This is a genomic window from Marinobacter gelidimuriae, from assembly GCF_000372805.1.
Taxonomy (GTDB): Bacteria; Pseudomonadota; Gammaproteobacteria; order Pseudomonadales; family Oleiphilaceae; genus Marinobacter; species Marinobacter gelidimuriae.
Window position 1 is genome coordinate 1 of record NZ_KB889874.1, and the last position, 57,368, is coordinate 57,368.

The window sequence follows — 57,368 nt, forward strand, 5'->3', positions numbered from 1 at the left end:
CGACAAAGACGATAGCTTTGGTTTCACCGGCCCCGAAAGCGACCAGTGCGGGGCCGGGACAAAAGCCGGCCAGCCCCCATCCAACACCGAAACCAATACTGCCAATAAACAACCGCTTGTCGATTGCGGTTGTTTTTGGCAGTTTCATATCAAAACCGAGCACAGACACAGTCTGTTTTTTGGCAAAGCTGAAGGCAACCAGGCCAACCAGAATGGCGCCACCCATAACCAATGCCAGGGATGGGTCCCAGGTGCCGGCAACATCAAGAAAACCAAGTACTTTGGCTGGGTTAGCCATGCCAGACAGTAATAGTCCAGCACCAAACAACAGGCCCGATATAAGCGATACCAGCGAAAACTTCATAGTTTCAGGCTCCGATTAAATGACGAACGATGTAAACGGTAACGAAACCGGCAAACATAAAGCTGATGGTGGCGACGACAGAGCGCAGGGATAAACGCGACATGCCGCAAACGCCGTGGCCACTGGTGCAGCCTGAGCCGTAAGCCGTGCCAATACCGACAAGCAGCCCGGCAACAATAAGAACAGGGTAGCCTGCATCAATCTGAATGGCCGGAAGTGTTGCGAAGCTGGACCATATAAACGGTGTGGCGACGATGCCCAGAATGAAGGCGGCCCGCCAGAGCGTTTCCTTTTTTTGCGGGACTAAAAGGCTGGCAAGAATTCCGCTGATGCCGGCAATACGACCGTTGAATATGATCAGTATTGCGGCTGCAATGCCGATTAAAACGCCACCGGACAGAGCCGTCCAGGGCGTGAAGGAGCTCCAGGCAATGTTGATCATTCATGTCACCATTTTTTGCCGAACAAGGCATGTTGAGGCATTGTTCGGCACGTGTTGAACTTGAAGATCCGGAGTGGGTGGTTAACCCGACCGTCTAGTTACCAGTCGGTGACGGATTTCACTTCCAGAAACTCTTCCAGCCCCCACACGCCGCCTTCCCGGCTGCCGTTTCCCGACTGTTTCATGCCGCCGAACGGGAAGCCTGACGATCCGGATTTGCCGTTAATTTCGATCATGCCCGACCGCAGTTGTCGCGCCAATCGGTGGGCTTTTTCTTTATCGGAGGTCTGGATGTAGTTGGTCAGCCCGTAGTGGGTATCGTTCGCCAGCTTTACCGTTTCTTCTTCTGTTTCAAACGGTGTGATGGCAAGAACAGGGCCGAAAATTTCTTCGCTCCAGATGGTCATTTCAGGTGTAACGTCCGCGAAAACCGTTGGCCTTACAAAGTAGCCCTTGTTCAGCCCTTCTGGCCGACCTTCGCCACCGGAGACCAGCGTCGCGCCTTCTGCAATACCCTTTTTGATCAGTGCCTGAATTTTCTGGAACTGTTGTTCAGAGACCACGGGGCCGATTTGGCGGCCGTCTACGTCTGCGGGGCCAACGTCTGTTTGGCTGGCAATCAATGCTGCGGTTTCAACAGCCTGCTTGTAAAGTGACTTCTCGACAAGCATCCGTGTGGGCGCGTTGCAGGATTGGCCTGAGTTCGCGAAGCAATGGCGCACGCCACGCGTTATGGCTTTTTCATCGGCGTCTGCAAAGATGATGTTAGCGCCTTTGCCACCCAGTTCCAGGCCAACTCGCTTCACGGTGTCTGCTGCGGCAATGGTGATGGCTTTGCCGGCACGGGTTGAACCGGTAAAGCTGACCAGATCAATATCCGGGTGCTTTGAAAGTTGCGAGCCAACGCCTTCGCCATCGCCGTTGACCAGGTTGAATACGCCTGCTGGAAAGCCCGTGCTGTCGATCATTTCTGCCAGCAGCATTGCGGACAAGGGTGAAATCTCTGACGGTTTGAGAACCACTGTGCAGCCAGCCGCAATGGCAGCCGGCACTTTCAGCATGATCTGGTTCATCGGCCAGTTCCAGGGGGTTATCAGAGCGCAAACGCCCACCGGTTCGTGCATGATTCTGTTTTCTGGCGCGTGTTCACCCAGGGCGTGCTCAAAGTTGAAGGTTTTTAGAGCACGAATGGTGTTTTTCAGATGCGTAGCGCCGGCACCCACTTGGGCCGTTCTTGCCAAATTGATGGGTGCTCCCATTTCTTTACTGATGGTTTGTGCCATCTCTTCAGCACGCGCGCTGTAGGTTTCCAGCAAGCGCTCCAGCAGGTCAACACGTTGTTCTCTGGTCGACATCGACCAAGCCGGGAATGCGCTTTTTGCGGCGCTGACGGCCATATTCGTATCAGCTTCAGAACCCAGAGTAATCTTGGCAAACCCGGTTTCATCAGAGGGGTTGATAACGTCTATCGTTTGGGTGCCCTCAGGCGTTACCCATTTTCCGTTAATATAGAACTTGGTTGTCTCCATCATCGAGCCGCTTTTTTGGGGGATTTACGTCATTTTAACAGAGTCGTGAACTTTAGTTTTTATTCGTCGTTGTTGTTAGGGGAAATGTTAAAATGCGCTCAAGCATTACCGGTGTCACAATGGTCTCCAAACCACTCAACAAGGTGCCTTCACTATGACGGAACTCAAACAAGTTGCCGGCCTTTCAGCAGACCAGCTTCGCAATATTGAACGTCATCTTGATCGTCGCTATATCCAGCCTGGAAAATTACCCGGCACGCTGACACTGGTCGCCCGGCGAGGAGAAATTGCCTATGTGAAAGCCCAGGGGTTGATGGATGTGGAACGCAACAAACCTGTCTGCCGGGATACGGTTTTTCGCATTTACTCGATGACCAAGCCGATCACGTCTATCGCCATGATGCAGCTTTACGAGCAGGGGCGGTTTTTGCTGGATGACCCGGTACACAAGTACATTCCGGCGTGGAAAAACCTGCGGGTTTATAAAAGCGGTGTTTATCCCAATTTTCTGACCACGCCGGCCACCAGCACCATGACCATCCGCGACCTGTTCACCCATATGTCAGGCCTGACTTACGGGTTCATGAACCGCACCAACGTTGACGCGGCTTACCGCGAGTTAGGGCTTGATGGCAGCCGGAATCTGACGCTGGAAGCACTGGTGAACCAGCTGGGGGAGCTGCCGCTCGAGTTTTCACCGGGTACGGCCTGGAACTATTCCGTCAGCACGGATGTGCTGGGGTATTTGGTGCAGTTGCTGGCGGGTCAGCCTTTAGACGAGTATCTGCGAGACAATATCTTTGCCCCCCTGGACATGCCAGACACTGGCTTCCAGGTTCGTGACGATCAGCTTGACCGCTTCGCCGCCTGCTATCAGTACCAGTCGGGCGATCAGCTTAAGCTGCAGGACGATCCGGATACGTCACATTTCCGGCACAAAAATAAGTTTGTGTCAGGCGGCGGCGGGCTGGTGTCCACCATTGACGATTATTTCCATTTTGCCCAGGCACTTTGCCAGGGCGGAGAGTTTAGGGGGCGGCGGATTATTGGTCGAAAAACTCTGGAATTCATGCGTCGCAACCACCTGCCGGATAATCAGGATCTGCCGGGCCTCTCCGTTGGTGCGTTCAGTGAGACACCTTATGCCGGGAGTGGCTTTGGCCTGGGCTTTTCGGTTAAAACCGACGTTGCCAAATCCCAGACCAACGGATCGGTTGGCGAGTACGGTTGGGGCGGCCTGGCGAGCACCAACTTTTTTATCGATCCGGTCGAGGAGCTGGTCATGATCTTCATGACGCAACTGATTCCCTCGTCGTCTTACCCGATCCGGCAGGAGTTGCGGGCCATTGTGAATGGCGCTTTGGTGTGACCCACAGGGCGCTATAGCTGCGGGATTGAAAGATAAACCGGGACTGAAAAATAAATCTGCCCCGGTTTATAGGTCTAACAGGGGACGGATTTGAAATCCGTCCCCGCCTTTAAGCAAGCCCCAGCACTTTCTTGCGCTGCTCTGCCCAGGTATGAATCAAGTGGTCTACGGCCAGGCCAATAAAGGCAACGCATAAGCCGAGCACGATGCCTTGGCCCATGCCGTTGGCTTCAGACAAAGACTGCATGATCAGCTGACCTAAGTCGTCGGTACCGATAAAGGCGCCGATGATAATCATAAACAAAGAGAATATGACGGTTTGGTTGATGCCCAGCATGATGTGCGGGAACGCCAGGGGCAGTTCAATTTTCAGTAAACGCTGCGTGCGGTTAACCCCTGACATAGAACCGGCTTCTTGCAAGCTTTTCGGCACGTTACTCAGCCCTTCCACGGTGTAACGTGTGGCAGGGATGGTGGCGTACACGATCACCGCAATAAGCACCGATAAATCACTCACGCCAAACAACATAATGACCGGGATTAAGTAGACGAACGACGGAAATGTCTGAAACGTGTCACAGACCAGCAATATAAACTTGGTTGCCTTGGGGCTTCGCGAGCACAAAATGCCGACGCTACAGCCAATCGTTACGGAAATGATGACGGCAAAGGTGGTCATATAGGCCGTAATCAGGGCGCGGTCCCACCAGGGTGTTAGGGCAATAAAGGCAATAAAAGCCGTCGCAACAATAGCAGAGCGAAGGCCGCCAACGATGTAACCGGTACCTGCAACCAGGAACAGAGTGGCCGCGACGGGCATCGATAAATAGGCTTCTTTCATGGGCATCAAAATCGAGGTAATCATGAAGACGTTGAAGCTTTGCACGCTGTCGTAAGTGTTGGTGATGATCCAGTCTACAATGGAATCCCAGAACTTTTCGGTAGTAAGCCCTTGTGATTCATGAATAAAATAAAAGTAGTTGGCCTTGTCTGGAAAAGCCATGGATGCCACATAGGCAATAACAGAGGTGAAAGTCAGAATCCCCACGAAGGCGAGTGAATACTTGTGACGCAAATGAAACGGTACGTCAGCAAAGTAATCAACCTGCTTTTTTGCCCAGGCCAGGGATAATCTGTCCAGAACCACCGCAATCAAGACAATGGATAGTCCAAGTTCGAGGGCCTGGCCTATCCTGAGCATATTCAAAGACACAAGTAAGTCGTAGCCTAAGCCCTTTGCGCCAATAAACGATGCGATAACGGCCATGGCCAGACACTGCATGATGACCTGGTTAACACCGATTAAAATGTCATGGCGTGCGGTAGGGATGAGTACTTTAAACATAAGCTGGCGTGAGTTGCAGCCACTCATCATGCCGGCTTCCACCACTTCTGGAGAGACCTTTTTAAGGCCCAGAATGGTGAGGCGAATCATTGGGGGGGTGGCAAAAATAACCGTTGAAATAGCACCCGCATGGTCACCAATGCCGAAGAACACCACTACCGGGATCAGGTACGAGAAGTGGGGCATGGTTTGAGCCACGTTCAGCAGTGGTGCGAGGGCAGCCTCGAAGGTTTTGTTCCTGAAGGCGATGATGCCCAGGGTTAACCCCAGCAAAACCGATAAAGGTACGGCCACCAACACAAACGATAGGGTTTGCATGGCGGGTGTCCACTGACCAAACACAGCAATGTAAATGGTGCTGATGCCGGCTAAAAGTGACAGGTTGCGGCCACCAAGATATTGCCCTGTTAAAAAGGCACCCGCAGCAACAGCGGGCCACGGCAGGGCCGGGATTCGAGCCCACTCGTTTTCGCTAATAAAGTCCCAGCTGGTGAAGGCCACAACGGTTTTGACGCCCCCTAACAGGAGCTCACGAATCAGGTTGATGCTGAACAGAACCACGCCAGACAGGTCGCGAGTAAACTCTTTCATCATGGTTGACTGTTCGGTGATGTCTAACTCGGCATCGTAAGTCTCGACCACCCAAAAATCATTGATAAGGAACTTAAGGCCATCGTTAACAACGTCAGGCAGCAACCAGAATCGGGTTTCTTGCAGGCGCCACAGGTTGCCACCTGTGGCTGGATCTATGGCCATTACAAGCGCAAAGAACACCACCAATAGGGCGACAAACTGCATCCATTTATGTTCGGTAAAATATTGCATTAGGCGTTGCTCATAACTTAGTTATTAACTGGCATGCTGTTAGTTTCACCAAACAAGACGTCTATCATAATGTTGCGATTTAAAGCGCCAACAATATTGCCCTCGGCATCAATGACAGCCACTGGGTTTTGCTCGGTTAGCACGGATCCAGCTACGGTTTCGATAATGGCATTGGCAGAGACAGTGACGTCGCTCATCGTGGCGGTTGCGTCGTATTCTTCCATGATGGCTTTGCAAGAAAGTACGCGCTCACGCGGCACGCCACGGGTAAACTTGGCGACGTACTCCGTGGCTGGCTTGAGTACGATGTTGGCTGGGGTATCAATTTGTTCGATGACGCCGTCTTTCATAATGGCGATGCGGTCGGCAAGGCGTAGCGCCTCATCGAAGTCGTGGGTAACGAATAAGATGGTTTTGTGCAATACACTTTGTAAGCGCAGGAATTCGTCTTGCATTTCCCTGCGAATCAGTGGGTCCAGGGCTGAGAAGGGCTCATCGAGAAACCAGATTTCAGGTTCTACGGCCAATGAGCGGGCAATGCCGACACGCTGTTGTTGACCACCGGAGAGCTGGCGGGGAAAATCGTTTTCGCAATTTGTGAGCTCTACCAGGTTCACCATGTCCATCGCACGGGCCATGCTGTCGCGAGTGCTTATGCCTTTTGCCTGTAATGGCAAGGCAATGTTTTCTAGAACGGTTTTGTGAGGCAGAAGGGCAAAACTTTGGAATACCATGCCCATTTTATTACGGCGAATGTTGATGAGTTCTTTTGCATTCATAGCAAGCAGGTCTTCACCATCAATAAAAATATCGCCTGCAGTTGTGTCGATTAGCCGTGAAATACAGCGCAGAAGTGTGGATTTGCCAGAGCCTGACAGGCCCATGATGACGAGCATTTCACCTTTGTGCACTTCAAAAGAAGCGTTGTTAACACCAATAACACATCCTGCTTCAAGTAACGATGCTGTATCTACTTTTCCGCCTGATTGTTCCAGAATTTTTACAGCGTTAGCGCCAAAAATTTTATAGACAGACTCGCACTTGATGACCGGCTGAGCTGACGTTGACATAATCAAATTCCTGTAAAAAAAGAGGTGCTAAGAGATAGGGTTGATGGCAATAATTCAGTGAATATATCGGACTAACAAGCGCAATAGATTATTGTTGCACCGCGTCAATAGCACTGCTGTTACTGAAAAAACAGAATAAATAAATAGAGATTCTGAATACAAGAGCTAACCTGAGCGCAGCGCGCTCAGGTTAGCGTGTTTTTCTTACAACCAGGCTTTCCAGGTTGCTTCGTTATCAGCCAGCCATTTAGTAGCGGCTGCTTCGTGGGTCATACCATCGATGTCTACTAATGCTGCCATACTGCCAATATCGCTTTTGGTAAAGGATACGTTGTTAAAGATTTTATAAGCAGTTGGCCATTTTGCGGGCATTTGATAATACGCCGCCTTCTTCAACCAACCTGCTGGGGGCGAGCCACACTTGCCATCACCGCCGTCTGCTTTCTTGCAGCCATCCGTATACGCAGGGAATTTAACGAAGCTGCCGCCGTCACCGGAATCGGTGAAGTTGGGTGACCAGTTAAAGACCACCACGGCACGGTTGTCTTTAGCCGCAGACTCCAATTCAGCCCAAAGTGCACCGGATGACCCGGCAAACTTGGCTGTGAAGTCCATATCAAGTGCTTCAATGCGGTTTAGGGTTTCCTGGCCATGCCAGTCCATAGGGCCGTCAAGATAACGCCCTTTGCCACCACTGCCTGGTGTTGCAAACAGTTCGGCACAATCGTTCAGCGCTTCCCAAGAGGGTAGGCCCGGGCATAAGTCGCCTACATACGCAGGGTACCACCACTCTTCCTGAGTAACAGAGGCGTGGGTACCCACATCAATAATGCCGCCAGCGTCTAAGGCGTTGTTGAAAGACTTGCCAAAGGTAGATTGCCATACTTCGTGAGCAATAGTGACGTCACCGTTACGAACAGATTCGTAAACTGCTTGGCTATCAGCAGGTACGTAAGAAACGTTATCGCCAATGCTTTCAAAAATACCGCCAATAACGTAAGCCATAGTAATTTGGCTGGTCCAGTTATGGGTGGCAATTACAATAGGCTCTTTTGAATCTGCTTGGGCTACAGTCGCGCCAAGCACCAGTGAGCTAACTGCAGCGGCAGTAGCAAGTTTGTTCAAAAATCTCATACACATCTCCGAAAAGTATTGTTATCGGTAATTGATCGTTTCTCTCTTTGTCTCTTTCTTACTTTCTTTCTTTGATTACAGGCAAAGTCCTGTTTCGTTTTTAGCTTAAAATTATATCTGGGCAAAAAAATAGACGGCAACGACGGCGCCGCGAGCTTTTTTTAAAAGCACAACATTGGGCCGGCGCCTAAAATGGCACGTCTAAAAGTCACAATGACTTCGGTTTTTAGGTAGTGCGCGCCAGGGTCGAATGTGTCAATGCCGCAATTCTATGAAGGCTGTATCTGTCTTTGAACAGGCTGTATCTGTCGGTGAGACAGAGGGCCGAGGGCGGGCAGGCCGCCGATGAAACGCGAGATCTCGAGAATACGCCGGAAGAGAGCGCTCGAACTGGTCAAGCAGGAAAAATACTTGATAACTCGTATGCCAGGATCGGTAGGCTAACACATCTTAAGTGTCGTTGGTTTTTGTGACCCCTGGCACAGACCTGTTAATTCGAGTAAAAGCCTGTTTTTCGACTCATTCTGGTTTGTTTCTTGCGTAAAAGCGTATGCCAAGCAATGCCTTAAAGTTGCGCTAGGATGTAGGTATCCCTGACTATGGATGTTCTCCCCGAATGAGGAAGAGTTGTGAAAAAACTCATAACGATTGTTTTTGCCGTTTTTATCGGCGGTTGTTCGACGCAGAAAGAGGCCATTACTCTAGATGACCTGGGCTCTGCTGTGATTGGCGAAATGCCGGCGGGATATCCGAAAACAACGATTAAGCCTCTTCCTGATCGCCCCGGGTTTTGTATAAAAGTGACAGAAAGCTGGAAAGCGCATGATTATCAGGGGCAAACCGTTTGACGCGGTGATGGATCTGGTGGGCGGAGAGATGACCGACACGTTCATCGATACGATGATCTTCGATATGAAGGCCCGCAGCACCTACCCGCGGCTGAGCATCGCTGGTGCCAGTGGTGGCAACATCAGCGAGATTCTCTGGACCCGCATCTACCTTTATCAGGTACAAATTTTTGGGGTGTCTCACGGTACCCGTGAGGAAGCCGATCAGCTCATGGCCTGGATTCGTGACGGGCAATTGAAGCCGGTGCTTCACGGCGCGTTCAAACTGTCGGATCTGCATCATGCCGAGGTCTATTTTGAGAATCGGGGCAGCAATTACCTCGGCAAGATCGTGAATGTTCCCGACGCGCAGTGGAACGAGCATGGCAAGCCTTTCACCCTGGGGAACGTGTGATGAAATCGGAACTGACCATTCAGTTGATGGATACCCATGCCGGTGGCGATGTCAGCCGGATTGTCACCGGTGGCATTGATCCGCTGCCGGGGGACCACCGGCACCGGAACCTCGGCGCGGCTGGCATTGATGAATTACGAAGGCACCATCAAACCCGGTGACCGGCTGGAAACTGTTTCTCTGCGGACTATGCGGACGAATAGTGGGTATCTGTTTGATGCTCGTTCCCCGCCTTACCAGGCTCTGATCGATTGTTTTCTGTACTTTTTCAGGTTGCAGCTCCGTTATAGTTTCTGTAGCCTTAAAGTTAATTGAACGTTCAATTAATAAATTCAGGGCGATAAAGCAGCGAATAACCATGGCAAAAGTTGGAGTGAAAGACACCCGAAAACAGCAGCTGATCAAAGCAACGATGGAGTCGATTGCCGAACTGGGGATGCAGAATACCACCATCATCAGCATCAGCAAACGCGCGGGAATGTCCTCGGGCATCATCAGCCACTATTTCGGTGGTAAGCAGGGCCTGATTGAAGCAGCGCTTCGATATTTACTGGACCAGCTCGGAAAAGAGCTTCGTGAGCGTATGGCGAAGACCGGCGGGTCGCCAGAACAGCGCCTGAACTGCATCGTTGATTCCAACTTTTCCAATTTCCAGCGCTCGGCACTGGCGGCAAAAACCTGGCTGAGTTTCTGGGCGCGGTCCATGCATGAGCCCGGTCTGCAACGTTTGCAGCAGATCAACAATGCGCGTCTTTATAGCAACCTGCGCTATTCCTTCGCCCAGGTGATGGAGCCTACAGCAGCGACCGAGGTGGCGAGGCAAACGGCGGCGATAATAGACGGCTTCTGGCTGCGTAGTGCGTTGAGTCTGGACCCACAGGAAAGTTTCGAAGCGGGTGAGCAGCTGTGTAAGCGCTTTATACGGGACACGCTGGCCCGGCCCCAGACAACATTTAGTAGCCGCATCGTTTAAGCAGAACCACTCATTATTCACGTTAAGGTTTGACGCTTTTATGTCCCATTCAGTACCTCGTTTACAGAATTTTATTCACGGTCGCTTCTTTGCCAACAATACCGGTGAGGTGTTTCCAGTTGTCAATCCGGCCACGGGCAAAGTGATCTACGAAGTAGAAATAGCGGATGAATCTGTGCAGCAGGCCGCCATTGAGAGCGCCCGGGCTGGATTTACAGAGTGGGCTGCCATGCCTGCTGTGCAGCGCAGCCGCATTCTTCTGAAAGCCGTCGCATTACTGCGTGAACGTAACGACGAGTTGGCCGCTATTGAGGTTCTGGATACCGGCAAACCCTTGCAGGAAGCGCAAGCGGTGGACATCGCAACCGGTGCAGACTCTATTGAGTTTTTTGCTGGCCTGGCGCCGTCGATTGAGGGTAACCAGCAGGATCTTGGGGGTGACTTCTATTACACCCGCCGGGAACCGCTGGGCATATGCGCCGGTATCGGCGCCTGGAACTACCCGCTACAGATCGCCTGTTGGAAGTCTGCTCCGGCACTGGCGTGTGGCAACGCGATGATTTTCAAACCTTCTGAAGAAACCCCAATGGGCGCCACCAAACTGGCCCAGATTTATATTGAAGCAGGTGTTCCTGCCGGTGTGTTTAACGTCGTGCAGGGCGCAGCAGAGGTCGGCTCCTGGCTGACTCACCATCCCGAAATCGCCAAAGTGTCGTTTACCGGCGAAGTAGGTACCGGCAAGAAAGTCATGGCCGCTGCGGCTACTACGTTGAAAAGTGTCACCATGGAGCTGGGTGGCAAATCTCCGCTCATTATTTTTGACGATGCTGATCTGGAGAATGCCATCTCGGCCGCCATGGTGGGCAATTTTTATACCCAGGGCGAAGTCTGCACCAACGGCACCCGAGTATTCGTGCATGAGGATATCTACCCGAAATTCATGGAGCGTTTGCTGGAGCGTAGCCGCAACAACATCCTGGCGGGCGATCCGATGAGTCCACGCACCAACTTTGGTGCGCTTATTTCTGAAAAGCACCGCGAGCTGGTATTGAGCTATATCGCTAAAGGTGTGGCAGAAGGCGCAACACTCCGTCATGGGGGCCACGGGTTCGAGCCGGAAGATTCCAAGGGCGGCTACTTTGTTGAACCGACCATATTCACTGACTGCACTGACGATATGGCCATCGTGCGGGAAGAGATTTTCGGGCCGGTGATGTCGGTGCTCACGTTCGCCACCGAAAATGAAGTGATTGGTCGCGCTAATGCGACTGAAAACGGTCTGGCGGCGGGCGTGTTTACCAATGATATTCGCCGTGCCCACCGGGTTGTTCATCAGATGCAGGCAGGTATTTGCTGGATTAACAGCTACGGAGCGTCGCCGGCAGAAATGCCCGTGGGCGGCTACAAACTCTCTGGTATTGGCCGTGAAAATGGCCGCGAGACGATCTCTCACTACACCCAGCTCAAGGCTGTGTATGTGGGCATGGAGGACATCGACGCGCCATTTTGATTTCGGAGCTAAAAAGGAGAACGTGTGTGAAAGAAAACCAATACGACTACATCATTGTGGGCGCGGGCTCTGCTGGCTGTGTGCTGGCTAACCGCCTGACCGAAGATACACACCGTAAGGTTCTGCTACTGGAGACCGGTGGTAGCGACAAAAGCATCTTTATTCAGATGCCGACCGCCTTGTCCATTCCCATGAACACCAAAAAGTTTGCCTGGCAGTTTGAAACCGAACCGGAGCCTTATCTGGACAACCGTCGCATGCATTGCCCACGCGGCAAAGTGCTGGGCGGATCGTCGTCCATCAATGGCATGGTGTACGTGCGTGGCCACGCCCGCGACTTTGACGAATGGGAATCACAAGGCGCAGAAGGCTGGAATTACCAACAGGTACTGCCATATTTCAAAAAAGCGGAGACCTGGGCATTCGGCGGTGATCGCTACCGTGGCGGTGACGGTCCGTTGGGCGTAAACAACGGCAACAACATGCAAAACCCTCTGTATAAGGCCTTTATTAACGCAGGTCAGGACGCCGGTTATTTCCCTACAAAGGACTATAACGGCGCCCAGCAAGAAGGGTTTGGCAGCATGCACATGACGGTTAAAAATGGTCGTCGCTGGTCTACTGCGAATGCTTATCTGCGGCCGGCTATGGATCGCCCTAATCTGACCGTGGTTACCCATGCTCTGGTGCACAAAGTGCTTCTTGATGGCAACGCCGCTACGGGCGTGCGTTACGAAAAGAGCGGTAAGATCCGAGAGGTGAAAGCCACTGAAGAGGTGATTTTGTCGGCAGGGTCCATTGGTTCTCCGCACCTGTTGCAGCTTTCCGGCATTGGTAACCGCGAGGTTCTGGAAAAGGCCGGCATTGAGGTGAAGCACGAGCTGCCGGGAGTGGGTGAAAACCTGCAGGACCATCTGGAGTTTTATTTTCAGTTCCGTTGTGAACAGCCGGTGTCGTTGAACGGCAAGCTCGACTGGTGGAACAAACTGAAAATAGGCGTGCGCTGGATTCTGAAAAAAGATGGCCTTGGCGCCACCAACCACTTCGAATCTTGCGGTTTTATCCGCTCCAAAGCAGGCGTGGAATGGCCAGACATGCAATACCATTTTCTGCCTGCAGCAATGCGCTATGACGGCAAAGAAGCATTTGACGGCGACGGATTTCAGCTGCACGTTGGCCACAACAAACCCAAAAGCCGTGGCACCGTGCACGTAAAGTCTGTGGATCCAAAAGAGGCACCACGGATACAGTTCAATTATCTGCAACACGAAGCCGACCGGGAAGGTTTTCGGGCCTGCGTTCGCCTGACCCGGGAGATTATCAATCAGCCCGCAATGGATGAGTACCGCGGGGCGGAAATTCAGCCAGGTAACGCGGTTGACAGCGACGAGCAAATTGACGCTTTCGTTCGGCAGACGGTAGAGAGTGCTTATCATCCATCTTGCACCTGCAAGATGGGCATCGATGAGCGTGCAGTGGTAGACCCGCAAACCCGGGTTCATGGCATCAAAAATCTGCGTGTTGTGGATTCATCGATTTTCCCAACCATACCCAATGGCAACCTGAACGCGCCTGCCATCATGGTTGCTGAGCGGGCCGCCGATCTGATCCGGGGCAAGGAGCCCCTCCAATCTTTAGATGCACCTGTTGTCATGGATGAACAATGGCAGGTACGTCAGCGCCCAGGAGAGGCAAAGCGGCAACAGAGCTAGCGCTGTTTCACCCTCCCGGCACGGGGCGCAATGCTCAGTGGTATCTCAGGCTGGCAGAATCGGGCGACCGAATCGGTATAGAGGAAACAGCACAGGCCTCCCTGATCCGTTATAAACAGGCTGCTTACCCGATGCTGCTTACGATCCGAACAGGTTGTAAATAAACACAGCGCCCACAGCCACTGGCGTAATGTAACGCACGGTGATGTACCAAAGGCGGAACATAGGCTTTGACAGCGCGAGTTCCTTTTCCATCGCCTCCCGCGACATCACCCAGCCGGCAAACACGGCAACCAGAAGTCCGCCCAGTGGCAGCAGAATGTTGGCGGTGAAGAAGTCGAGAAGATCAAAGATCGTTTTGCCCTCTAACATGCCAATCCAGCCCAGTGGTGCAAAACCGGACCACAGGTTCAGGGAAAGGATCGACGCAATGCCCAGTAACCAGCACACGAAGCCTGCGGCCAGCGTGCTAGTCATCCGGTTCATGCTTTTCTGTTCTTCCAGCCATTCAACGATGGGCTCCAGCAGGGAAATACCCGACGTCCAGGCGGCGAATATCAGCAATACAAAGAACAGGGTTCCGAACAAGCTGCCCATGGGCATCTGGCCGAATGCCAGCGGCAGGGTCTGAAAGATCAGGCCCGGGCCGGCGCCAGGCTCCAGGCCGTTTGCAAACACAATCGGGAAGATGGCCAGGCCGGCAAGCAGCGCTACTCCGGTATCGATAACGCAGACGGCAATGGAGGTTTTGGCGATGGATATGCCTTTCGGCAGGTAAGAGCCATAAGCCATCATCACCGCCATGCCCAGGCTCAGAGTGAAGAACGCGTGGCCCAGCGCCACCAGAATGCCCGAGGTGGTGAGTTTGGAGAAGTCCGGCTGGAACAGGAATGTCACGGCCCGGCCGAATCCACCGGTGGTCATGGCGTAGCCGACAACCGTGAGCAGCAGCAGGAACAGGGCCGGCATCAGAATGGTGACCGCGCGCTCAAGCCCCACACGAACGCCCTTTGCGACCACAAACATAACCAGGGCCATAAACAGGGTGTGCCACATCAGCAGCGTTACCGGATCGGCCAGCAGGTCAGAGAAGATGGCGCCAATGGCATCCGCAGATTGGCCTGTGAGTTGCCCGCTGGCCGCTGTGCCCACATAGGATACCGCCCAGCCACCAATCACCGAGTAGAACGACAAAATCAGGAAACCGGCGATCACTCCGATGGCACCGACCATGCGCCAGGCCGGGTTCAGCCTGTCGCGCCCGGCGATCGCCTTCAGGCTGTTAACCGGGCTGCGGCCACCGCGGCGACCAATCAACACTTCGGCCATCATGATCGGCAGGCCGATCGCGGCGATACACAGAAGATAAACCAGTACAAAGGCGCCACCACCATTTTCACCGGTGATGTAGGGGAATTTCCAGACATTACCCAAGCCCACGGCAGAACCCGTGGCCGCAAGAATAAAAGCAAAGCGTGAGGACCATAGCCCCCGTTTGGCGTTGGAGCCTTCTATTGCTTCCGCAGTGGGCGCATGTGATTCAGACATAATTGTTTCCTGCTAGATCGTTGTTTTGTTTGAAAAAACGGGGATTTGAATGAATTACGGCCCCGTAAAGCAGATGCCACTGCGATCCGAGCGTGTAAAGATCTCGGTAAGCGTGCGGCCTATGCCTTCCACATGGGCGCGTACTTTCTCTGGGGACGCGCCGGTGCGTTCGTAGAACACGTCGATGATGCCGCCGGCGTTAATGGCGAAGTCCGGGTCACAAACGAACGACAGGTGTTCGTGGTTATCAAATTCGGGATGGCTGAATACGGTCATGGGGGATCACCTCTCTTCCTTGGCCCAAGTGGACGCTAACTCGCGGAAATAAAGAGTGATTATCTGAACAGGTAGACGCAATTGTGCACGGCACAATACGCCTTGGAGACGTGTTGACATAAGCATTTTGAAATCCTCTCCACCTGGCCGGATCTCGGCGGCAGTGGCGGTGTTGTTTTTGTCGTCCGGCTTATGGCCGGCGTTTGATTTCATGCGCCTGGATCTCCCGAAGGGGATTGCCCTTTTGGGGTCGGGTAGTCTGTAAGCTAATCTTTGAAAGCCCAGGGGTCAATCGTTAACCGGAAAATCTCCTGTAAACTCAACTTCATTGTGGAACCTCTCGCTTTACCAGCTCTATGGCTTGAAAATAGGCGCGTTCCGGATTTCAGTCACCAATCCACGTTTATAAGGCTATTTGCATGCGTTCCGCTTTCCAGGTTTATGTTGTGCCCGCAGTGTTTGTATGGCTCTGGAGCACCGGGTTTATTGGTGCCAAGTACGGCTTACCCTACGCTGAACCTTTCACGTTGTTGCTTTTCCGGATGCTGTTCACGCTGGTGCTGTTGGGTGTGCTGGCCCTGGTGCTAAAGGTTACCTGGCCGTCTTGGTGCGGGGCGGGACACACTGCGGTTACCGGTTTGCTGGTGCATGGCTGTTACCTGGGCGGTGTTTATTACGCCATTCAGGGTGGCATGCCGTCCGGGATTATTTCCCTGATTGTTGGGCTGCAGCCGCTGGTCACGGCGTTGGCGGCGGTCGTGATATTGCGTGAGTCGGTTACGCTGCGGCAGTGGGTGGGTTTGTCGCTGGGATTGCTGGGCGTAAGCCTGGTGCTGATGGAAAAGCTGGGTGGCGGGCCTGGGATAGAGGGCTTTCCCCTGTGGACCCTGGGGTGGGCGATGCTGTCATTGCTTGGTATCTCGGTAGGCACGGTTTACCAGAAGCGCCATGGCGAGAGCGTTAACCTGGTGGCGGGGACCTTTATTCAGTACAGCGCCGCCTCGGTGTTTTTCGCGATTGGTGCGTTCGCGCTTGAAACCCGCGAGGTGGTCTGGAACATCCAATTACAGTTGTCTATGGCGTGGCTGGTGTTCGGGGTATCGATCGGTGCCATTCTATTGCTCATGCTGCTGATTCGTCGGGGTGCGGCGTCGCAGGTGGCCAGTCTGTTTTATTTGGTGCCGCCGGTCACCGCGCTGCAAGCCTTTTGGTTGTTCGATGAGCGCCTGGGTGTCTTGGCCATAGCCGGTGGTGTGGTGTCTATCACCGGTGTGGCATTTGCGGTTACCGGGCGCAAGCAACCGGCACAGTGAACCTGTCATGCGCCAGCTTCTTTTAGTTGGCGGGCAAGATACACATAAACGTAATGTTTAACCTGACACGGAGCACACGGGCTTTTACAGTAGGCCGATGCTGAACGTTTCGAGGGCAATTCCAATGACATGGCGATCGCTGCTACCGCTGTTTACTATCGCGATACTGTTTGGCCTTGGCGGCTGCGCCAGCACTCAGGATCTTCGTACATCAGACAATAATCGCTGGCAGCCGTCAGAGCGGCCCGCTACCGGTAATGAAATGGCTGCAGCTCAGCAATTCTGGCAGGTGTTCGAGCGCTATGAAGGTACGCCTTACCGCTACGGAGGTACGTCTGCCAGCGGTTTTGACTGCTCCGGCTTCATCACCACTGCATACCACGAAGCCATAGGGCGCCGTTTACCCCGCACCACTCATCAGATGCTGGCCGCCGGAGAAAGGGTTCCCCTGGACAACCTGCGCACCGGCGATCTGGTGTTTTTTAATATAAAGGGAAAGGATCAGCACGCCGGCATCTACATGGGCGATGACAGTTTTATTCACGCATCGACATCGTCCGGCGTTATGCGCTCATCCCTTAATGGCTACTATTGGCGCGGCCGGATCAGTCAGGCTCGAAGGTTTTATTAGTCTTCGGTCTGGATGCCATCGGTTACCCCTTCAATAAATAACGGTGTATTAAAAGCATGAGTGAAGAACAACCGAATAGCCCATTGCACGGAGTGACGCTTGAGAAGATTGTTACCAGGCTGGAACAACATTACGGCTGGGAGGGGTTGGCTCAAAGAATCAACATAAATTGTTTTAAGAGCGATCCGTCCATCAAATCGTCGTTGAAGTTTTTACGCAGAACTCAGTGGGCCAGAGATAAGGTTGAAGACCTGTATATATCAACGTTTGAAGGAAATCATACGGGGAAGGTGTGACCACAATGGGTGCTGGCGCGCCCGAAAGGGCGGCCAGCGTTTGCGTTTAAAGCTTGGTTACAAAGGTGCGTGCCTGGTACAGGGCCAGGCCACTGAGCACAATAATAACGGCAACGGCGAGCATGTCAGCCCCCGGATAACCCCAGAAATCAGACATAGTGTCTCCTTGGTCAAAATTTTAGGTGGCACCGGCTATCAAGCCAGTGCGGTGTCGCGCATCCGTTGACGACCGAAGTCGTTGAGCCTGAATTTGAACAACACGCGACCAGCGCCAAAATAAGCTTGATGGTCGAGCTCTTCCTCAACGCTTTCGATGATGCCGCTGGAGAACAGGTCAGTCAGTGTGACACGGGTATTGCCACGCCAGTAGGCACCGCTGAGGCCGTATTCACTCATCACCGCATCGGTGATTTGCCAGTCCCATATGCCGCTATTCTGCCGGTCATGGATCAGCTGTAGAATGCGGCCTTTCATGTGCAATTTATTCATGGGTTGCTCCAATGATCATGAGTTGGCCGCACTCGCCGTAGCGGTGGACGTTTTGGTGTCGCTCGACACGGCACGGACTACCTCAAGCACTTCGTCGCTTTCCGTGAACATGACAAACCCGCCTATTACGAACAGGGCCAAGCCTGCAAGGAAGTTCCAATCCGGAAATTCGAGGGTGAACGCGGCGAGGAAGATGACGGCAAAAAGCCCGTACAACGCCGCAATCGCTTGCCCTCGCCCAACGCCTATCAGTGGGAAAGACTTGTACCAGGAAACATAGCAGAAGGCGAAGCTCACGCCCGCCAGCATCAGCCAGCCGATGACCGCCCAGTTGAACGTGGCGATGACCAGTTCCACAACCGGTTGGTCGGTAAAGAGGTAGATCGCTGGTAAAATCAGCACAACCCAATACAGGACTTCGGCCGTGAACCTGACCGTAATACCCACATCCGGATCGGCCACATCCAGCCCTCGGCCTGCGATTGCGCCCTCTACACCCCAGCCAATGGCTGCCATTGCGCCGCCCAGATAGCCAAGCCAGCCGGCGTCGCCGGTGCCTGTGATTTCAGCAATAATGCCGGGTGCATAGACTGTCACGCCACCTGCCAGAATGATAAAAATACCCACCGCTGCGCGTTTGGTGATCTTCTCCTGATACCAGAGTCTGGCCAGGGTGGCGCCGATGATGGGGTACATCAGCGCTGAAATGGCCGCGAAGGCTCCGCCGATGTAGCCTATCGCCAGATACGAGCCAAAGATGGCCATCGGGCCGCCAAATATGGCGCCGATGAAGAACCACTTGGATATAAAACGCATCTGCCTGATGGTGCGAACGTATTCCCCCAGTTTGCCCAATACCCCGTTCCAGACAAACAGAAAGAACAACACGGCAATGGCGTTGAAGGTGGTCAGCACCGCCGCAGCCAGCAGAAACTGGGCGTTGGTATCGAAACTCAAGTTAATATAGGGCGCTTCAAACCACACCGCGGACCCTGGTACATACCAGGCACCCCAGAGCACGGCGGCCCACATGGCCCACATAAAGCCCCAGCGTATGCTGCTGGAGGTGAAGCGCGACCGAGCCTGGCTCAGACTTGGTTGATTCATACAGTCTCCTTTGCTGGCTGGGTTTGCTTCACTTTGAGAAAGGCTTCAAGAGAATCGTCCATCGCATCCATCCAGGGCGTATGGTGCACAGGCGCCAGGGTGCCCGTCAGCGTGGAGCGGTAGCTCCTGTTGCGGTACCCAAGAATGTCCGCTTCCTTATCGTGTTCCCATTGCTTGAAAATATCGGCAACGGCGGTTACATCGAATGCTGGGTAGTCGGTAGGTTCAAGCAAATCCTGTATGTAAGCGGCCTGAAAATCTATCTCGTCGACGGGATCGGCAAGCTTCAGCTCGCGGGCGACCCATTCACGGCTATCAGCGGCCATGGCGTCGTTTGCCGGCAGTGCAATGCGGCCGAGCATTACATCACGGGCATACCAGGCCTGGGCGTCGAACATGTTAAAGGTGTAGTATTGGTCCTGCATGCCAAGGAATATAAGCTTCGGGTTGGCTAAGGAAACGATCCCCTTGTACAGACCTTCCGGGTACATCCGGTTGTGCGTGGTCAGCGTCAGTTCGTTGGGCAGGAACGGGAAGTGATGCTGGTACCCGGTACACAGAATGATCGCGTCGACTTTTTTGCTGGAGCCATCCTTGAAATGGGCCGTCTTGCCGATCACTTCCGTTAGCAACGGCACTTCGGTGAAGGACTCCGGCCAGTCGAAGCCCATGGGCTGTGAGCGATAGCTGAAGGTGACCGATTTGGCGCCGTACTTGTGGCACTGTGTGCCTATGTCTTCTGCGGAATAGCTGCTGCCGATCAGCAAAAGATCCTTACCTTTGAACTCGCAAGCGTCGCGGAAATCGTGGGCGTGCAGCGCACGGCCGGGAAACTGCTCCAGGCCTTCAAAATAGGGCACATTGGGGGTCGAAAAGTGCCCGGTAGCAACGATGACATGGTCGAACTCTTCGGTGCTCAATTCGTCTTGCTTTAAGTCCCGCACCGTAACCGCGAACTTGCCGGTGGCTTCGTTGTGGTCAACCCAGTGCACCGCGGTGTTAAAGCGGATGTACTGTCGTACATTGCTCTTGGCCACACGGCCCATAATGTAGTCGCGCAGCACGGCGCGGGGCGGATAAGACGGGATAGGGCGACCAAAATGTTCCTCGAAGCTGTAATCCGCGAACTCCAGACATTCCTTGGGGCCGTTTGACCATAAATAGCGGTACATGCTGCTGTGCACGGGCTCGCCATAGGCGTCCAGGCCCGTGCGCCAGGTGTAGTTCCAAAGACCGCCCCAGTCGCTCTGTTTTTCGTAGCATACGATTTCGGGGATATCTGCACCGGCGTCGCGGGCTGCTTCAAAAGCACGTAATTGGGCCAGGCCGCTTGGGCCTGCACCTAAAATGGCAATTTTAAAACTCATAATGATTCCTGTTTAAGGCGTTGTGTCGAGCACCGGGCAAGAGCGGCCAGGGCGACAACTGAAAGCGAAAAAGGGCTCAGCTTTGACCGGTAACGATCAAGCCACGAGGCTTCGCAATAAGACACATCAAATTCGGATTAACCGACGGCGGAATAGGATGTAGACAGCAACTGTCGGGGGCGACAGAAGGTCAGGAGTGGGCAGACCACTGATCTGAGTGCGAGATTTCGAGAAAACGCCGGAGGAAAGCGCTCGGATGGCTAAGGCATAAGAAAAATGCCTGGTAACTCGCACGTCAGAGGAAGTATTCTAACACATCTTGGGTTGCCGCGGAGCAGGTGGTTAATGTGATCGAAAGTTTCAGCCAAAGCATGATAGATGCCTCACTAAAAGAGCTTAACAAGAACTCTGATGAGTTCTGGACTGTTAAAGAGAAAAAACTATACAGGCAGTTTAAGTTCTCTGACTTTGTTTCGGCATTTAGCTTTATGAAAAAAGTAGCAATACTTGCGGAGATGGCGAACCATCATCCCGAATGGTCTAATGTATATAACAGGGTGACCATAAGCTTAATAACCCACGAAGCTGGTGGTATATCGAAGAGAGATTTTGAGTTAGCTAAGGAAATATCTAAATTAATCTGAAAACCGGGTGAACTAAGAAAAATCGATCTTTTATTATTTTGGGCGTGGCAGGCACAGATCGTATGCGATGAAGTAGAGTTTGCGTAGAGTTAGATTTTCCGTTATAGCGAAAACCCGCCATCTACCGCAATAGCTTGTCCGGTAACGTGGGCGGCGCTGGCTAAATACACCGCAAGTTGTCCCATGTCTTCTGGCGTTTGGGCTTCGCCCTGTGGAAGCAGTGTTTTTTGGTGACGCTCCCACGACCCTTCTTCCGATTCGCCGTCTTGGGCCCAGGCCGCTGACAAACCGTCTGGCCCGCGCCACATTCCAGTTCCGACAATGCCAGGGCATAATGCGTTAACAGTCACGCCTTCAGCTGCGACTTCCTTGGCGACAGCGTTGGTAAAACCAATGACTGCGAATTTCGAGGCGGAATAATGGGACAGATTCAGACAGGTCTATTTTGGGTAATCTGGATTTCTGCCGTTCGCGGCAAAACGCATGACGGACATTGACCTGAAGTTGCATTAGGATATAGGTAGTATTCATCCAGTTCATCGATCCAGCTGAAGGATATCTGCATATGAAGATCGGTATTCCAAAGGAAATTTACCCAGACGAGCGACGGGTTGCGGCAACGCCACCCTCGGTACACAAACTGATTGGGCTGGGGTATCAGGTTACGGTCGAGACGAGCGCAGGCGAGGCGGCGCACTATCACGACTCAGCCTATGAAGCCGTTGGTGCGACGATTGCGACGGATGTCGGCGCTTTGTGGAGCGACTCGGATTTTATTCTAAAAGTTCGCGCACCCATGGAAAATCCGGCGCTGGGTAAGCACGAAGCCGATCTGATGAAGGAAGGTGGTTTTCTGGTCAGTTATATCTGGCCGGGGCAGAACCCTGAGCTTCTGGAAAAGCTTGCCGCCCGTAAGGTGACTACTTTCGCTATCGACAGCCTGCCGCGAATCAGCCGGGCCCAGAAGATGGATGCGCTAAGCGCCATGGCGAATATTGCCGGATACCGCGCGGTGGTGGAGGCGGCCAGTCACTTTGGACGCTTCTTTACCGGGCAGATGACGGCCGCAGGAAAAGTGCCGCCGGCCAAGGTGATGGTGATCGGTGCTGGTGTAGCGGGCCTTGCGGCTGTGGGTGCTGCCAACAGTTTGGGTGCGATTGTGCGGGCGTTCGATACCCGGCTGGAAGTGAAAGAACAGATTGAAAGTATGGGCGCAGAATTCCTGCAACTGGATTTTGGTGAGGAAGAGGGCAGCGGCACAGGCGGTTATGCCAAGCAGATGAGCGATGAGTTCATCAAGGCGGAAATGGCGCTGTTTGCGGAACAGGCTAAAGAAGTCGACATTATTATTACCACCGCTCTTATTCCCGGCAGGCCCGCACCCAAGCTTATTACCGCGGACATGGTGAAATCCATGAAACCTGGCAGCGTGATTGTCGATCTGGCGTCCGAGCGTGGTGGTAACTGCGAGCTCACCGAGCCTGGCAAAATCGTCGAGAAGCATGACGTTACGCTGATCGGCTACACAGATCTGCCAAGCCGCATGGCCAAAGTGGCCAGCGACCTTTACGCCACCAATCTGTTTCACCTTGTCACCGAACTGACGCCAGAGAAAAACGGCCAGCCACAAGTGAATATGGAAGACGATGTGATTCGTGGCCTGACGGTGGTGCTGGATAAAGAAATAACCTGGCCGCCGCCCCAGCCGCACACGCCGGTCAGCCCCAAGCCTGCGCCCGGCACTGAAGAGCCCTCGGCAGAACAGAAGGCAGCAGCGCGCAAGGAATCGGATCGCCGCAGCTTAATGGGTAAGGGCGTATTGTTAATTGTCACCGTTGCCGCGCTTTATGGCATTGGCGCTCACGCACCGGATAGCTTTCTGAGGCACTTCACCGTATTCGTGTTGGCCTGCTTTATTGGCTGGCAGGTTGTCTGGAATGTAACGCCTTCTTTGCACACACCGTTGATGAGTGTGACCAACGCCATCAGCGGCATTATCGTGATTGGCGCCATATTGCACCTGGCTCAGGCGGAAAATCTTGCGGTCGGAATTATGGCGTTTGTGGCGGTGCTGATTGCCAGCATCAACGTAGGGGGCGGCTTTCGGGTTACCCATCGCATGCTCAAAATGTTCCGCCGCTAGGAGGCACCCGCTATGAGTTCAGGACTTGTTAGTGTGGCCTATGTGGTCGCCAGCGTACTGTTTATTCTCAGCCTTGGAGGCTTGAGCCATCAGGAATCGTCGCGTCGCGGCAATCTTTACGGGGTTGCCGGCATTCTCATTGCGCTGGTGGCTACGGTGGCCAGCGTTAGCGACAGCGGGCTTGTTGCTATTGTGATTGCGGTGCTGGCAGGGGCCAGTATTGGCATTGTTATCGCCGATAAGGTGGAAATGACTCAAATGCCACAGTTGGTGGCGCTGCTGCACAGCTTTGTGGGCTTGGCCGCGGTGCTGGTGGGCTTTTCTGGCTACATCGAGCCGCTGATACAAACAACCGGTGCCGAGCACACCATCAAGTTGGTGGAAGTGTTTCTAGGTGTGTTTATTGGCGCCGTTACCTTCACCGGCTCACTGATTGCCTGCGGCAAACTGGATGGCCGTATCGACAGCAAAGCCCTTACGTTGCCAGGCAGGCACCTGATGAACCTGGTGGCGCTGCTGGCGTCGGTGCTTCTGGGTGCCTGGTTCCTGGGCACCGACAGCATGGCCCTGGGCGTGATTGCACTGGTACTGATGACGCTGATTGCCGCCGCTTTGGGTGTGCATTTAATCATGGCCATTGGCGGTGCCGACATGCCGGTGGTGGTTTCGATGCTCAACAGCTATTCCGGCTGGGCCGCAGCGTCTATCGGTTTCATGCTGGGCAATGACTTGCTGATCGTAACCGGTGCGTTGGTCGGCAGCAGTGGCGCGATCCTCAGTTACATCATGTGCAAAGCGATGAATCGGTCGTTTATCAGCGTAATTTTGGGTGGCTTCGGTCAAACCAGCACTAGCTCTGCCGCCGCTGGGCCTGATCAAACGGCTTTGGAAACCAATATTGAGGAGGTATGCGAGGAACTGCGTAACGCGGATTCGGTGATTATCGTACCGGGTTACGGCATGGCTGTAGCTCAGGCCCAGAACGGGGTCAGCGAGATGACCAAACTGTTGAAGGCGCGCGGAACAACGGTGCGGTTTGGCATTCACCCGGTTGCCGGTCGCCTGCCCGGGCACATGAACGTGCTGCTGGCGGAAGCGAATGTGTCTTACGATATCGTGCTGGAGATGGACGAAATCAACGCCGATTTCCCGCAGACCGACGTGGTGCTGGTTATCGGTGCCAACGACACAGTGAACCCGGCCGCAGCAGAAGATCCTGGCAGCCCGATCGCCGGCATGCCGGTGCTTGAGGTTTGGAAAGCACGGCAGGTGGTGATTCTTAAACGCGGTATGGCAACGGGTTATGCCGGGGTGGAAAACCCGCTGTTCTTCAAGGACAACTCCCGCATGCTCTTTGGCGATGCAAAAGACAGCATCGACAAACTGGTGAGTGTGTTGCGGGGCTGAGTGATCTGACCCTCTCTGCTACAGAGAGGGTATGCTCTGGCTAGACTCAGTAAAGCTTGGTGAGGGATTTGCGGGCGAAATCGTCCACCTCGCCAAGCCGCCCTTCCTTCACTTTGGTGAGCCATTCCGGGTCTTGCAGAAGCGCTCGGCCCACAGCAATAAGCTCGAATTCGTGGTTGTTCATGCGCTTTACCAGCTCGTCGATACCAGACTGTTCAACCGACTCCTGCTTGCTGGCCATAGTGCCGCTAATGAAATCTTCTGTCAGGCCAACGCTGCCAACCGACATGGTGGGTTTGCCCGACAGCTTCTGAGTCCAGCCTGCAAGATTAAGGTCAGAGCCTTCGAATTCCGGTTCCCAGAAACGACGGGTTGAGGCATGGAAAATATCCACACCGGCTTCAACCAGCGGCTTCAGGAACTGCTCGAGCTGTTCCGGGCTGTTCACCAGTTTTGCGCCATAGTCCTGCTGCTTCCACTGGGAAAAACGCAGCATGATGGGGAATTCGGGGCCCACACGGTAGCGAATCGCTGCCACAATCTCGACCACGAAACGCAGGCGGTTTTCCATGCTGCCACCGTACTCGTCATCGCGCTGGTTGGTGCCTTCCCACAGGAACTGATCAAGCAGATAACCGTGGGCGCCGTGAATCTCCACGCCGTCAAATCCCAACGCTTTGGCGTCTTGTGCAGCGTCGGCAAACGCGGTCACAACATCATCGATGTCCTCTTTGCTCATTGCCCTGCCACTGGGCTTGCCGGGGGCAAACAGACCTGACGGGCTGTAGCCGGGAACCGAAGGATCTGGCTCTGCGCCTTCCTTGCGCACCGAACCCACGTGCCAGAGCTGTGGGAAGATAGCGCCACCGGCTTCGTGCACCGCATCGACTACGTTCTTCCAGCCCGCCAGTGCATCAACACCGTGAAATGCAGGTACATCCGGATAGCCACTGGCCGCAGGATGATTCACCGTGGTGCCTTCCGTAATAATAAGGCCCACGCCGGCTTCGGCACGGCGCCGGTAATAGGCAACCACGTTCTCGCCGGGAACGCCGTTAGGCGAAAAATTCCGGGTCATTGGCGCCATGGCAACGCGGTTGCGAAGTGTCAGGTTATGAACTTTGAAAGGTTCAAACATTGGGCCCAGGTTCATGGTCAACAGTAACTACTCCTGAAAAATCGATGTTTAAAATAAAACTGCGAAAGTCGATAGGTACCTTATTATGGGCCCCGCAGTCTGGCCAGGCCATCAGCGTTTTCAACACTGCCTTTAACTGCCCCAGATTTTGTGGAAATCGTGGGAACTCAAGCATGATGAACTCTTGCTGATTGTCGGTTAGGGTCTGAGGCGCCATGATGGCGGTGTTACTAACATAAGGTGCGTTTATGGCGTTGCGATACTGGGTAGTTCTGACGATTCTGATTGGCGGTCTCGTTGCGTTGTTGCCCGGCATATATGTGCGTTTGGCTGCGGGTGATCCGCATATGACAGGCGCGCTGCTGGGCGGTTTGTTTGCCGCTGGGGCGACGGCGCTGGGTACGATTCCTGCCATTTTAACGCGCCAGCTTTCGCAGCGTTTTACCGATACGCTGATGGGCTTTGGCGCCGGGGTTATGCTGGCAGCAACGTCGTTTTCATTGATTATACCGGCACTGGATACTGCCGCTGATCAGGGCGCAGGTTCCTGGCTGGCCGGGGGTATTGTTGGTGGTGGCATCATACTGGGCGCTCTGGGTTTGCTGATGATTGAGCGGGTTGTGCCCCATGAACATTTTGTCAAAGGCCTTGAGGGCGGCGCCCGATCTGAAACCAATATCGAACAGGCAACAAGGCTTAAGCGGGTCTGGCTTTTTGTCACGGCCATCGTGTTGCACAACTTTCCTGAAGGCATGGCGATTGGTGTTTCATTTGCCGGGCCGGATCTGGTGGGTGCAAAGGCCCTGACGGTAGGTATTGCGATACAGGATATTCCCGAAGGCTTTGTGGTTGCTTTGGCGTTGATGAGCGTTGGTTATAGTAAAGGATTAGCGATTGGCGTTGGTGCTCTTTCTGGTTTGGTGGAGCCTGTCGCGGCTCTGTTGGGCGTCGCATTGATCGGCCTTTCGGTTCATCTTCTGCCCTGGGGGTTGGCGATTGCGGCAGGTGCAATGCTGTTTGTGATCAGTCATGAAATTATTCCCGAATCCCATCGCGCCGGGCATGAAAGCTGGGCAACGGGTGGGCTTATAATCGGGTTTGTTTTAATGATGCTTCTCGATACAGCACTTTGAGCACCAAGCTTCTGATCAGCATTCCATTAGGATCATAGATGACCGTTGTTCTAACTCTACACGCTCTTCTGGTTCTGGCGTTTACAGTCAGAATTCTGCTGCGCGATGACTTATCACCGCCTGGGCGCCTGGCGTGGTTTATCGTTTTGAACGCGCTGCCTTATTTTGGCAGTGCCGTGTATTTTCTGTTTGGCGAGATTGATATTGGCAACCGCGCAAATAAGCGCCATGGCGAAATTTTCGATGAAATAGGCGCAAAAGCGGCGGGTTTCATGGGAAATGCGGCAAACGTAGACAGTTTGATTGATCCCATTTATCGTCCGGCATTCCGCTACGCAGGATCTATCAACGGGTTTTATACCCTGGACGGCAATGCCGCCGAACTGATGGCGGATGGCGATGCCACGCGGGCGCGCCTGGTCGCGGATATTGATGCGGCCACCAGCCATGTGCATGTGCTGTATTACATCTGGCTGGATGACAATACCGGCAGCGATGTGGCCGCCGCCTTGATTCGGGCTGCGCAGCGAGGGGTTACCTGTCGTGCGATGGCCGACGGGCTGGGTTCCCGCGTATTGATCAAATCCAGGCTTTGGCGTCGCATGAATCAGGCCGGCGTTCAGTTGGCCGTAGCGTTGCCGTTCAGGAATATTGTTCGCACCATTCTGACCAGTCGCCTTGACCTGCGTAACCATCGCAAGATCACGGTAATTGATGGGTGCATCACCTATTGTGGTAGCCGAAATTCTGCAGATCCTGAGTTTCGACCCAAAGCGAAGTATGGCCCCTGGGTGGATATCATGCTGCGATTTGAAGGCCCGGTGGTAGCGCAGAATCAGCTGTTGTTCGCCAGCGACTGGATGCAGGCCACCGGTGAATCCCTAAACGGAATTGAGCTCAAGGCTGAGCCCATTAAAGGAGGATTCCCAGCGCAGGTGATGGGGGTAGGGCCTACGGAGCGTCGCGGAGCAACGCCACAGTTGTTTGCCAACCTGATCGCCAGTGCCGAAACCGAACTGACCATTTCTACGCCTTATTTTGTTCCCGACGCAACGCTTCTGGAAGCGCTCTGTGCCGCAGCCCACCGAGGTGTTGCGGTTACGCTGATTTACCCCAAGGTGAACGACAGCTGGATCGTCTCTGCCGCCAGTCGCAGCTACTATCATCGGCTACTCGATGCGGGTTGTTGCATCCATGAATTCAAGGGTGGACTGTTGCACGCGAAGACTCTGACCCTCGACGGGTGTGTCAGCCTGGTAGGCTCCTCCAATCTTGATCTGCGCAGCTTTGACCTGAACTACGAAAACAACATACTGCTGCGAGACGAGGCCATCACCATGGCCATTCGAGAGCGACAGCAAATTTATATTGGCCGCTCCGAACAGGTTGTACTGGCTACAGTGCTTGCCTGGCCCTACTACCGGCGAATCTGGAATAACGTGATCGCAACGATCGGCCCGGTGCTATAGATAAGAATCGGTAGCTCACTTATCACTTGAACTCAGGCTTGCAACCACCTAAGCTCCTGTAAATTACAATATATAGGTCGTTATTCTGCATCAGACGCCTGAGAGGCTATTTGATAGCCTGCACGAAGCGGTCAAAGGCGGTTCGGGTATCTTTCCGTTTTACGCCGGTATTGTGGGCTCAATGACATCTCTGAGTTTTACCTGGCTTATAGAAAAAAGACGTAAACACGCGCCCTTAAAATCGACTTAGCCTGCGCCTATGAGAAGCACCTTATATTCCTACCGGTTTCAACCCGCCAAGGTTCGTTCCGAGCTCATGCGGATGCTCCCCATCTCCCTTTTTGTGGTGGCGTTTGGAGCTGCGTTTGGTTTGGCGGCGGTGCAGAAAGGGCTGGCCCCTTTAGACACCATTCTGATGAGCACCCTGGTGTTCGCCGGGGCATCGCAGTTTGCCACGCTTGATATGTGGGGCGCCGAGGTCTCGGTGATCCCCGTTATGGTCGTGGTATTTGCCATCAACTCCCGGCATCTGCTGATGGGCGCGTCGCTTTACCCCATGTTGAAAGACGTAGCGCCCGCCAAACGTTATAGCCTGCTTCTGGTTCTTACCGACGCCAACTGGGCCATAGCCGCTCAGGATTACCAAAGAGGTAATCGTAACCTGGAGGTTATTCTGGGCGGTGGTCTGGTGCTTTGGCTGGCGTGGATTTTAGGCACCTGGTTAGGCGTCTACTTTGGCGGGCTGTTGCAGAATCCGAAGAACCTGGGGCTAGACATGGTTTTGGGCTGCTTTCTGCTGGCCATGGCCTTAGGCGGAAAGAAGAGCCCGCGTATTCTTGTCGCCTGGGTGCTGGCTGCGCTGGCGTCGTTAGCCGCATGGAAATGGCTGCCCGCCAACACGCACGTTGTCGCAGGCGCTCTTGCTGGCGGTGTGGTCGGGTTCTTCTGGCTTGAGAAAAAACCGGGTAAAGAGACGGCCGGGGAAACACCCACGTGACCATTGAAACCACCACAACAGGCGTTCTGGTACTGATACTGATCATGACGCTGGTGACCTTGGCGACCCGTTTTGGCGGCGTGTTTATCATGTCCTTCGTGCGGATAAGCCCTCGCATAGAGAGTTTTATCAACACCATGGCCAGCTCTGTGCTTATCGCTATCATCGTGCCCATGGCATTTGAGGGCGATGCAGGGGCGCTTGCCGCCCTGTCGGTGACGGCCGTTGCTATGCTCGTTCTTAAAAAACCGTTGCCAGCGATTGCTGCCGGTGTCTTCGCTGCTGCTGCTGTGCGGTATCTGTTTTAAAGCCCCCGCGTCGAGTTTTACCGAATCCGTGGCCGCGACGACTACGCAATGTTACAAATCAACAACCCTTTAACAACAGTGGACGACCCGCAGAAGTTCTGGCGCAAGGCAACGGCCGAAGTAGACAGCTTGCCAATGCCAGAGATAAAAACCGCCGGTTTCTTCGACAGAATGTTCGGGCGCGCGAGCTGAGGAAAACAACCTGAATGACCATGCTTTCCCCCTATGCGGCCTACCAGCAGGCACTGGCCGCGGGTTTTAAAGACGACCCCGCTCAGCAACGGGCTGCCTTGAGTTTGCAGCGCTGCTATGAACAGTTGCAATCAGGCGACCCGGATGTTCAAGGCGTGTATCTCTGGGGGCCGGTGGGGCGCGGAAAAACCTGGTTAATGGATCGTTTTCATCAGGTTTTAACCGTGCCTGCCCGGCGACAGCACTTCCATCATTTTATTCGCTGGGTTCACCGGCGCTTGTTTCAGTTAACCGGACAGGAAAATCCGCTGCGCCTTTTGGTGCAGGAGTTGGCGGCCGAGGCACGGGTGTTGTGCCTTGATGAGCTTTTCATCAGTGACATTGGCGATGCCATTCTTATCGGTGGTTTATTGCGTGAATTATTTGCGCAGGGGTTGGTATTGGTGACAACGTCAAACCAGCCACCGGATGAGTTGTACGCGGATGGCTTTAATCGTGAACGACTGCTGCCGGCCATTACCGCACTCAACCAGCACATGCAGGTTGTGAACGTGGATGGCGGTCAAGACCATCGGTTACATCCTGGCCAGAGCCAGCAACGCTATTGGGTTAACCAGCCCCAGGCTTTAGAGGCGGCGTTCACAGAGTTACTCATTAGCGGCGAGCAAACCCATAGCCAACCGGTGCTGTTGGGCCATCGGTACATCAAGGTGGTCCGGCGCAGCGAACGCCTGCTGTGGTGCCGCTATAACGATCTATGCGAGCAGCCACTGGCCGCACAAGATTTTATCGAGATGTGTGATTGTTTCTCCCATATTTTTTTGAGCGACGTGCTCCAACTCACAGGCGCTGGGCAACAAACGGCGATTGCCCGTGGCACCGAAGATGGCGTAACGCAGGTGGCCGCCGGAGACCGCCAGTTGCCTGCGCTGTCGCGCCAGGATGACGGCGTGCGCCGATTCATTGCGCTGGTAGATGAGTGCTACGACCGCAGTATTCCGCTTTACCTGGGCGCTGCCGTGCCGTTAAACCAGCTATACAGCCGGGGCGCGTTGGGATTCCCGTTTCGCCGCGCCCTTAGCCGCCTGCAAGAAATGCAGTTTCAGCGATTTGGACAGTATGCAGTAAGCTCCGAAGGTGACTCTTGAAACGCTAAATGCAACTGAAGCGAATCGGTGACTTGTCAAAAATCTGTAACCCACTACAGTTATGCTTATAAATTGCACGTCATCGTTTTTCATTGCTCATAAGGACAGGCCAAATCATGAAATTCCTTCGTCAATTCAAGGTTCTGACACTGGTTACTGCTGTAACAGCGACGTTTTCGATGTCGGCCCAGGCTGAAACACTTCGGCTGCTGACCTGGGGCGGTTACGCGCCACAGGATGTGGTCGAGCAATTCGAGAAAGAAACCGGCATCGAAGTTAAAATAACCCTCTCCAATAACGAAGACATGATTTCAAAGCTGCGCGCCACACGCGGCGCGGGCTTTGACCTGGCCCAGCCAAGCCAGGACCGCATTGTTAGCGCCCATGCTGATTTCAATATTTATAAGCCGATGGATCTGAGCAAAATCGACACGGCAAAGATCATCCCCTCCATGCTGGCAGCAACTAAAAAGAACACCGAATTTGAAGGCGAGGTGTACGGTGTTCCGCACGTTTGGGGTACCAGTGGCCTGATCGTCAATCGCGAGGCCGCGGGCACGGTGAAAGATTACACCGACCTGTGTGATGACTCGTTAAGTGGCTCTGTGTCTTATCGCTTGAAGCGTCCCACATTGATTGGTTTCGCTTTCGCACTGGGTGAAGACCCGTTCGCAGCCTACGGCGATACGGAGAAATACCAGGCCATTCTGAATAAAGTGGAAGAAAAACTGGTCTCCTGTAAGAGCAACGTAAAAGCCTATTGGTCCGGCGGCGATGCCTTGCTGAACCTGATGCGTTCGGGCGAAGTGTCTGCGGCCATGGCCTGGGATGCGGGTGGCTGGAAACTTAACTCAGAAAACCCGGACATCACGTTTGTGGCGCCCGCATCTGGTGCGCTGGGCTGGATTGATACCTTTGTGCTGCCGCGCAAAACCAAGGCCGAAGACGCCGCTTATAAGTGGATCAACTTTGTGATGCAGCCTGAAGTTGCGGCTCGTATTACCGAGTCTGCCGGTAACTTTACGGCATCCAAAGGCAGTGATGATTTTGTCAATGACACGCTGAAAGCTCAGTTCAAGCAGAGCTTTCCAGAAGCGGACCTGGACAACATCAACTGGTACCCGCCCGTTCCCGCCGGTTTGGAGGTAATGGAAGGTAAGGTTCTCGATCGGGTGAAAGCCGCAAACTAAGCTCGATTAAGGTTGTTGTCTATGTCGGATCAAGCATGCGCATTGGGTGTCGATGCGGGGGTGCAGGAAGATCTTGCCTGCACCCTGCTGAGCAAACATTTTGGTGAGTTTGCCGCTGTCGACGGGGTGTCGTTCAGCATCCCCCGCGGGGCGTTTTTTTCCATCCTTGGCCCCTCTGGTTGCGGTAAAACAACGCTGCTGCGAATGCTGGCTGGTTTTCAGCAACCGGATTCCGGCGATATTCTGATTAAAGGCAAGTCAGTGCTGAACACGCCGCCGAACAAGCGGCCCGTTAACATGGTGTTTCAGCATCTGGCGCTGTTCCCCACCATGTCGGTGGCCGAAAACATTGCTTATGGGTTGAAGCGCAAAGGCATCCCCAAGCGTGAACACGCCACCCTGATTGACGAAGTGCTGGCTAAGGTTCACTTGCCCGGGTTTGGCGACAAGCGCATTGATCAGCTCTCTGGCGGGCAAAAACAGCGCGTAGCCATAGCCCGCTGCCTGGTGCTGAACCCCGCCGTGTTGTTACTCGATGAGCCGTTAGGCGCTCTGGATTTGAAACTGCGCGAGCAAATGAAAATTGAGCTTAAACGGCTGCAGCGCGAGTTCAACACCACGTTTGTCTACATCACTCACGACCAGTCTGAAGCGCTGGTTATGTCTGACCAAGTAGCCGTGATGAACAAGGGCCGGTTTGAGCAGGTCGGCACGCCGCAAGAGCTTTACTACCAGCCAAAAACCGCCTTTGTGGCAGGCTTTGTTGGCGACAGCAACCAGTACGCAGGCAAGGTGCAGTCGCAGTCTGGCGACCTTGTCACCCTCGTCACCGAGCAGGGTGTACGTCTGTTGAGCCACGCCAATCAACCGTTGGTGGCGGGCTCACCCATTACGTTGTTTGTTCGGCCGGAAGTGATGCAGATCAGCACATCCAGGCCGGCAACGGAACAAGACAATTGCCTGGCCGTCACCGTTTCGCGCGTATTGTTTGATGGCGCACAAAGTCGGGTTCAGGTGGAAACCGCCGAAGGCGCCGAGCTTACAGTAGCGCTGCCGCAGACCGCAGACTTTCAGGCATTAGAGGCGGGCCGTTCGGTGCATGTCAGCTGGCAAGCCAGTCAGTGCCTTTGTTTCCCCGCACCCGCGGATACGAAGCCGCCGGGTGCGCCATGAGCGACGCCAGCGGCAACTTCAACCGCACCCAATACCGCCTGGGCTTTTGGCTGTTGCTGGCGCCTATCGTACTCTGGCTCAGCTTGCTGATTATTCTGCCGCACATTGATATGGTGTTGGTGTCGCTGCGGGAGCGCATTGCCTCCCGGCAATACGGTTTCAGCTTTGGTAACTACACCGCGTTTTTTACCGAACCTCTGTATTGGAATACCTTTGTTCGCACAGCGGTGATGTCCATTGTTGCCACGGTGCTGACGCTGATCATTGCCTTCCCGGTGTCGTTTTACATTGCCAAGGTACTCACCGGCAGGCCGCGGATTGCGTTGTTTATTTTGTGCCTGCTGCCGTTCTGGGTCAGCGAACTGGTGCGTACTTACGGCTGGATGATATTACTGCGGGAAACCGGGCTGATCAGCGGCGCGCTGCAATGGTTCGGGCTGGCAGACCAGCCCGTTGAAATGCTCTATAACGACGTCGCCATTATGGTGGGGCTTATCTACACCTCCATGCTGTTTATGGTAGTGCCACTGGTGACCACCCTCGACAGTCTGGACAACAGCCTGATTGAAGCCGGATACGACTTGGGTGGCAGCAGCTGGAACGTGATGCGCAGCATTGTGATTCCCCACGCCATGCCTGGCATTATGAGCGGCTGCATTGTGGTGTTTATGCTAACGCTCGGAAATTACCTGACCCCAACACTGCTGGGCGGCAAATCCAGCCTGTGGTTTACCGAGCAGATCTACACCCAGTTTATTACCCGCTTTAATTGGGAGCAGGGCGCCGCCTTTGGCATTTTGCTGCTGATACTCTCGTCACTCATCGTTTGGTTGGGCCTGAAAATCACCAGGCAGTCGTTTACACGGGTGATGTCATGATTCCCTCTATTCCCAGCAGCCGTTTCTTTCGGGTTTCTTACCTGAGTTATGTAACGCTGTTTTTCATTTTTTTAATCACGCCCCTGGTCGTTGTGGCGGCGTTCTCGTTTAACGACGCATTGTTCCCATCGCTGCCGTGGAATGGTTTCACCTGGGACTGGTATCTGGGTAAGGGCGAGCCCAGGCTCGGCCTGTTTCACGATGACGCATTGCTCGACAGTATTGGTGTGAGTGTTCAGGTGGCCATTGTCACCACCATGGCCAGTCTGGCACTGGCCACCTGCAACGCCTTTTTGTTCGAGCGCGAACAGTTTCCGGGTAAGAACTTTCTTTACGTGCTGATGCTGATGCCGCTGGTGATACCGGGGGTAATACTTGGGGTGTCCATTCTGGTGTTCAGCAGTACCGTGGCTAACTGGTTTGAGGTGCAGTTTGGTTACGAAATAGAAGCCCTGCGCCCGGGCTTGGTATTGGTCACGCTCGGTCAGTTTGCGTTCCTTACCACCATTGCCACCCTGGTGATCTCTGCGCGCCTGCGCAAATTCGACATTACCCAGGAAGAAGCCGCCATGAACCTGGGCGCCAGCCGCCTGACAGCCATTGCCACCGTTACCCTGCCGTTCCTGAAACCCGCGCTGTTTGGTGCCGGCGTGGTGGCGTTTCTGATGTCGTTTGAAAACTTCAACACGACTTTGATGCTGGTGGGCTCCGATGCCCCTCTGACCATTGCCATGTTTGACCGGCTGCGGGAAGGCTCAACACCGGTATTAAACGCGGTGTCGGTATTGCTGATGGTGGGGTCAGCGTGTCTGGCGCTAATTTCACTGTTTGTGCAGCGCCCGGCCAAGCCGTAATCTACGCTTACAAGATGTAGTGAAAGGCGGCATTTTTTGATTTGCCCCCTACCTATTATTCACTTCCAAAGTCCGCAAGGTGTGCTAAATTTGTAGTTCAAGCCGAGGGTCGCATCGCCATACACGCATTTGGGAAATAGTATGCCTACACCCAGAGATATGACATGAGTGTCCAAAAAACACACCGGCCTTGGCTAAATACGGTAATCGCTTCACCCTGCACCAAATATTTTTTCGTTATACTCGCCGTTGTCAGCTTGATCGCAAGCATTGAGATATGGCCCTTATCCGTAAACCATTCTCTTATCGAGCATGGTTTTTATTTTCTGGTGATGGCCACGTTTGCCATTACCTGCCCATTCATTGCTTACTATATCCACGTTACTCATCGTATCCAAAAAGCACTCAAACAGGCTGAATCCGCATCAGAGGCGAGCCTCAAGAACGAGCAGCTCATCAGAACCATCGTTAATAGCACGCCAAATATGATGGGCTATTGGGACCGAGATTTACGCTGCCGCTATGCCAACAATGCCTTCAGTGAATGGTTTGGCATGCCGCCCGAAGACGTTATCGGAATTCGGTTTCAGGACCTGGTCAGCGAGCAACTTTATGCCCTGAATGAGCCCCATATTCGCGCCGTGCTGGCTGGCGAACCGCAACGCTTCGAGCGCACTCTGAACAAAGCTGATGGCAGTGTGGGGCACATCATCGGGAACTATATTCCTGATTTTAAAGCCGACGGTACGGTTCAGGGGTTCTCTATTCAGGCCAGCGAAATAACGGTTCTGAAGGAGGTCGAGGCAAAGCTCAAGCTGGCCGCGTGTGTTTTCGACAATACGCTCGATGGTGTTTTAATTACCGATGTTAACGGTGTAATTTTGTCGGTTAATCCAGGGTTCGTCGAAATTACGGGCTACACCCTTGAGGAATCCGTCGGGCAAACGCCTCATATCCTGCATTCCGATCGGCATGACCAGGCGTTTTATGCGTCCATGTGGGATGAAATAAAGGCCCAGGGGCGCTGGTATGGCGAGATATGGAACCGTCGTAAAGACGGAGAGCTTTACCTGCAACGCATGACCATCAGCATGGTGCGTGATGAGGCCGGCGAACCCATTCACTATGTCTCTGTGTTCAGCGACATTACGGCGCTTTGGCGTAAAGACGAGCACATCCGGCACTTGGCGTTTCACGATGCCTTGACTGACTTGCCCAACAGAACCTTACTGATGGACCGTATTAACCAAAAGGTCCTCCATGCCAATCGCGAAGAGAGCCATTTTGCACTGATGTTTCTTGATCTTGACGGATTTAAGCTCGTAAACGACCAACTTGGTCATAAATTCGGGGACGATCTATTAAAAGATGTGGCGAAACGGCTACTGGCGCTGGTGCGAAGCTCCGATACTATAGCCCGTGTGGGTGGCGATGAGTTTATATTCATCCTTAACAACCCGCGGGGAAGAGACGAAATTACCGAAGTCGCGAACCGTATTGTCACCTCGATTAATCAGCCTATAGAGATTCTTGGTGTAGTGGTCCAGATAGGCGTATCGCTGGGTATTGCCACTTTCCCCGCTGACGGGGACAGCGCCTCGGATTTAATCATAAATGCCGATAGTGCAATGTATGCCGCCAAAAGCCTGGGCAAGAACAATATCCGGTTCTTTTCGGCTGAGCACTAGTTCCTCTCGAAACCCATTTAGCTGAAATAACTCCCCGTACCTTTCAATCTAACCTCGCATACCTTCGCACGCACCAATTGTGAGCATGGGGCTTTCGACTGCGTGTGTTTTGGTGCGTTGCGCTTACAAATTGTTTCAATTTTATTCGTTTTTATTCGTTTTTTTGGTTTTAACGTATTGAAATTATTAATTAATGATCATGATTGGAACGTTCCATGCGAGCTGGTGGGTGTGTTGCTGACGAACAGCGCAATCCATCAAGACGCAAAGGAAGGCGAAGAGTCGTCTGAAAACGTGTTCTATACCGGCGCAGCGCCCAACCAGCAGGCGATACCTGCCGTTAACTATCTGATGAACGACATCGGCGTTGAGCGTTGGGTGTTGGCCGGTACCGATTATGTGTACCCGCGCACCACCAACAAGATTCTGGAAACCTACCTGAAAGCTCAGGGCGTGGCCGCCGAAGACATCATGATTAACTACACGCCTTTCGGCCATTCCAACTGGCAGGCGATTGTGTCGGATATTAAAGCGTTCGGCAGCGCCGGCAAGAAAACCGCGGTTGTTTCCACCATTAACTATGACTTCATCGACGCCTGGGTTGCTTACACTGGCCGTGAAGACGCCGTCACCAACGACCCGATGGAAGCTCATTACATTGGTTTTAACATGTACGTCGAAGCGGTGAAAAAAGCCGGTACCACCGATGTCAACGCAGTGAAAGACGCCATCATCGGCGTAGCCGTGCCCAACCTCACCGGTGGTATCGCCACCATGATGCCCAACCACCACATTACCAAGCCGGTACTGATTGGCGAGATTCAAGACAACGGGCAGTTCTCCGTGGTGTGGCAAACGCCGTCTACCGTTGTGGGCGATGCCTGGTCTGATTTCCTGCCAGGGTCAAAAGACCTGATCAGCGACTGGCGCAAGCCGATGTTTTGCGGAAACTTCAACGTGGTTAGTGGAACCTGTGGCGGTAAAGCGGAAGTGGCTGCCGAGTAAGGTCAAAACGGTCATACCCTTTTGCGGGCGGGGGTGATCCTCGTCCGCTTTTTTACCACAGCACTTTTTGTTGAACTCTCTTTTTTAAATAAAAACAGGACACAACCATGGGCATCACCCGATTGCTCAGTCAGCTTCTGCTTGTTTGTTCTCTATTCTGGCCAGGCTTTGCCCAGGCTCAGGTGGAAGACACCGAAGCGCAACAACTGCTCACGGCACTGGCGGAATCGTCATTTGCAGACAAACAAGCCGTGGTTGATCGCATTGCAGGCAGCGGTGATGAACGCGCCCGGGGCTGGCTGGAATCGTTTGCCAGCAACAAACTGGCCCGCATTGAATCCAGCGGGCAATTCATCATCGTGACGGACAATCGCGGCCGGAACTGGATCGTGCAAAGCGCACTGACCGGCGAAAATCTGGGCGAATTCTCCCGCCGGGACATCGACACCGTTCGCGTTAACAACGCGCTGCGAGGCGAACTGGAAGACATCCTGTCGGTGATTGACCTTAAAAGCCCTGACCAAAGCAGCCGCTTATCCGCCGCCCGCGCCCTGAAAGGCAGCATAGACAGCGCATTGGCCAAACGCGTGCCGGGCCTTATTGAGACCGAACAGAGTGAGCCGGTTCGCGCCGCGCTTACGGAAGCACTGGCCATCTACCGCGTGGCCGAGCAGGGCGATCTGGCTGCGGTTGAAACCTTGTCTGGCAGCCTGAACTCGCAAGCCCGCGCGGCTCTGCAGCAAGCCATGCGCAGTGACGATCCGGCGCTGGTTGCGGCTGCCACCAAAGCTATGGACAGCATCGAACAAAAACTGACCCTGAACCGCGCCGCCGAAACCCTGTATTTCGGCCTGTCATTGGGCTCGGTTCTGGTGTTGGCCGCCATCGGCCTGGCCATTACCTTTGGTGTGATGGGCGTTATCAACATGGCCCACGGCGAGCTGATTATGCTGGGTGCCTATACCACCTGGGGCATGCAGCAACTGCTGCCGGGCCAGCCGGGCCTGGCGCTGATTCTATCCATTCCTGCCGGTTTCCTGGTGGCGGCACTGGCCGGCGTGGTGATTGAACGCACCGTTATCCAGTACCTGAAAGGCCGCCCGCTGGAAACGCTGCTGGCCACTTTTGGCGTAAGCCTGATTCTGCAACAGCTGGTGCGTACGGTGGTTTCCCCGCTGAACCGCACGGTGATTACACCGGAATGGATGAGTGGCTCGGTGATGATCAACGAAGCTCTGTCACTGACTCTCAACCGGCTTTACGTGATTGGTTTTGCGCTGGTGGTGTTTGCCGGGCTGATGCTGATTATGCGTAAAACCCGCCTGGGGCTAGAGGTTCGGGCGGTTACCCAAAACCGGACCATGGCCCGCTCTATGGGCATAAAAGCGACCCGCGTCGACATTCTCACCTTTGCCCTGGGTTCTGGCGTTGCCGGCCTGGCGGGGGTGGCTTTGTCACAGATTACCAACGTCGGCCCCAACCTGGGCCAGAGCTACATCATCGATTCGTTCATGGTGGTGGTGTTCGGCGGCGTAGGCAATCTGTGGGGCACGCTGCTGGCCGGATTAACGCTTGGCACCATCAATCAGCTGCTGGAACCCTGGGTGGGTGCGGTGTTGGCCAAGATTCTGGTGCTGGTGCTGATCATCCTGTTCATTCAAAAACGGCCTCGGGGATTGTTCCCCCAGAAAGGCCGTGCGGCGGATGGGTAAGGTATGTGGCTAACAAGACCTTTAGCTGAACGCTCCACCCGAACATTTCTGGGTGTTCTGTTTGCGGCGCTGACCTTTGCGCTGATGCTGGCGTTCTTCCGCAACGAAATGGGCTTTGGCGGTAACAACGGCCTGACCGATTTCAGAGACATTCTGGGCTTCAATTTGCGCACCGATGCCACTCGCCTGGGGCTATTCCTGGCCACCGGCGTGATGCCAGACGCCTGGCTGTTTGCCTTGGGCGGTTTGTTTGTTCTGGTTACGGTGTTTCTGCCCAAAGGCATTGCCGGGTTGGTGTTCAAGCCTAAAAAGGCCGCTGCTCCCGCCAACAATTCCGACTCGCAGGAGGCCACTGTATGAGCTTTCTTCAGGAACTCGGCAATCGCGACAAGGTGTTTAACTTTCTTGTTCCAGAGGAATCGCCGGTCGACGTTCGCCACGGGCCTATTCTGTATCTGGAAGACGTCAGCGTGAGCTTTGACGGCTTCAAGGCCATCAACAACCTGAGCCTGACCATCGACGACGGCGAGCTGCGCTGCATCATCGGCCCAAATGGCGCCGGTAAAACCACCATGATGGACATCATCACAGGTAAAACCCGCCCCGACACCGGCTCGGTGTGGTTTGGCAGCCGCCACAACCTGCTGACCAAAAGCGAACCTGAAATCGCCTCGCTGGGCATTGGCCGCAAATTCCAGAAGCCCACAGTGTTTGAAGCACTCACGGTGTTTGAAAATCTGGAATTGGCTATGGCGGCGGACAAACGCGTACTGCCTACGTTGACCGCGGTACTGAACGGCGAATGTCGTGACCGCATCAACGAAGTATTGGAACTGATTGGCCTGCGCAACCTGCGCGCTGCCCTGGCTGGCATTCTGTCCCACGGCCAGAAACAATGGCTGGAAATTGGCATGCTGCTGATGCAAAAACCGCGCTTGTTGCTGGTAGACGAACCCGTGGCTGGTATGACCGAACAGGAAATGGAACGCACCGCCGAATTGCTCACCACTCTTGCCGGCAAACAGTCCGTTGTAGTGGTAGAACACGACATGGGCTTTGTGCGCTCCATTGCCCGCAAAGTTACCGTGTTGCACCAGGGCAGCGTGCTGGCGGAAGGCACCATGGACCAGGTGTCCAACCACCCGGACGTTATCAAGGTGTACTTGGGGGAGGAAGCCTGATGCCAGTTGAGAGCCTGATGTCGATTGAGCGCCTGTTGCCAATGAAAAGCCTGATGCTGAAAATCCAGAAAATCGACCAGTATTACGGCGAAAGCCACACCCTTTGGGATCTCGAACTGGACGTGCCCCAGGGTCAGTGCACCTGCGTTATGGGCCGCAACGGCGTGGGTAAAACCACACTGATGAAATGCATCATGGGTGAAGAAACCGTCAAGAGCGGTTCCATCACGTTCGCCCAGGAGGTCGAGCTTACCCAGAAAAAAATTGAAGACCGTTCTCGCCTCGGCATAGGCTACGTGCCTCAGGGCCGGCAGATTTTCCCGCTGCTGACGGTGGAAGAAAACCTGCGTACCGGTTTGGCGGTGCGTAAAGACGGCAGCAAAAAAATCCCCGAGCGCGTGTACGAACTGTTTCCGGTGCTAAAAGAAATGCGCCACCGCCGGGGCGGCGATCTCTCTGGCGGCCAGCAACAGCAACTGGCCATTGGTCGGGCCTTGGTGATTGAACCCCGCCTGCTGATTCTGGACGAGCCGGGGGAGGGCATTCAGCCCAACATCGTTGCTCAGATTGGCGAGGTTATTCGCACGCTGATCAAAGAAGACGGCCTGACGGTGCTGCTGGTGGAGCAAAAACTGCCCTTCGCCCGCAAATACGCCGACCGCTTCGCCATCCTCGACCGCGGCCGTCGCGTAGCCGAAGGCGAAATCGCCGGTCTGACCAACGAACTCATTAAAAAGCACCTGACGGTATGACCGTATTTCAGCGCGTCGCGCCTGTGGGTCAGCGCACAGCGCCCCTGCACTCGCCAGAACAGGATTCCGGCCACCGCTTCGACCCACAAAGGCGTTGGGCTGCGGCTCTGTCTTTGGGTTTTGACCTGCGCAGCGACGGGTCAGGCAACGCCATTACCCGATTAGCGCGGCGCAAACACCACGGCCCGTTAAGAGTGCAGCGGCCGTTTTACCCGGAAGGCCGCAACGGCTGCTGCCATGTGTACCTGCTACACCCGCCGGGTGGGCTGGTAAGCGGCGACGAACTGCGTATTGATGCCACCGTGGAAGAAGGCGCGCACGTGCTGCTAACCACACCCGCCGCCGCCAAACTCTACAAAGCTGACAGCCACGGCGTGGCTTGGGGGCAGCACACCCGCTTGCACGTGGCCAGCAACGCCACACTCGAATACCTGCCGCAGGAAACCCTGGCGTTTGACGGCTCCCGCGGCGAACAAACCACCACCATCGAACTGCAAACCGGCGCCAAATGCCTGGGCTGGGAAATTCTCGCCCTTGGCCGCCCGGCCAGCCAGTTGCCGTTCGCATCCGGCCACCTGGAACAGCGTTTCCAACTGCGGATGGACGGCCAGCCGTTATGGCTGGAACGCCAAATCATGAGCCCGCAACACCGCCGCTTCAAAGGCCCCTGGGGGCAGGGTGGCGCAACCGTCCAGGCCACCTTGTGGGTGGTTGGCCTAGAACACGAAGCCGCCGCGATAGAAGCGCTGCGTGCCGCACTGCCGGCAAACCCGCGGTGGGCTGTTACTCGCCGCCGGGGCGTGGTGCTGTTGCGTTATTTGGGACACGAAAGAAACGAAGCCTGGGCTTTATGCCAGCAAGCCTGGGAGTTATTGCGGCCCTTGCTGACCGGCAAAGCGGCGATAGTGCCGCGGATATGGCTGACCTGAGATCAGAGGAAGAACAAAATGGAACTGACACCAAGAGACAAAGACAAGCTGCTGCTGTTCACCGCCGGCCTGCTGGCCGAACGCCGCAAAGCCAAAGGCCTGAAACTGAACTACCCCGAAGCCATCGCCCTGATCAGCACCGAAATTATGGAAGGCGCGCGGGAAGGCCGAACCGTCGCCGAGTTGATGAGCAGCGGCGCGGAAATTCTGACCCGCGACGACGTGATGGACGGCATCGCCGAGATGATTCCCGAAGTGCAGGTAGAAGCCACCTTCCCGGACGGCACCAAACTGGTGACTGTTCACAACCCCATTGTATGAGGGCCGCGCCATGATCCCCGGAGAGTACCAACTTAAAGACGGCGACATAGAACTTTGCGCCGGCCGCAAACGCATCACCGTCGACGTTGCCAACACCGGCGACCGCCCGATACAGATCGGCTCCCACTATCACTTCGCCGAAGCCAACCCGGCGCTGAAGTTTGACCGTCCCAAAGCAACAGGCTACCGGCTTGATGTCGCCGCGGGCACCGCCATTCGCTTCGAGCCTGGACAGTCACGAAAGGTCACCCTGATCCCGTTTGCCGGCAGCCGAAACATCTACGGTTTCCGCGGCGAAGTGATGGGAAGTCTGGAGGTGAAGACATGAAAATCACAAGACAAGCCTACGCCGACATGTACGGCCCCACCACCGGCGACCGAGTCCGGCTGGGCGACACCGAGCTGTGGATAGAAGTAGAAAGCGACGCCACCCACTACGGCGACGAAGTAAAATTCGGCGGCGGCAAAGTCATCCGTGACGGTATGGGCCAAAGCCAGCGCGCCGACGACACCGTGATGGACACCGTCATCACCAACGCCCTGATTCTGGATTGGTGGGGCATCGTTAAAGCCGACGTTGGCTTACAAAACGGCCGTATCGCCGCCATCGGCAAAGCCGGCAACCCCGACACCCAGCCAGATGTCACCATCGTTATCGGCCCGGGCACCGAAATCATCGCCGGCGAAGGCAAAATTCTCACCGCCGGTGGCATCGACGCCCACATCCACTTCATCTGCCCCCAGCAGATTGAAGAAGCCCTGATGAGCGGCATTACCACCATGCTCGGCGGCGGAACCGGTCCGGCTACCGGCACCAACGCCACCACCTGCACACCCGGTGCCTGGCACATGGGCAAAAGGCTTCAGGCCGTCGACAGCATGCCGATGAACATCGGCTTCCTCGGCAAAGGCAACGCCAGCCTGCCCGAGGCCCTGGAACTGCAAATAAAAGCCGGCGCCATCGGCCTGAAACTGCACGAAGACTGGGGCACCACCCCGGCCAGCATCGACAACTGCCTGACGGTGGCCGACAAATACGACGTGCAGGTGGCCATTCACACCGACACCCTGAACGAATCCGGCTTTGTGGAAGACACCCTGGCCGCGTTCAAAGAACGCTGCATTCACACCTACCACACTGAAGGCGCCGGTGGCGGCCACGCGCCAGACATCATCACCGCCTGTTCTAAACCCTACGTGCTGCCGTCATCCACCAACCCCACGCGGCCTTACACCGTGAACACCATCGACGAACACCTCGACATGCTGATGGTGTGCCACCACCTGGACCCGAACATTCCCGAAGACGTCGCCTTCGCCGATTCACGCATTCGTCGCGAGACCATCGCCGCGGAAGATATCCTTCACGACCTGGGCGTTATCTCGGTGATCGCTTCCGACTCCCAGGCCATGGGCCGGGTGGGCGAAGTGGTGTGCCGCACCTGGCAAACCGCCCACAAAATGAAACAGCAGCGGGGCCTGCTGCCGCAAGATGAAAGCCTGGGTGCTGACAACTTTCGCGCCAAACGCTACATCGCCAAGTACACCATCAACCCCGCCATCACCCACGGCATTAGCCACGAAGTGGGCTCGGTGGAAGTGGGCAAGATGGCAGACCTGGTGTTGTGGAACCCGGCGTTTTTCGGTGTAAAGCCGGCCCTTATTGTGAAAGGCGGGATGATTGCAGCTGCGCCCATGGGTGACCCCAACGCCTCTATCCCCACGCCCCAGCCCGTGCACTACCGCCTGATGTTTGGCGCTTTCGGCAAAGCGGCCAGTGCCACGCGCCTGACGTTCGTCAGCCAGGCTGCGTTAGATGCCGGCGTTGGCAAAGCACTGGGCCTGGACAGCCCGCTGGCGGCCTGTAAGAACGTGCGGCAAGTGCGTAAAGCCGACATGAAACTGAACGACGCCTGCCCGCACATCACCGTAGACCCGCAAACCTACGAAGTGTACGCAGACGGCGAACTGCTTACCTGCGAGCCGGCCAGCGAATTGCCGCTGGCCCAGCGCTACCACTTGTTTTAAGGCGTAACTGTTTTAACGCGCAACCGGAGAATCCTATGCTGGAATTAACAGAACGCATCCACAACATCGACAGCGCAGAAATTCACGACAACCTGACACTGCCTTTTGAGCTGCGTATGCGCGGCCGCCTGCGCGCCACCACCGAAACGAGCCTCGACGTAGGCCTGTTTCTGGACCGTGGCCCGGTATTGCGCGATGGCGACCTGCTGCAAGCCCGAACCGGCGAAGTTATCCGCATTCGCGCCGCCGACGAGCCGGTGGTGACCGCACGCATTGCCGCCGGACTGCCGCTGGCACGCCTGTGCTTCCACCTTGGCAACCGCCACGTGTCACTGGCCATTGGCGAAGACGAGCAGGGCGGTTGGATTCGCTTCCCGCCAGACCACGTACTGGAAGAACTGGCCGTGCACCTGGGTGCCACTCTTATACACCACAACGCCAAATTCGACCCTGAACCGGGTGCTTATTCGCCGGCCGCGCACAGCCATGAGCATTGACAGCCAGCCAAGCATTTCGAGCGACTTGGCACTGCTGGGCCTGATGCAACTGGTCAGCCCCGCGCTGCCCATCGGTGCCTTTGCCTGGTCCCAGGGCCTGGAAAGTGCGTTTGAGCTGGGCTGGGTGAAAACCGAAGCCGACTTACGCGAATGGCTGGAAGGCGTGCTTGAAGATGGTCTGAGCCGCTGCGAGCTGCCCCTGTTGGCGCGGCTGCAAACGGCCTGGGCAACGGAAGATGCAGAGGCCATTGCCCAGTGGAACACCTGGTTACAAGCGATCCGTGAAACCGCCGAATTGAGTGACGAAGACACCCGCCTGGGCGCCGCCCTGGTGACGTTGCTGCGCAGCTTGGGCCTGCTGCCGGGCGCGAACCTGATTCCAAACCAACCGGGTTACATCACCATGTTCGCCTGGGTAGCCCATTACCGACAGGTTCCGCCGCGCCAAACGCTGATTGGCTTCGCCTGGGCCTGGCTGGAAAACCAGCTGTCCGTCGCCTGCAAAGCGCTGCCCCTCGGCCACACAGCCGCCCAGCGCATCACCGAACACATGCGCCCACTGCTGGTGACCGCCGTAGAGGTTGCACTGCAAAGGGAAGACGAAGAACTCGGCCCCATTCTGCCGGGGCTGGCGCTGGGCAGTGCGTTGCACGAAACACAGTATTCGAGACTTTTTAGAAGTTAACTTTTTCAGAAACTGACGTCTTCAGAAACGAATAGCGAACGAGGAAATAACCATGACACATTGCTTGAGAATAGGCGTTGGCGGCCCGGTAGGCTCCGGCAAAACCGCATTGCTACGCCAGCTGTGCAACGCCCTGAAAGACCACTACGACATCGCCGTGGTGACCAACGACATCTACACAAGAGAAGACGCCGACTTCCTGCTGAAGCACGACGCCCTGCCGGCAGACCGCATACTGGGTGTTGAAACCGGCGGCTGCCCCCATACAGCCATCCGCGAAGATGCCTCTATGAACCTGGCGGCCATCGACGACCTGCAAAACCGACACCCGAACCTGGAACTGGTGCTGGTGGAATCCGGCGGCGATAACCTTTCGGCCACCTTCAGCCCCGAATTGTCTGACCTCACCCTGTACGTGATCGACGTATCCGCCGGCGACAAAATCCCCCGCAAAGGCGGCCCCGGCATCACCAAATCCGACCTGTTGATCATCAACAAAATCGACATCGCCGAATACGTGCACGCCTCGCTGGACATCATGGCGCGTGATTCCAAAATGATGCGCGGCGAGCGGCCCTTTGTGTTTGCGAATCTGTACGACGGAGTAGGGCTGGAGACGATTATCAGCTTTATTTTGGAAAGGGGAATGTTGCCGGAGCGCAGGCCGGAAAAGCTGGCTGAGACTGCCTGACCGAATACCTTTGGTTCTTTTGAATTAAAACGGAGACATAGTCATGAAAAACATCAAACAAATGAGTATCAGCGCAATGCTCCTGCTGGCCTCTACGAACGCGCTGGCGCACTCCGGCCACGAAGCCATTGGCGACGTTCTGCATATTGAATACTTGGTTGCAGCAGGAATCGTCAGCGCAATAGCGTTCACGGCCTGGAAGAAAATTAAGCAACGTCGCTGAGAGTTAAGACGACGCCTGTGCAGCCTTTCAACGTCCCCGCAAGAACGGCTAGCGGCAAACGCCAGCCGTTCCCCCGTACCCGTTTTGGAATCGCGCAACTTCCGGATTATTGCAATAACCTGGACGTCGCGCGGTGTCGTGCGCTCACGTATTTTTTGAGCTAAGGTATTTTTTCGATATAGCTTGGCTGAACCTTTGCTCTGCATTAGTGCGTGACAATGAGGAAGTCGCGTTTTGGCGGCGATGAAGCGTTCGGTACAGTTACGGGAAAAGCAAAATAACATGACAATATCAATTATTTGTACCAATAAAGACCCTGAACCCTGGGTAGCCGCCCTAAGGGCCTTAGATCCTACTCTCGACGTTCAAATATGGCCGAACGAAAGCCGAAAAGCGGACGTTGAGTTTGCCTTGTGTTGGAATCATCCTGAAGGCGTTCTACGAGACTACCCAAATCTGCGATGCATTTGCTCTATGGGCGCAGGTATAGATCATTTACTGAATGATGAATTTTTTCCGAAAGATCTACCGGTGATAAGAATCATAGACCCTCTCTTAGCACAGTCTATGTATGAATATCTTCATACAGCCGTTATGTATTACTTTCGGGATTTTGACATATACAAAACTCAGCAACACCAATCGAACTGGAAACAGCAGTCACCCAAAAAAATAGCCCATACGACCATCGGTGTAATGGGGTTAGGTAAGCTTGGAGAATATTCGGCGAGCAAGTTTTCTAAGATTGGATTTAATGTCATCGGTTGGTCGCGCACTCAGAAGACGATTACCGGAGTAAAATCTTATGCAGGTGACAGGCAGCTAGGAGAGTTTCTTTCGCAAGTAAATATATTGATTTGCCTATTGCCCCTGACAAACGAGACACGTGGTATTCTTAACCTTGAAAACTTTAATAAACTGCCTTTTGGGGCTTGCTTGGTCAATGTAGCAAGGGGCGAACACTTGATAGATGAAGATCTGATAACAGCACTAAATGAAGGTCAGCTGAGAGCAGCGTGCCTCGATGTTTTTAGAGAGGAGCCATTACCTCAAATGCATCCATTTTGGCAGAATAAAAAAATACTCCTGACCCCTCACTGCTCAAGCATTACAGACCCTAACTCAGTTGCGCCTCAAATTTTGAAAAACTATCGACTGATGAAAAGTGGTCGGGCCTTAATGAATCAAGTAGACGCTTTTCGAGGTTATTAAACGGTTGGATTTAAGCACACCGGACTCTGTCACATTGAATCTGGAAAAGATGGCTAATTGTTAAAGAACCGAGGACTTAAACGCGGCAATTATGTTGACAGGCTCCGTAACGTAACTGCTCTCATACTTCTCAATTTGGTATGAGTTTAGACAAAATCATCAACTAGCCAATTAGGCTGACAGAGGGGAGGCGCGATTGGCAAGGCAACTACGCGCCCTTTTTAAAGACTAACAAGAAACTATGTGTAAAAATATATTTTTTCGCAATCTAGCAATGAAAGCTTGGATTATATTCGACCAGAGTATAGTCAACCTTTAAGTAAATTAGTTAGGTTCCAGACAAGTAATTTCTTATCAAGGTCAGGTTGTCCTTGTCTACCATAATATGAGGAGAACTGTGAGAGAATATCCTTAATAAACGGAGTTGAAATTGTAGCGATTCTGTTAACGGTAAGGTAGTCTTTAAACGACCAAGTATGTATATTTTGAAGATCGATTAATGAAGGGTAAATGTCACCATATTTTGGAAGAAAAGCGTATTTAGGTCTATTCCCTTTTACGATTTCTTCAACGATCTTTCTAATATGCTTTGATGTATCATCATTAGTGATTATTTTGTTTTCAACAAAGCTGTTTCTGGATACTTCTATTAACGGCGCAAGAATAACACGTTTTGCATTAATTTTTGGATCGCCATTTTCATCTATGTCTCTGACTGCTATGTCGCAGGCCGGAGAAAGTAAGACATATCTAATATTTTCCTTCTCAACAATGTCGCCAGTAGCAATGTATTTTCTTATCGGAGGTTTGATATAAAACTCAGCATCATGATAGAAACTATCTTTTCCATCTGGTTGGTCAAGATATTCTGAAAGATGTGAAACGGTATATCTAAGAAGAGTTCGCTCTGGATCTAGACTACCTGGACTCCAGTTTTCAAAATCGTTCGCCAAATGCCGCCAAAATATACTTCCAAGCCAGTCTTCAATTTGTCCTCTTCCGCCCAATATGCGAGTGATTCCGGTATTAAATGCGTTTTTTAGATAAGTAAAAATTTCTACATTAGTGACGTCTCGATTATAAAATTTCAAGAATCCAGATTCTTTATCTCTAATGTTGTCCGCAAGATTCTGGAGGTTTCCAGATACTACTAATACCGGGAACCGATGGCTTTCAATAATTTTTTCAAGTATTTGGTTTCCTGAAGCCTCATTAGGATCACCACTAGAAAGATTTAAATCTACAATGGCCCCGTCGAAGTTCGAGGAAAGCAAAGCAAGTTTTGCCGCTTCTGCTGATTTTTGGTGTGAAAGTATAATTTCATAATCATTGTTGGATTGATCTCGAGCAGTATCTTGATATGTCTCAAATTGATCGGTGTCATCTTCAACAACTAATATTTCGATCTTTTTTTTCATTTTGATTCTCCATCAAAAGTTAACTCAAAAAAAGCACCATTTTCAGAGTGTTTAGCTTCAATCCGGCCTCCAATTCTGCTCATAGCGTCTCCGGCTAGTGACAGTCCAAGGCCTGTCCCTAATACGCCGTCCGGTTTCATCGAATATCCTGGCTCAAACATCAACTCTAAGTTTCCACCCTGAAATCCAGGCCCCGTATCTTTGTACTCAACAATTATTTTTTGGTCCTCTTTCAGGATATCAACTTCAATGAACTTTTCGCCCTCATTATTTTGGGATAGCCAAAAGATACTATTTTCAATAAGATTTGAAAACACAGTAATGATATCTGTTTCATTGGCAAAAATTTTAAGTTCAGTTTTGATGCTGATTATTTTGAAATTAATTTTTTTTTCACTTATTTCTTCACTAAATATCGTAAATGCACTCTCTATTTCTTTCTCAAGATTAATCTCTTTTTTCGGCGCTCTTCGAGTTCTCGCTAGGGGTTCTATTTTATTGAATAAAAATGTTAAGCCTTTTGCGTGTGAGACAGTTTTAGTTGCTCTTTCATGCATTCGTTCCTCTAATTCACTATTAGGATTTCTGGCCAATTCACTTGCCCATTTTGTTATTCTGGGAACTGTCTCCGATATGTACTTGATGTGTTTTCGTCCTTCATGGAGAAGTACATGAGTAATTTTCCCGAGCGTTGCTTGACCTTGATATATAGCAATCGTTTCTCTTATTTTTCTTGCGTAATCTGATTTTTTCTGTTTTTCTTCTTCAAGAACGCTACCAACTACTTTGTCAATATTCTGTCTTTGTGAGCCGGATACACCTAACTCATTTAAGCCCTGTGATATTCTCCTTTGCGTGCTTTTGAAATCAAATAAGTCGTCAATTTCATTATCTATGTCTCTAACTCTTCCACCTCGAAACGCTTTTTTTCTATAGTTTGCCCGTCGACCTTCTAATTCATTAATTACTTTGGAAGATATAGTAAGTAGTCCGAAATAACACTCATTTTCTACAAGTCCATCGCGTGCGCTTTTCTCCTGAAGCCCCGATTGCTCCTCCGGACGAATATAAACAAATCCTATAACTTGATTGTGCCCTATTTTATAAGATGGGTTTTGCACCCTTTTCTTGTCTAAATCAAGCCAGTCGAATGACTGATCTCCATATGGCCGTATTCTAAACTGCTCGCGATATACTCCTATTCCGTAGTATTCGTCTAATATACTACGCGCTTCCTGTTTTCCTAAATATTCATTTGTATCTGGATCTTTGAGTCCTCGTTGAATTATATTATCAATGCTCTCAGGATCACGATCATAGACCCTTATATCGATGAAAACCTCACCAGGATATTTTTGCCCAAAGTTTTTTTCAATCGGTATTTTTATTTGAAATACTTCTTCATCAAGTCCCGGAATATTTTGGTTGTCAAAAGTTAACTTCGCTTGACCGTCAGGGCTAACGCGGCCGCTAATTTTATAATCATATAAGTCAAGAACCGGGAACGGCTCAACTTCAATAACTCTATCATGATAGTCGTCAACTGGAAAATTTTCGAATTTTAGAATTATCTTGAATTTATCATGATGAATTTTGAAACCTTGATTTTCAGCCGCTTGATATATCTCTTCTGGCGCAATCAAACCCCTTAGCTCCGCAAATAGTTTCCGCAGCTGTCTTTTAGTCCAAGTATTTTTAATATCTTCAGTTGTCTGGTTTTCTTTTTCGATCTCTATACTTGTTCCATTCGGTGCATCTGTCGCTTGTTCATCAATATTTAGTTCAAGTTCATCTAGATAGTCAATATTTTCCAGTTCAGTCATGTCAAGAAGAAGTGATGTGGTAACCCCATTGGCTGAGGTATCCATTAGTATCCGGTCTCCTAAAATTGTCGCTGAAAAACGTCCGATACCTTTACGACCCTGTAACATTCTACCATTTTTACTTATTTTGCGTTTTAGTTTGTCATCTGTTGCTGGTACGAGCCATTTATTCACGACTACATCAGAAGTCATACCATGGCCAGTGTCTTTAACTTTAATTGTAAGTCGCTGCGCATCTTCTTTATAATCGAACTCAACAACGACGCTAGGTGAATCCGCATCATAGGCGTTCTTTACAAGTTCAACGATAGCCGCATATGTGTCCTTTATCAAATCCTGGCCAATTGTTTTTATCAACCTAGCCGCCGGCCGTATTTTATGTGCTGATGTGCTCATAATATATAACTCTTTTTTAGTTTAGCTTGACTAATTTATTCAGTGTCTAAATATTATTTTAATAACTATTTATAAATTATAAATTATAATTTATAAATTTAATTATCGTTTAACCATTCCCAAGACGCTTTCGAAATGTAGAAATTATGTCTCCGTCTGGTATCAAAGTTACGGGATGGCTATCTCCTATTGGCTCTTTATAAGCTTGGATGGTTAGATTCGATGTAGTTTCCGGCGCCCCAAACGGTTGGCGCTTTGGTCTGGATTTTAGCCATGATAATTTCTTTATAAAGACTCCAGATTCTTTCCTAAAAAATCTTTCTTCTAGTGCAAACTTAATATCGATAGAGCTTGTTCCTGAACCTATTATGTATTTACTTTTTGCGTTGTGACTACTATATTTATAGAGTTGATTGATTTGGAAGTGGCCGTCTCTAGATAAAATAATCCGGACTATATTAGTTGTTTTATGTTCGAAATAATATTGAGGTTTTTGATATTTTTTAAGAATTATCTTTAACAGCCTGGAGTTCTCAGGTCTTTCGAGAAGTCTTGGTTCTTTTTTACGTATTTCAATTCTATGCGGCGTATATAAAAGTGTGTATTTTCTGCTAAGAGTCCATTCAAGCCAAGGTCTCGAGAGGTGAGGTGACGATACGGTTTTTCTGTTCCTAATGTCCTTGAGCCAATATATAGAGACTATAGGTACGCCGGGTATCGTGAAGACTAATTCGTAATTTTTATGTCGCTTATTTTTAGGATCATTAGAGCACCAAATAGCAACTAAATGTTCGACCACGCGTAGGTCTTGTGCAACTGGAACGGCTAAGGCTAAGAAGCAGATATCTCTGTTATCGCCGTCCTTGTTAAATAATAGCATTACGGGGAAGTGGTCGAACGGCTGTGATGGATGACGAGCGTTGAAAAGGTTTCGGAGTATTAGGTTTCCTTTCCTAGTGGTATCGTGTATTTCATTTATTGATTTATTATCGTAGTAAGTGAAAATATCATAATAAGTATCAATATGATCGGACCAGTCGGGATCATTGAGGTTGGATTCAAGAACAAGAAGGTTGAGTGTAGAAAAATTTCGGCGATTTTCTAAGCGCCTGAATCCGTATCTGTTATCGACGTCAAGTAGTTTAGGGCGCGGATTGTCAGAAGCATTTCGGTTTTGCGGCTCTCGATAGATGCGATCGACAATTAAGTCCGTATCCTCAAGTTTCATATCAGGACGTTAATTCCTTTTTATCGCTGTGAACTTTGGCGAGTTTCTTAAATATAGCTTCCATCACCGGCGAGCATACGCCGTTTCCGCAGAGCTTAACTCTTTCCCGCCGGTTACCGTGAGGAAGCTTGTGTTTAGCGCCAGCTCCCATTGCCTTGAGAAGTTCTGGTGGTTGAAGCATACGCAGATAAGGTGTGTCGTTCTGCCAAGTCACCAGCCCGAAACGGTCAAGTGTTGTTACGGTACGAAGAGGTACATCGAGGGATTGCCAACCTCCCGCGTAATCTGATCCGTAATAGACAATAATAAAATCTTGTCCTCGGCCAAGTTCCGCTATTGCCCTGTCCGCCCGCGCTAAGGTTGCTTTGGCTCGTTTCGGATCGTATAGCGGGCGGCTGTTGTACTGGCCTGACCAGTCGATAATGGTGCGAGCCGATCGCTTGCGCCTTCGATGGAGATTAATCAGGTCATCCTTATTGAAGGTAGTGCCCTTTCGGTCACATACCAAAAACATGCGCTTTCGTGCCTGTGGTGCCCCGAAATCCGCTGAATTCAGGTAAAGGTCGCTGACCTCATAGCCGTGGCCTTTGATTGTCTGGATAAGCTCTTTGTGCCTTCCCCATTTTTTCATGCGATTGACATTTTCGACGATCAGCCAACGTGGTTCCATTGCTTCAATCCAGGGAACAATGCTGATTGCAGTTTCTTTGCTTTTCTCGTTTCCAGGCCTCGCTCCTCGCGCTATAGAGTGTGACGTACATTCGGGCGAGGTGAGGAGCACATCAGGGGCATGTTTTTTGGCGAGTTCGGCCGGGATCAGACTTTCAATTGGGGAGCAAATCACCTCTGCCGTTGGGAAGTTGCTCTTATAGGTTTGGGTTGCCATGCTCCATGAATCGACTGCGAGTATTGGCTTCGCACCTGCAGAGACAGCTCCACGGGCTCCGAGTCCCGCGCCACAGAATAAGTCCGCAAAAGTGAGCATATAAAGATAAGGGCCTTGTTTGCAGGAGTTTGGGGAATTGTACCAGGCTTTAGCTAAGAATGAATGTACGGTTTCAACCGGCATCGAGGTCAGATACCGTCTTTGAAAGATGGTTAATAAGGACAGACACTTCTATGTACCTAATTTAAAAATATTTTTTGATTTTCGGTGTGTAAAATAGCCTAATAGGCGGGCACAAAACAACCTGTAAAACAGCCTGACGTGATCTAAAAAGCCCGGAGGTTCAGCCCTTAGAGCTTTACTATTTCAAAGTGCCGGGGTCAGGTCTTGCGTTTTGCCTCTGCTTTTACATTTTGTTGTAATCGTCTTAGTCTGTCCCGCCGTAATTGGCGTGAGATGATTGTTGTATCTGACGATAACCGCCGCGCCTTGTGGCAGTTTTCGACGACGTGTGTGAGACCTCTAGCTGGGAATGCCACGCCTAAGGTCTGATGGGCAATCACCACCATCTTTTGATTGAAACTACTTCTTTGGACTTCATTATCCTCGCGTAAGCCGGATTATTCGAGATGCAAAACGCAAGACCCGACCCCGAGGAACTTTGGGTACCGAAGGAATTCAGTGCCACAGACGCAGGGGGCATTTCACAGCGAAAAATCGAGGCAGACTTATTTTACGAACTTTCCGCTGACTGATCCGCTGAATCCGATTGTTCAGTTTCTGCAACATCCGACTCTTGAGAGATTTTCGGAGGTGCCGGACTCCAGGCCTTCAACCATTGACCAGCCTCATGATAGAAATGAGGCACAGCTTTTTCTAGCTCTTCAATGAATATCTTTCGACCGCTGAACTTACCTGCGAGATCTACCTCGTATACCACCTCCAGGTTGGTGGCGGTGGTATTGGAAGTTTCGGACTCCAGCAATTCAGGCGATTCCCGCAGGGCACTCAACGGCTGGTATGTTGTCTCGGCTTTCCCAGGTCTGGTTGCCCGAACAAAGAAATTAGCCGGGCTAGTGCGTTTCAGTTGCCGGAGCAGCCAATTGACTCTGGCCTTTGTGCTTTTTTTATATTTCGGCGCTGTGAGTTTCATCGAGCAATAAATCATTCGTCGCTGCAGGTCTGCGTGTATCTCCAGATCAGCAGCGGCGTTGATGATGCTTAACGCACATTTGAGCACGGGCTCCTTGCAGAAATCCGTCGCGTCATCTTTGACACGCTCCGCTGCGTCTGTCCGATGGCTGTTTTTGAGCTTTAGAGAAACGTTGCTGCCGGTCAGCCTGGACATAATAAGGCAAAGGTCACGCTGTTCTTGATGCCAGGCTGCAATGGTGTTTTGTACCTCGTCGCTGGATTTTGCAAGTGAGGCATGGCTTTTCACTTTGTTGACGACATCTTTCCACTCGCTATTCATTTGGTCAAAGTTACTGATGCCAGACCGGTCACTTTCAAAATACCGGAGAATTTCACCGAGGATGAAGACTTGGTCTACGTCTTCAACACCATTATTCTTGAGCAAGAGTTGGCACTGGGTGCGGATAAATGCCCAGGACCAGTGATAAAGCGAGACTGAGCGAGTAGCGATTTTTGGAAGCTTTACCGGGTGATGAGTTGGGAGTGCTGCGAACTGATTGGTGATGGTAATGACTGCGTCCAGCTTGTGGTTCTTCGCTTGTTGTAGATAGCGTGATACCTGTTCTTCGCCGATTGTTTCGTTCCCTACTTTCGCCTCAATCAACGCTCGCCATTCACGCTTCCCGGTACGAAGAATCAGAATTCCGTCTGGTCGGTCCTTTTGTTGCGCGGTCTTCTTATCTTCATTCGCAAAAACCACTTCAGTCCAAGTCTCTAATGTGGCGCTGCTTCCGACACGGGTGCCAATGGATTTTAGCAGTGCTTGGCGAAGTTCAAGCACGGAGCGCATACCTGCGAGTAATACGGATATAGACTTTTGTTCACGGGCACTGTCTGCAGTTATTGGGATAAGACGGGCAGGTTCACCACCAGACAAGAATTCAGGACGAGTCGTCACAGCGCTAGCTCCATGCTTCGATTTATTTCAATTCGCTAAGGAAGACTAGCAGTGATGATGGGGTGTGTCTGTTTATCGGTTAAGGAATTATTAAAAGTAGAAGCCGGGATAGATTCATTTTTTGATTAGCGTTGAAACTTGGTTTGATTGATATGAGGCGCTGGGGCCAGGTCTTGCGTTTTGCCCCTGCCTTTCTATTTTGTTGTAATCGTCTCAGTCTGCCCGGCGGTTCTGCCAGTAATCCTGATTGGTATCCTCAAACCTCGTTGAGGGCTTAACCGTTGCACTATTGTTGCGTGATGCGCAACATGCTAGAATTCCATCATGATTAAATCATTTCGTCACAAAGGACTGAAACGGTTCTACTCAACTGGCAGCACGGCAGGGATACAAGCCGATCATGCCAAGAAGCTGCGCATGCAACTTGCCGCCCTTGATACCGCCACGTCGGTTGATGATATGGACATTCCAGGCTTTCGGCTTCATCCATTAAAGGGTAAGGATAAGGGTCGGTGTTCTATTTGGGTTAACGGCAATTGGCGGGTGACGTTCGAATTTCGGGACGGTAACGCCTACGTACTTGATTATGAGGATTATCACTAATGACTATGCATAATCCGCCGCATCCCGGTGACTTTATCCGGGAGGTATATTTGGAGCCTTTCGGCATAAGTTCTCGCCAGCTAGCTTTAAGCTTGAGGGTTTCGCCTTCAACCCTGTCTCGGTTGTTAAAAGGCGATAGTGGCATTAGTCCGGAGATGGCATTGCGGCTATCGAAGGTTCTTGGTCGCACACCGGAAAGTTGGTTGGCGATGCAGGATATCTATGATCTCTCGGTGGCGCGGAATACGCTTAACCTGGATGACATTCATCCCTTGGACTTCGAGGCGGCTTAACCAGGCGGTCAACTGGAAACCAAAAGCGTACCGCTTTTGGTTTCCAGATTTAAAGACCGGAGGTGCTGAGGTCAGGTCTTGCGTTTTGCCCCCTGTCTTTCCATTTCGTTGTAATCGTCTCAGTCTGCATTATTCTCGCGTAAGCTAGGTTGTTCGAGAGGTAAAACGCAAGACCTGACCCCGAGGAACTTGTTTCTAGGCCTACCTTTGACCCTTTTTTTAAGGCTATGTCTAAGTTAGCTGTTGCACGGACCTGTAGCCCAGTGACTCACCCAGACAAATCAATGGATTGAGCTGCGTTTTGTAGCGTTCAAGCAGGCGGCGCCAGCCCAGATAGTTCGCCAGGTATTTCGTGGCCACACCNTGAAAAGGAATCATCCAGCTCTTCAGCCGGCTGTCGTAGGCATTCACGTTCTGGATGTGGAAAGCACCATCAACCCGGCGCTTTTGACTCGGGTTAATCGGTCGATGCGTAATGCCTTCCTTCTT

General features: G+C 52.6%; 54 protein-coding genes and 5 pseudogenes. 39 read left to right on the forward strand and 20 right to left on the reverse strand.

The window, feature by feature from the left end; translation table 11 throughout:
- The 3 genes from A3OI_RS0105935 to A3OI_RS0105945 form a co-directional block, all read right to left on the reverse strand.
- Positions 1–364, reverse strand: a 364-nt coding sequence (locus A3OI_RS0105935; protein ID WP_018403391.1) for a DUF6691 family protein, incomplete at its 3' end; no start/stop codon positions are given.
- 4 nt (positions 365–368) lie between these two features.
- On the reverse strand, positions 369–806 hold the full coding sequence (locus A3OI_RS0105940; RefSeq protein ID WP_018403392.1) for a YeeE/YedE family protein: 438 nt from the start codon (positions 804–806) through the stop codon (positions 369–371).
- A gap of 98 nt (positions 807–904) precedes the next feature.
- The gene (locus tag A3OI_RS0105945) at positions 905–2,338 is read right to left on the reverse strand and encodes an aldehyde dehydrogenase family protein (RefSeq protein WP_018403393.1); all 1,434 of its coding nucleotides are present in this window, start codon (positions 2,336–2,338) and stop codon (positions 905–907) included.
- Between the two features lie 151 nt (positions 2,339–2,489).
- Here A3OI_RS0105945 and A3OI_RS0105950 point away from each other — a divergent pair, with 151 nt between their 5' ends.
- On the forward strand, positions 2,490–3,704 hold the full coding sequence (locus tag A3OI_RS0105950) for a serine hydrolase domain-containing protein (protein ID WP_018403394.1): 1,215 nt from the start codon (positions 2,490–2,492) through the stop codon (positions 3,702–3,704).
- Between the two features lie 109 nt (positions 3,705–3,813).
- Here the strand turns inward: A3OI_RS0105950 and A3OI_RS0105955 are convergent, their stop codons facing one another.
- The 3 genes from A3OI_RS0105955 to A3OI_RS0105965 form a co-directional block, all read right to left on the reverse strand.
- A complete protein-coding gene (locus A3OI_RS0105955; RefSeq protein WP_018403395.1) occupies positions 3,814–5,874 on the reverse strand; it encodes an ABC transporter permease in 2,061 nt (686 codons plus the stop codon).
- A 17-nt stretch (positions 5,875–5,891) separates the two neighbouring features.
- Complete coding sequence (locus tag A3OI_RS0105960; RefSeq protein ID WP_018403396.1) at positions 5,892–6,944, reverse strand: quaternary amine ABC transporter ATP-binding protein; 1,053 nt, start codon at positions 6,942–6,944, stop codon at positions 5,892–5,894.
- A 204-nt stretch (positions 6,945–7,148) separates the two neighbouring features.
- Positions 7,149–8,078 (reverse strand): ABC transporter substrate-binding protein, encoded by a 930-nt coding sequence (locus A3OI_RS0105965; RefSeq protein ID WP_018403397.1) that lies wholly within the window; start codon positions 8,076–8,078, stop codon positions 7,149–7,151.
- A 629-nt stretch (positions 8,079–8,707) separates the two neighbouring features.
- On the opposite strand from A3OI_RS0105965, the gene A3OI_RS0105970 reads away from it, so the two are divergent.
- From A3OI_RS0105970 to betA, 6 genes and pseudogenes are all read left to right on the forward strand, one after another.
- Positions 8,708–8,926 (forward strand): hypothetical protein, encoded by a 219-nt coding sequence (locus A3OI_RS0105970; RefSeq protein WP_018403398.1) that lies wholly within the window; start codon positions 8,708–8,710, stop codon positions 8,924–8,926.
- Positions 8,913–9,320: pseudogene (locus A3OI_RS19490) on the forward strand (zinc-binding dehydrogenase); the annotation flags it as partial. The gene A3OI_RS0105970 and the pseudogene A3OI_RS19490, both read left to right, overlap by 14 nt.
- Positions 9,320–9,481, forward strand: a complete 162-nt coding sequence (locus A3OI_RS23105) for a hypothetical protein (RefSeq protein WP_018403400.1) — start codon at positions 9,320–9,322, stop codon at positions 9,479–9,481. The pseudogene A3OI_RS19490 and the gene A3OI_RS23105, both read left to right, overlap by 1 nt.
- A 197-nt stretch (positions 9,482–9,678) precedes the next feature.
- A complete protein-coding gene (gene betI / locus A3OI_RS0105985) occupies positions 9,679–10,293 on the forward strand; it encodes a transcriptional regulator BetI (RefSeq protein ID WP_018403401.1) in 615 nt (204 codons plus the stop codon).
- A 40-nt stretch (positions 10,294–10,333) separates the two neighbouring features.
- A complete protein-coding gene (gene betB / locus A3OI_RS0105990; RefSeq protein WP_018403402.1) occupies positions 10,334–11,803 on the forward strand; it encodes a betaine-aldehyde dehydrogenase in 1,470 nt (489 codons plus the stop codon).
- A 26-nt stretch (positions 11,804–11,829) separates the two neighbouring features.
- Positions 11,830–13,515 (forward strand): choline dehydrogenase, encoded by a 1,686-nt coding sequence (gene betA / locus A3OI_RS0105995; RefSeq protein WP_018403403.1) that lies wholly within the window; start codon positions 11,830–11,832, stop codon positions 13,513–13,515.
- Positions 13,516–13,653: 138 nt separating this feature from the next.
- On the opposite strand, the gene A3OI_RS0106000 is transcribed toward betA, so the two are convergent.
- From A3OI_RS0106000 to A3OI_RS0106010, 3 genes and pseudogenes are all read right to left on the reverse strand, one after another.
- Positions 13,654–15,063: a sodium-dependent transporter gene (locus tag A3OI_RS0106000; RefSeq protein WP_018403404.1), complete on the reverse strand. Its 1,410-nt coding sequence runs from the start codon at positions 15,061–15,063 to the stop codon at positions 13,654–13,656.
- 54 nt (positions 15,064–15,117) lie between these two features.
- Positions 15,118–15,279: pseudogene (locus A3OI_RS0106005) on the reverse strand (amino acid dehydrogenase); the annotation flags it as partial.
- A gap of 66 nt (positions 15,280–15,345) precedes the next feature.
- Entirely contained in the window at positions 15,346–15,552 is a 207-nt protein-coding gene (locus tag A3OI_RS0106010; RefSeq protein ID WP_018403406.1) for a hypothetical protein, read from the reverse strand.
- Between the two features lie 206 nt (positions 15,553–15,758).
- Between A3OI_RS0106010 and A3OI_RS0106015 the strand changes: the two genes are divergently transcribed.
- The 3 genes from A3OI_RS0106015 (at position 15,759) to A3OI_RS0106025 (ending at position 17,579) form a co-directional block, all read left to right on the forward strand.
- Positions 15,759–16,652, forward strand: a complete 894-nt coding sequence (locus A3OI_RS0106015) for a DMT family transporter (RefSeq protein WP_018403407.1) — start codon at positions 15,759–15,761, stop codon at positions 16,650–16,652.
- 124 nt (positions 16,653–16,776) lie between these two features.
- A complete protein-coding gene (locus A3OI_RS0106020; protein WP_018403408.1) occupies positions 16,777–17,283 on the forward strand; it encodes a C40 family peptidase in 507 nt (168 codons plus the stop codon).
- A 56-nt stretch (positions 17,284–17,339) separates the two neighbouring features.
- Complete coding sequence (locus tag A3OI_RS0106025; RefSeq protein ID WP_007349626.1) at positions 17,340–17,579, forward strand: VF530 family protein; 240 nt, start codon at positions 17,340–17,342, stop codon at positions 17,577–17,579.
- Positions 17,580–17,774: 195 nt separating this feature from the next.
- On the opposite strand, the gene A3OI_RS0106035 is transcribed toward A3OI_RS0106025, so the two are convergent.
- Genes A3OI_RS0106035 through A3OI_RS0106045 form a run of 3 tightly spaced genes read right to left on the reverse strand, consistent with a single transcriptional unit; the run spans position 17,775 to position 20,542 of the window.
- Positions 17,775–18,068 carry a hypothetical protein gene (locus tag A3OI_RS0106035; protein ID WP_007349628.1) on the reverse strand — a complete coding sequence of 98 codons (294 nt, stop codon included), beginning with the start codon at positions 18,066–18,068 and terminating at the stop codon, positions 17,775–17,777.
- Between the two features lie 15 nt (positions 18,069–18,083).
- Positions 18,084–19,175 carry a DMT family transporter gene (locus tag A3OI_RS0106040; RefSeq protein WP_007349629.1) on the reverse strand — a complete coding sequence of 364 codons (1,092 nt, stop codon included), beginning with the start codon at positions 19,173–19,175 and terminating at the stop codon, positions 18,084–18,086.
- The gene (locus tag A3OI_RS0106045) at positions 19,172–20,542 is read right to left on the reverse strand and encodes an NAD(P)-binding domain-containing protein (protein ID WP_018403409.1); all 1,371 of its coding nucleotides are present in this window, start codon (positions 20,540–20,542) and stop codon (positions 19,172–19,174) included. The genes A3OI_RS0106040 and A3OI_RS0106045 overlap by 4 nt, the downstream gene beginning before the upstream one ends.
- Before the next feature lie 347 nt (positions 20,543–20,889).
- Here A3OI_RS0106045 and A3OI_RS0106050 point away from each other — a divergent pair, with 347 nt between their 5' ends.
- Positions 20,890–21,186: a 4a-hydroxytetrahydrobiopterin dehydratase gene (locus A3OI_RS0106050; RefSeq protein WP_018403410.1), complete on the forward strand. Its 297-nt coding sequence runs from the start codon at positions 20,890–20,892 to the stop codon at positions 21,184–21,186.
- A gap of 101 nt (positions 21,187–21,287) precedes the next feature.
- Here the strand turns inward: A3OI_RS0106050 and A3OI_RS19495 are convergent.
- Positions 21,288–21,617 (reverse strand): annotated as a pseudogene (locus tag A3OI_RS19495) (SDR family oxidoreductase); the annotation flags it as partial.
- A 134-nt stretch (positions 21,618–21,751) separates the two neighbouring features.
- On the opposite strand from A3OI_RS19495, the gene A3OI_RS0106060 reads away from it, so the two are divergent.
- Complete coding sequence (locus tag A3OI_RS0106060) at positions 21,752–23,329, forward strand: Re/Si-specific NAD(P)(+) transhydrogenase subunit alpha (protein WP_018403412.1); 1,578 nt, start codon at positions 21,752–21,754, stop codon at positions 23,327–23,329.
- A 12-nt stretch (positions 23,330–23,341) separates the two neighbouring features.
- Positions 23,342–24,736, forward strand: a complete 1,395-nt coding sequence (pntB, locus tag A3OI_RS0106065) for a Re/Si-specific NAD(P)(+) transhydrogenase subunit beta (RefSeq protein ID WP_026224027.1) — start codon at positions 23,342–23,344, stop codon at positions 24,734–24,736.
- A 46-nt stretch (positions 24,737–24,782) separates the two neighbouring features.
- Here pntB and A3OI_RS0106070 read toward each other — a convergent pair whose 3' ends face one another.
- Entirely contained in the window at positions 24,783–25,895 is a 1,113-nt protein-coding gene (locus A3OI_RS0106070) for an NADH:flavin oxidoreductase (RefSeq protein ID WP_026224028.1), read from the reverse strand.
- A gap of 227 nt (positions 25,896–26,122) precedes the next feature.
- Here A3OI_RS0106070 and A3OI_RS0106075 point away from each other — a divergent pair, with 227 nt between their 5' ends.
- The 24 genes and pseudogenes from A3OI_RS0106075 (at position 26,123) to A3OI_RS0106190 (ending at position 48,140) form a co-directional block, all read left to right on the forward strand.
- Positions 26,123–27,007, forward strand: a complete 885-nt coding sequence (locus A3OI_RS0106075; RefSeq protein WP_018403415.1) for a ZIP family metal transporter — start codon at positions 26,123–26,125, stop codon at positions 27,005–27,007.
- A gap of 38 nt (positions 27,008–27,045) precedes the next feature.
- Positions 27,046–28,476: a cardiolipin synthase gene (gene cls / locus A3OI_RS0106080; protein WP_018403416.1), complete on the forward strand. Its 1,431-nt coding sequence runs from the start codon at positions 27,046–27,048 to the stop codon at positions 28,474–28,476.
- A 259-nt stretch (positions 28,477–28,735) separates the two neighbouring features.
- Positions 28,736–29,473 (forward strand): AzlC family ABC transporter permease, encoded by a 738-nt coding sequence (locus tag A3OI_RS0106085; RefSeq protein ID WP_026224029.1) that lies wholly within the window; start codon positions 28,736–28,738, stop codon positions 29,471–29,473.
- On the forward strand, positions 29,470–29,781 hold the full coding sequence (locus A3OI_RS0106090) for an AzlD family protein (protein WP_018403418.1): 312 nt from the start codon (positions 29,470–29,472) through the stop codon (positions 29,779–29,781). Before A3OI_RS0106085 ends, A3OI_RS0106090 begins: the two co-directional genes overlap by 4 nt.
- Before the next feature lie 206 nt (positions 29,782–29,987).
- A complete protein-coding gene (zapE, locus tag A3OI_RS0106095) occupies positions 29,988–31,121 on the forward strand; it encodes a cell division protein ZapE (RefSeq protein ID WP_018403419.1) in 1,134 nt (377 codons plus the stop codon).
- Positions 31,122–31,237: 116 nt separating this feature from the next.
- On the forward strand, positions 31,238–32,311 hold the full coding sequence (locus A3OI_RS0106100) for an extracellular solute-binding protein (protein ID WP_018403420.1): 1,074 nt from the start codon (positions 31,238–31,240) through the stop codon (positions 32,309–32,311).
- Between the two features lie 21 nt (positions 32,312–32,332).
- Complete coding sequence (locus A3OI_RS0106105; protein WP_018403421.1) at positions 32,333–33,484, forward strand: ABC transporter ATP-binding protein; 1,152 nt, start codon at positions 32,333–32,335, stop codon at positions 33,482–33,484.
- Positions 33,481–34,362: an ABC transporter permease gene (locus tag A3OI_RS0106110; RefSeq protein ID WP_018403422.1), complete on the forward strand. Its 882-nt coding sequence runs from the start codon at positions 33,481–33,483 to the stop codon at positions 34,360–34,362. Before A3OI_RS0106105 ends, A3OI_RS0106110 begins: the two co-directional genes overlap by 4 nt.
- Entirely contained in the window at positions 34,359–35,216 is an 858-nt protein-coding gene (locus A3OI_RS0106115) for an ABC transporter permease (protein WP_018403423.1), read from the forward strand. The genes A3OI_RS0106110 and A3OI_RS0106115 overlap by 4 nt, the downstream gene beginning before the upstream one ends.
- A 257-nt stretch (positions 35,217–35,473) precedes the next feature.
- The gene (locus A3OI_RS0106120; protein WP_228702910.1) at positions 35,474–36,904 is read left to right on the forward strand and encodes a sensor domain-containing diguanylate cyclase; all 1,431 of its coding nucleotides are present in this window, start codon (positions 35,474–35,476) and stop codon (positions 36,902–36,904) included.
- Between the two features lie 222 nt (positions 36,905–37,126).
- Entirely contained in the window at positions 37,127–37,909 is a 783-nt protein-coding gene (locus A3OI_RS19500) for a transporter substrate-binding protein (RefSeq protein WP_267283285.1), read from the forward strand.
- 107 nt (positions 37,910–38,016) lie between these two features.
- Positions 38,017–39,621: an urea ABC transporter permease subunit UrtB gene (gene urtB / locus A3OI_RS0106130; RefSeq protein ID WP_018403426.1), complete on the forward strand. Its 1,605-nt coding sequence runs from the start codon at positions 38,017–38,019 to the stop codon at positions 39,619–39,621.
- A gap of 63 nt (positions 39,622–39,684) precedes the next feature.
- Positions 39,685–39,981: pseudogene (locus A3OI_RS0106135) on the forward strand (urea ABC transporter permease subunit UrtC); the annotation flags it as partial.
- Positions 39,978–40,802 carry an urea ABC transporter ATP-binding protein UrtD gene (gene urtD, locus A3OI_RS0106140; RefSeq protein WP_018403428.1) on the forward strand — a complete coding sequence of 275 codons (825 nt, stop codon included), beginning with the start codon at positions 39,978–39,980 and terminating at the stop codon, positions 40,800–40,802. The pseudogene A3OI_RS0106135 and the gene urtD, both read left to right, overlap by 4 nt.
- 53 nt (positions 40,803–40,855) lie before the next feature.
- Positions 40,856–41,554 carry an urea ABC transporter ATP-binding subunit UrtE gene (gene urtE / locus A3OI_RS0106145; protein WP_026224030.1) on the forward strand — a complete coding sequence of 233 codons (699 nt, stop codon included), beginning with the start codon at positions 40,856–40,858 and terminating at the stop codon, positions 41,552–41,554.
- Complete coding sequence (locus A3OI_RS0106150; RefSeq protein ID WP_018403430.1) at positions 41,551–42,483, forward strand: urease accessory protein UreD; 933 nt, start codon at positions 41,551–41,553, stop codon at positions 42,481–42,483. Before urtE ends, A3OI_RS0106150 begins: the two co-directional genes overlap by 4 nt.
- Positions 42,484–42,501: 18 nt before the next feature.
- Positions 42,502–42,804, forward strand: a complete 303-nt coding sequence (gene ureA, locus A3OI_RS0106155; RefSeq protein ID WP_007352270.1) for an urease subunit gamma — start codon at positions 42,502–42,504, stop codon at positions 42,802–42,804.
- Between the two features lie 10 nt (positions 42,805–42,814).
- Positions 42,815–43,132, forward strand: a complete 318-nt coding sequence (locus A3OI_RS0106160; RefSeq protein ID WP_026224031.1) for an urease subunit beta — start codon at positions 42,815–42,817, stop codon at positions 43,130–43,132.
- A complete protein-coding gene (gene ureC / locus A3OI_RS0106165; protein WP_018403432.1) occupies positions 43,129–44,832 on the forward strand; it encodes an urease subunit alpha in 1,704 nt (567 codons plus the stop codon). The genes A3OI_RS0106160 and ureC overlap by 4 nt, the downstream gene beginning before the upstream one ends.
- A 35-nt stretch (positions 44,833–44,867) precedes the next feature.
- Positions 44,868–45,329 (forward strand): urease accessory protein UreE, encoded by a 462-nt coding sequence (gene ureE / locus A3OI_RS0106170; RefSeq protein ID WP_018403433.1) that lies wholly within the window; start codon positions 44,868–44,870, stop codon positions 45,327–45,329.
- Entirely contained in the window at positions 45,319–46,014 is a 696-nt protein-coding gene (locus tag A3OI_RS0106175) for an urease accessory protein UreF (RefSeq protein ID WP_018403434.1), read from the forward strand. Before ureE ends, A3OI_RS0106175 begins: the two co-directional genes overlap by 11 nt.
- A gap of 52 nt (positions 46,015–46,066) precedes the next feature.
- A complete protein-coding gene (gene ureG, locus A3OI_RS0106180; RefSeq protein WP_018403435.1) occupies positions 46,067–46,705 on the forward strand; it encodes an urease accessory protein UreG in 639 nt (212 codons plus the stop codon).
- A gap of 43 nt (positions 46,706–46,748) precedes the next feature.
- Positions 46,749–46,928 carry a DUF6732 family protein gene (locus A3OI_RS0106185; protein WP_018403436.1) on the forward strand — a complete coding sequence of 60 codons (180 nt, stop codon included), beginning with the start codon at positions 46,749–46,751 and terminating at the stop codon, positions 46,926–46,928.
- Between the two features lie 243 nt (positions 46,929–47,171).
- Positions 47,172–48,140 carry a 2-hydroxyacid dehydrogenase gene (locus A3OI_RS0106190; protein ID WP_228702911.1) on the forward strand — a complete coding sequence of 323 codons (969 nt, stop codon included), beginning with the start codon at positions 47,172–47,174 and terminating at the stop codon, positions 48,138–48,140.
- A gap of 308 nt (positions 48,141–48,448) precedes the next feature.
- On the opposite strand, the gene A3OI_RS0106195 is transcribed toward A3OI_RS0106190, so the two are convergent.
- The 5 genes from A3OI_RS0106195 to A3OI_RS0106215 form a co-directional block, all read right to left on the reverse strand.
- Positions 48,449–49,558, reverse strand: a complete 1,110-nt coding sequence (locus A3OI_RS0106195; RefSeq protein ID WP_018403438.1) for a response regulator — start codon at positions 49,556–49,558, stop codon at positions 48,449–48,451.
- Positions 49,555–51,777: a sensor histidine kinase gene (locus tag A3OI_RS0106200; RefSeq protein ID WP_018403439.1), complete on the reverse strand. Its 2,223-nt coding sequence runs from the start codon at positions 51,775–51,777 to the stop codon at positions 49,555–49,557. The genes A3OI_RS0106195 and A3OI_RS0106200 overlap by 4 nt, the downstream gene beginning before the upstream one ends.
- A 109-nt stretch (positions 51,778–51,886) precedes the next feature.
- Positions 51,887–53,005 carry a hypothetical protein gene (locus A3OI_RS0106205; RefSeq protein WP_018403440.1) on the reverse strand — a complete coding sequence of 373 codons (1,119 nt, stop codon included), beginning with the start codon at positions 53,003–53,005 and terminating at the stop codon, positions 51,887–51,889.
- Between the two features lies 1 nt (position 53,006).
- The gene (locus A3OI_RS0106210; RefSeq protein WP_018403441.1) at positions 53,007–53,990 is read right to left on the reverse strand and encodes a DNA cytosine methyltransferase; all 984 of its coding nucleotides are present in this window, start codon (positions 53,988–53,990) and stop codon (positions 53,007–53,009) included.
- 634 nt (positions 53,991–54,624) lie between these two features.
- The gene (locus tag A3OI_RS0106215; protein ID WP_026224033.1) at positions 54,625–55,983 is read right to left on the reverse strand and encodes a hypothetical protein; all 1,359 of its coding nucleotides are present in this window, start codon (positions 55,981–55,983) and stop codon (positions 54,625–54,627) included.
- 324 nt (positions 55,984–56,307) lie between these two features.
- On the opposite strand from A3OI_RS0106215, the gene A3OI_RS0106220 reads away from it, so the two are divergent.
- Together A3OI_RS0106220 and A3OI_RS0106225 are read left to right on the forward strand one after the other, a co-directional pair.
- The gene (locus tag A3OI_RS0106220; RefSeq protein WP_018403443.1) at positions 56,308–56,586 is read left to right on the forward strand and encodes a type II toxin-antitoxin system RelE/ParE family toxin; all 279 of its coding nucleotides are present in this window, start codon (positions 56,308–56,310) and stop codon (positions 56,584–56,586) included.
- Complete coding sequence (locus A3OI_RS0106225; RefSeq protein ID WP_018403444.1) at positions 56,586–56,879, forward strand: HigA family addiction module antitoxin; 294 nt, start codon at positions 56,586–56,588, stop codon at positions 56,877–56,879. The genes A3OI_RS0106220 and A3OI_RS0106225 overlap by 1 nt, the downstream gene beginning before the upstream one ends.
- Positions 56,880–57,110: 231 nt before the next feature.
- Here A3OI_RS0106225 and A3OI_RS0106230 read toward each other — a convergent pair.
- Positions 57,111–57,368, reverse strand: a pseudogene (locus A3OI_RS0106230) (IS1595 family transposase); the annotation flags it as partial.

Coding starts and splice junctions, on each gene's coding strand:
- A3OI_RS0105940 (WP_018403392.1), bottom strand. CDS start 806: ATGATCAACATTGCCTGGAGCTCCTTCACGCCCTGGACGGCTCTGTCC.
- A3OI_RS0105945 (WP_018403393.1), bottom strand. CDS start 2,338: ATGATGGAGACAACCAAGTTCTATATTAACGGAAAATGGGTAACGCCT.
- A3OI_RS0105950 (WP_018403394.1), top strand. CDS start 2,490: ATGACGGAACTCAAACAAGTTGCCGGCCTTTCAGCAGACCAGCTTCGC.
- A3OI_RS0105955 (WP_018403395.1), bottom strand. CDS start 5,874: ATGCAATATTTTACCGAACATAAATGGATGCAGTTTGTCGCCCTATTG.
- A3OI_RS0105960 (WP_018403396.1), bottom strand. CDS start 6,944: ATGTCAACGTCAGCTCAGCCGGTCATCAAGTGCGAGTCTGTCTATAAA.
- A3OI_RS0105965 (WP_018403397.1), bottom strand. CDS start 8,078: ATGAGATTTTTGAACAAACTTGCTACTGCCGCTGCAGTTAGCTCACTG.
- A3OI_RS23105 (WP_018403400.1), top strand. CDS start 9,320: ATGAAATCGGAACTGACCATTCAGTTGATGGATACCCATGCCGGTGGC.
- betI (WP_018403401.1), top strand. CDS start 9,679: ATGGCAAAAGTTGGAGTGAAAGACACCCGAAAACAGCAGCTGATCAAA.
- betB (WP_018403402.1), top strand. CDS start 10,334: ATGTCCCATTCAGTACCTCGTTTACAGAATTTTATTCACGGTCGCTTC.
- A3OI_RS0106000 (WP_018403404.1), bottom strand. CDS start 15,063: ATGTCTGAATCACATGCGCCCACTGCGGAAGCAATAGAAGGCTCCAAC.
- A3OI_RS0106010 (WP_018403406.1), bottom strand. CDS start 15,552: ATGAAATCAAACGCCGGCCATAAGCCGGACGACAAAAACAACACCGCC.
- A3OI_RS0106015 (WP_018403407.1), top strand. CDS start 15,759: ATGCGTTCCGCTTTCCAGGTTTATGTTGTGCCCGCAGTGTTTGTATGG.
- A3OI_RS0106020 (WP_018403408.1), top strand. CDS start 16,777: ATGACATGGCGATCGCTGCTACCGCTGTTTACTATCGCGATACTGTTT.
- A3OI_RS0106025 (WP_007349626.1), top strand. CDS start 17,340: ATGAGTGAAGAACAACCGAATAGCCCATTGCACGGAGTGACGCTTGAG.
- A3OI_RS0106035 (WP_007349628.1), bottom strand. CDS start 18,068: ATGAATAAATTGCACATGAAAGGCCGCATTCTACAGCTGATCCATGAC.
- A3OI_RS0106040 (WP_007349629.1), bottom strand. CDS start 19,175: ATGAATCAACCAAGTCTGAGCCAGGCTCGGTCGCGCTTCACCTCCAGC.
- A3OI_RS0106045 (WP_018403409.1), bottom strand. CDS start 20,542: ATGAGTTTTAAAATTGCCATTTTAGGTGCAGGCCCAAGCGGCCTGGCC.
- A3OI_RS0106060 (WP_018403412.1), top strand. CDS start 21,752: ATGAAGATCGGTATTCCAAAGGAAATTTACCCAGACGAGCGACGGGTT.
- pntB (WP_026224027.1), top strand. CDS start 23,342: ATGAGTTCAGGACTTGTTAGTGTGGCCTATGTGGTCGCCAGCGTACTG.
- A3OI_RS0106075 (WP_018403415.1), top strand. CDS start 26,123: ATGGCGTTGCGATACTGGGTAGTTCTGACGATTCTGATTGGCGGTCTC.
- cls (WP_018403416.1), top strand. CDS start 27,046: ATGACCGTTGTTCTAACTCTACACGCTCTTCTGGTTCTGGCGTTTACA.
- A3OI_RS0106085 (WP_026224029.1), top strand. CDS start 28,736: ATGAGAAGCACCTTATATTCCTACCGGTTTCAACCCGCCAAGGTTCGT.
- zapE (WP_018403419.1), top strand. CDS start 29,988: ATGACCATGCTTTCCCCCTATGCGGCCTACCAGCAGGCACTGGCCGCG.
- A3OI_RS0106100 (WP_018403420.1), top strand. CDS start 31,238: ATGAAATTCCTTCGTCAATTCAAGGTTCTGACACTGGTTACTGCTGTA.
- A3OI_RS0106105 (WP_018403421.1), top strand. CDS start 32,333: ATGTCGGATCAAGCATGCGCATTGGGTGTCGATGCGGGGGTGCAGGAA.
- A3OI_RS0106110 (WP_018403422.1), top strand. CDS start 33,481: ATGAGCGACGCCAGCGGCAACTTCAACCGCACCCAATACCGCCTGGGC.
- A3OI_RS0106115 (WP_018403423.1), top strand. CDS start 34,359: ATGATTCCCTCTATTCCCAGCAGCCGTTTCTTTCGGGTTTCTTACCTG.
- urtB (WP_018403426.1), top strand. CDS start 38,017: ATGGGCATCACCCGATTGCTCAGTCAGCTTCTGCTTGTTTGTTCTCTA.
- urtD (WP_018403428.1), top strand. CDS start 39,978: ATGAGCTTTCTTCAGGAACTCGGCAATCGCGACAAGGTGTTTAACTTT.
- urtE (WP_026224030.1), top strand. CDS start 40,856: ATGCTGAAAATCCAGAAAATCGACCAGTATTACGGCGAAAGCCACACC.
- A3OI_RS0106150 (WP_018403430.1), top strand. CDS start 41,551: ATGACCGTATTTCAGCGCGTCGCGCCTGTGGGTCAGCGCACAGCGCCC.
- ureA (WP_007352270.1), top strand. CDS start 42,502: ATGGAACTGACACCAAGAGACAAAGACAAGCTGCTGCTGTTCACCGCC.
- A3OI_RS0106160 (WP_026224031.1), top strand. CDS start 42,815: ATGATCCCCGGAGAGTACCAACTTAAAGACGGCGACATAGAACTTTGC.
- ureC (WP_018403432.1), top strand. CDS start 43,129: ATGAAAATCACAAGACAAGCCTACGCCGACATGTACGGCCCCACCACC.
- ureE (WP_018403433.1), top strand. CDS start 44,868: ATGCTGGAATTAACAGAACGCATCCACAACATCGACAGCGCAGAAATT.
- A3OI_RS0106175 (WP_018403434.1), top strand. CDS start 45,319: ATGAGCATTGACAGCCAGCCAAGCATTTCGAGCGACTTGGCACTGCTG.
- ureG (WP_018403435.1), top strand. CDS start 46,067: ATGACACATTGCTTGAGAATAGGCGTTGGCGGCCCGGTAGGCTCCGGC.
- A3OI_RS0106185 (WP_018403436.1), top strand. CDS start 46,749: ATGAAAAACATCAAACAAATGAGTATCAGCGCAATGCTCCTGCTGGCC.
- A3OI_RS0106190 (WP_228702911.1), top strand. CDS start 47,172: ATGAAGCGTTCGGTACAGTTACGGGAAAAGCAAAATAACATGACAATA.
- A3OI_RS0106195 (WP_018403438.1), bottom strand. CDS start 49,558: ATGAAAAAAAAGATCGAAATATTAGTTGTTGAAGATGACACCGATCAA.
- A3OI_RS0106200 (WP_018403439.1), bottom strand. CDS start 51,777: ATGAGCACATCAGCACATAAAATACGGCCGGCGGCTAGGTTGATAAAA.
- A3OI_RS0106205 (WP_018403440.1), bottom strand. CDS start 53,005: ATGAAACTTGAGGATACGGACTTAATTGTCGATCGCATCTATCGAGAG.
- A3OI_RS0106210 (WP_018403441.1), bottom strand. CDS start 53,990: ATGCTCACTTTTGCGGACTTATTCTGTGGCGCGGGACTCGGAGCCCGT.
- A3OI_RS0106220 (WP_018403443.1), top strand. CDS start 56,308: ATGATTAAATCATTTCGTCACAAAGGACTGAAACGGTTCTACTCAACT.
- A3OI_RS0106225 (WP_018403444.1), top strand. CDS start 56,586: ATGACTATGCATAATCCGCCGCATCCCGGTGACTTTATCCGGGAGGTA.